We start from the raw sequence: 57671 nt of genomic DNA, 5'->3' as shown, positions 1-57671 counted from the left end.
AAAAAGGAGAATGAAAATTATTGTCGAATAATAAATCTTGGTGTAAAAATTTGTCTTTCATTGGAGGTTGTAAACAAATGCCAAACTCATTAATTTTTATTGGAGAACGACCGAGTCACTTAGAAATGTACATTATGGGGAAACCAGATTTCTACGATGCGATACAACTCTCAGCACGGCCACATAGACTTTCATCAAGCATGTCCTACCACTCAATCCCTTTTCACCAGTCAGATATTTCAATCAATATTATTGAAAGTAATTCCCGGTTCAACTGCCGGCAACAGTCACTGCAGCTAATCGAAGGCGATAAACAGCTTTCCGAAGAAGATGCATATGAGATCTTCACGAACTTTGCGATCATGGAAGACAATAAAGTCGCATTTTTACTGACTTCACCTAATAAAAAAATCCGAACAAGAAGAAGAGTGACTCCCAAGGTTTTGTTTGCCAGTAGGAAGGTGGAGGTCTAGAGATGGGAGCTTTGTGACATCAAGTTTCCTAGATTAAAGGAAGTCAACTATGGATGTTAAAAGAGACCCAAAAATAGCAGCTTCGTTTGTAAAAAAGGCACAATTATTTATGAATATTACAAGTGTATGACAAATTTAAACGAATAAAAGGGTTTCGGAGATGCTCCGGAACCCTTTTCTGTCTTTCCCAAAGGCCAAATATCCTATATATTTCACAGTTTTGACAAAACAACCACTAAAATAACAACAAAAACCTTCCTTCCACTTCCTACATTGCGCGTAAATAACCCACAAAACACAAACTGTCCACTCCACACGGACAAAACGGGCGAAATGTCCACGAGCGGTGACAGGCACCGAGCAATTATCCATATTTCTCATCTGTTTCTAGTGTTTTCCACTGTTATATGACAATTTGTGATAGAGTTTTAATATTTTTGTAATATAACTGGTACATAGTTCTGGTATAAATAGATTTATAGAGAAGGGGGAAAACGTATGCAACATTTTAGGCGTATGATTTTCATGTTTCTAACATGCTTATTATTGGTGTCAGGTACGGTTGTGGCACATGCACAAACAAGTAAGGACGCTTTACATAATGTTCAGCAAGAGCTTGAACAAAAGGCGAATGAAAAGAACTCTATTAACAATGAAATCGAACAGATTAAAAAAGATATGGATGATTTACAATCTTTTATTACCCAAAATAGAGTAGCGTTGGAAGATACTCAAAAGAGGATCGCTGCAACCCAACAATTAATAGAACAGAAAAAAGAGGAAATCGTCGTCCTTCAGGATAAAATTCATAACCGAAAGAGTGTTATGAAAAGTCGGTTAGTGGCTATGCAAAAGGATGACAATCTAAATGTTGTCATCAATGTAATCTTAGAATCTAAAGATTTAGCAGATTTTATTAACCGTGCGAGTGCGGTAACGACACTGTTAAATGCTGATAAAGATATTATGACGGACCAAGAAAACGATCTTAAGCAAATTGAAGACGATAAGAAAGAGATCGCCAAGCAAGAAGAACAGCTGGCTGTAGAGCGAGAAAATCTAAACCGACAGCAAGCAGAACTGAATGTGAATTTGCAAAAGAGACAAGAGTCCTTAACAGTTATGCAACAAAAATATAGTGAAGTAAATGAAGAAATGGCAGGTATTCAAGCACAGTTGGCAGAGGCGCAAGCGAAGGTTCGCCAAGAACAAGAAGCAGCAACAACTATGGCTGCTGCTATCACACCTGCACCGGCTGCAACGCCAGCACCAGCACCAACACCTGCAGCACAATCAGGCTCTGAAATGTATGTCTCCTCAACAGCATACAGCCATGAATCATCAGGAAGTATCACGTACATGGGTTACAATATTAAGGAAAATCCAAACATGAAATTAATTGCTGTCGACCCATCTGTAATTCCATTAGGATCAAAAGTATGGGTAGAGGGTTATGGAGTGGCGATTGCCGGTGATACTGGCGGCGCGATAAAAGGCCACAAAATCGATGTGTTAATGCCAAACAATGCGCATGCCTACGCATGGGGCAGAAAAACCGTAAAAATCGTCGTTTTAAATTAGATACAAAAAGAGAGATCTGACATCAAAAGGATGTTAGATCTCTTTTTGTTTTTTTGGGCAGCTCAACAATAAAAACCAGTCCGAAGACTGGTTTATCGTAGGAGTAGGAGTGTCCGCCTGAATGGTGGAAGTGTCCACCCCTGGTGGAAAGTGTCCACGAGCGGTGCCTGTCACCCAAAATTTTCACCCAACCATGACACCCAGCTACCCCAAATACACTAAATCCTTGAGTTCGTCAGTAGAGAGTTCGGTGATCCAGTTTTCGCTTTGGATGATTTGGTCGTTTAGGTGCTGCTTTTTCTCAAGCATGGCGTCTATTTTTTCTTCAAGGGTTCCGGTGCAGATGAGTTTGTGCACGTGTACGAATCGAGACTGGCCGATACGATACGCTCTGTCGGTAGCTTGATTTTCAACAGCTGGATTCCACCAGCGATCGTAGTGGATGACGTGATTGGCTGCCGTCAGGTTCAACCCAGTTCCTCCAGCTTTCAAAGATAACAAGAACACAGGGAACTCATGGTTTTGGAACTTCTCAATCATGCTATCACGCTGCGATTTCGGGACACTTCCGTTCAGGAACGGAACTTCGACTCCAAACTTTTTCTTTATGGTCGAGCGAATCATTTCGCCCATTTCAATATATTGCGTAAAGATGAGACAGCTTTCACCTGCATCCAAAACAGCGTCTACCAGGTCGACAAGCTTTTCTAATTTATTGGAGCGATCAAGCAGCACCCTCTCAGCAGATTTCTCCTTTAAATAAAGGGCAGGATGATTACAAAGCTGCTTCAACCGGCTGAGCATTTGTAAAATTAGCCCCTTACGTTCGAAACCAGACAACTTTTCAATTTCTGCAAACGTATCCTTGACCAGCTGCTCATATAACGACGCTTGCTCCGTCGTAAGCGGGCAGTACTCTTTTTGCTCCTGCTTGTCAGGTAGGTTGAGGGCAACCTCTTCATCCTTCTTTGTCCTCCTTAACAGGAACGGGCGGATTAAAGACTGAAGCTGATTGACCTTTTCCTTTTTCTCATCCTTCTCAATCGGAATCACGAACTTTTTCTGAAATTGTCCCAAACTGCCAAGATAGCCATGATTGGTAAAATCAAAAATGGACCACAGCTCGGATAACCGGTTTTCCATCGGTGTTCCAGTTAAGGCAATGTGATGCCCTCCACGCAGTCTGCGTACTGCCTTTGACTGCTTCGTTCCAGCATTCTTGATATTCTGTGCCTCATCAATGGCAATTGAGCTCCAAAGTTTGGTTTCAAACTCCTCGGTGTCCATATGGCTCAATCCATATGAAGTCAGGACAACATCAGCATCCTTGACCTTTTCTAAAAAGGCCTCTTCCTTCAACCGGTTCGAACCATAATGCAAATACACATTCATCTCTGGTGCAAACCGTTCAAGCTCCTTCTGCCAATTCCCAAGAACAGATGTTGGACAAATAATCAAAGCAGCCTTTACAGGTGTCTTTTCGCTTGAAACTTGTTCCTTTTTACTTGCGGAAGTTTGCTTTTTAGAATTGCTGACAATTTTGGTATCTGTCGCCACATCTGAACCTGCTTCGGTTTCGGTGCCTGTCACCGCATCAGAAGTTGCGCCCAATATGGTGCCTGTCATCTCTTCCGAAAGGACCCCAACTCCATCCTTGACCTTCAATAAATACGCAATCAATTGAACGGTTTTCCCAAGTCCCATGTCATCGGCCAGGACAGCGCCAAAACCGTATTGGCGGAGGAACCAGAGCCAGCTCATTCCAAGCTGCTGATAAGGGCGGAGTTCACCTTGAAGTCCCCCTGGTACTGTTTCCATAGGAATCTCATGTGCCTGGGAAAGCTGATGAATCATCTTTTTCCATTGGCTGTTCAATTCAATTTGAATCCGTGCGAAGGCTTTTGGATTTTCTAGCTCATCTTCAGTAGGAGGTGCCTCGACCAGCTCTTGTTCAAGCAGGTCCCTAACATGCAAGCCTTCCTTTTCGGCCCGTTTCATCAGATCCTGAATTTGCCGAATAAAACCTGGATCGAGCTTCACCCAGCGGCCACGAATAAAAACAAGCCGGCGTTTTTCTTCCACAAGCTGGCCGAATTCCTCCTCGGAAAGGTCGACCCCATTCATCGAGAAACGCCAATTGAAGTCAAGCATGGCCTGAAGTCCGACAAATGATGGACGATGACTAGAAGACCCTTTAAGTGACGCCTTCACCTTCAAATTAGCATTTTTCATTGCCTGCCACCAAGAAGGAAGCAGGATCTCTACATCGAGAGCTACAAGCGTTTCACTTGCTTCCGTCAAAAACATCCAGGCTTCTTCTTCTGTGAGCCCTGATTTTAAGGTCGATCCGTCCTCACTCATCCAAGGAATTAGCTTCACCCAGCGGCCTTGCTGGCGTTCAACACTTTCTAAAAATGGCTTCCATCTTGCCGGAAGTTTAGCGCCTAACTCATAGACATCATCGACATTTTTCTTGCCGCGCAGAAAGACATCTAGGTTCCATAGCCCTTCTCCATCTAAGGGCTCATCTAATTTCAGCCCAATCGTAAAGGGGGTGTCGCTTTCCTTGATGCCAACCCACTCAAGCCAGCTTTCTTCATCAAAATAGCGGGACAGCTCCGCACCAGATATATTCTGTTTCCGAAGTAAATCAAGCTTTGGTCCGAAAAGTTCTTTCATAGCGGAATTTCTCGTTAAGTAGGCATCTAAAGACTGATTATATAAATCAGAGATAAACTCTTGTACCTTTTCAGAGTCTTCGATATGGGAATCCACAGGTTGATCCCAGAATGATGGATCAAATTCATCCATGACCCGGGCGGGCAGCTTCCAGCGGAAATCCCCATGCTCCCAAACAGAAAAGTCCGGCAGCCAATCCTTCTCGATAATCCCTTCATGGAGGGCGTGAGCGGCAGCCAGGCAAATTTCCGACTGGTCATCCCAGTCCCAGTCGATAAACCGGTTAAAGGATTCCTTTGCAAAAAGAGAAACCAGGTGCCAGCCCGTGACCACAACTCCCTCGATGCCATCCACTGACTCCGTCTCTAGAAGCGTGCCAAAAAAGCTCTCCTGGTGTAGGCTGAATAGCACGTTTTTCCACTCAGAAGGAGGTAAACCGGACCCATGCTCATCCTCAGCAGCCAAAAGATAGCGGCCATCTTCCAATTTTATTGTCAGTAGCTTAATAAATCTCGTTTTTAGCATCGTCATGTTACTCCTTTTACTAGGGTGTATATGGTGCCAAATTGAGTTTTGGCTTTTGGATGTGGATTGTTGGTTTCCAGAAAATGTTTAATTATCCAAAAGACTATGGAAAATGTCCAAAACCCATAAAAAAATGTCCAAAACCAAAATTACCACCAAAAAATCCTAAAAATGCACATCAGAACTGTCCGTCTGAGGTGGACAGTGTCCACGGGCGGTGCCTGTCACCACAGAAAGACAGTGTCCACGAGCGGTGCCTGTCACCCAACCACCGCCACACCACCACATCCTATTCCTCAATAAGCTTGCTGCGCCTGCATTCTTCGTGGAAGGCGCGGAGGCGTTTGGTTTTGTCCATTAGGGTGTCGAGGAAGTATTGCCAGTCGTCGACGCGTTTGATTTTTTTGTAGAGGGTCCGCAGCTTTTTTAGGTGCCGAACGGCTGCTTTGTAGCTGGACCGGTTTTTTTGATTGATTTCTTGGAGCGCAGATTGGTGCAGCATGCCGAGCAGAACCTCAGGCTTTTCCTTTTCAATCACCTTAACGCGCTCCCGCGGCAGATCGTAGTAGCTCCAGCCCATGAATGCCTGAAGGTCACCCCATTTTTCAAATTGCTTCCGTTCAAACAGCAAAAATTCATATTCCGTATAGCTATAGGGTAATGTCGCCAGCATAGCGCGTTCGTACAATTCGGTCTTTCCATTTTCTAAAACGTACGGGGCAATCGCCTTAAGTGCCGATCGGGTAAAAGCAGCACAGGAATGATACGTCCGCAAAAAGGCTAAATAACTTTTAAGTTTAGATGCAAACAGCTCAACGACCGGTCCCACTCGTTTCCACGATTTTGTCTGTGACAATAGGTCAATCCAGTGAAGCATATAAGGTGTGATCAGAGAATCCTCGATTTTATCAATCAAATCTAAGGCCAATTCATCCTTTTGCTGCAGAAAGCTGATATGGACTCCAGCAATCATCAGCGGATTCAGATTCTCCCACTCCTTCGCCGATTTCATCCGCTCATGAATCCGGACAATCTCTTGCTCCCGCCACTCCTTCTTTTTAAAAAGGTTCGTCCAGAGCAGGCGATACAAATAGATGCGCTCCTGCTCGAGCCCAGTGGACACCGTCAGCAGCTCGAAAACATCGTCCTTTAATTTCATAATAAACTCATCGAAGTCAAACGGCAGCGATTGAACACCAATTTTTAAAACGAGCTCATCCGCATCCTCAATTAAATTATGAAACACAGAGAGATAGGCGCGTCTGACACTCTCCTCAGAAAAACCCGCATCCTCAGTCAGAACAGCGAGTTTCCTAAACGAAACCACAATCCCGACCATTTCATATAACAAACGCCATTCTTGTTCCACAGGCGCGCTCGCTTTGATCCGCCGTTCAAAAATATTAAACAGCTCTGCAATAATAAAAGGGCTCGAATATTTTTTCGAATTCAGAATCGTATCGAAGCTGACCTCGAATGATTCAACCCAGCGGCGATAATCAGGCTTCATCACACCGTTCGCCTTGATTAAATCCTTTGCCGCCTGCAGCCCCCAATTCGTGACAGCACTTTTCTCTTTCATCGGTTCCCGCCATTCTGCAACCCAATCGGCGACACTGCCAATTCTTGAATAAGCCGCAAAAAACACGGCCATCTGATGGCGGCACAATCCCTCATAGGGGCAGGTACACTGACTCGAGGCCAAAAAGGCAAAATTGAGCTTAACATAGCAAGGCGTTACGTCCTGAACCGTTGCCGTAATTTGGGCATTCCAAACTTGCAATTGCTTTACCAAACCCTGCCGGTACAGCATTAAGCCCTTTTGAACCAGCTTGACATCGTCGGTGGCATGCGGGTGCAGCAATTCCTTTATTTCCTCCGCGAGGAGTTCAATCCGTTCATTTGCAGTCATTGACTCCAAGGCCACGACCCCCTTTTCCGAAAAATCCATATTCCTTTATTATACCCAAAAATTGACCTTCCGAGGAGAGAAAAGAGGATTTCTATCGAGAACAAGCCTTTTTGCTTAAAATAGTCAGTGATACGCGAATAATGAATCAAAAAAGAGCACAAAAAAACCAGGCATTCTGCAACGCCCGGACTTAAGTATTTTCAATTTCTGAAGTTGTGTTTATTGCCGGAGTCTGTCCCAGTTGCTTGGACACATATTCAAACAGGTGAGTAAGGTAATTCGTAAGCTCGAAGCCTTCTTCATTAGCAAACTCTGATAATAGCAATTTCGTTTCATTCATTGGTTCATTCCCCCTTAAAATTCACTTCTATCAACATTCTTACCAATCTATCAGTCTCTTATACATATAAAAATCAATTTTACTCCTGTTCGTTGCAGCAATTTTCTTCAATGGCTTGTAATCGTTGGTCTACCGTCTCCATTTGGTCTTCTAAACGCTGGATTTCACGTTGTTGTCGCTCGGTCAGACGTTCAAGCCGCTGTACGCGTCGTTCTAGCTCAAGGCAGCATGGCCGTACTCCCATCATTTCCACCTCCTTGTCCACTAATAGGGTATGTCCAAAAGGGGAAATGGTGACGGCATGAACACAAAAACAGTCCCAGCAGTGCTAGGACTGTTACCCTACAATGAAATTTTGGCAGCAGATTCTATATCTTGGGTAACTTCAGGCTCCTGAATCTCTAGTTTTGAAGCAAACCTTTCCAACCCTCCAGTCGCACAAAACAAGCAGAGCGCAATAAACAACGCAATTAAAAACCTTTTCATCGAAATGATCCCCCAGTTATTCCTTTTTGTCTCTACTCAATAAGACGTGAATAAGTGGAAAAAGGTTCCTAAAATTCGGTTGACAAAATCTGCGGAGGAACTCACAGACATATGTCGAAGAGTGTGAGCCAATGATGAAGGAAGACGTATTCACATGAAGGATGTCCAAGATGGGTATTGCTAAATTTAAATCAGTATGATATATTACCTTTTGTAAAAATGACTGATTTAGTTTTTCAGTCAGTTTTTAAAAAAGTGAGGTGAGTGGATGTGGCCGTTATTGACCGGAAAAAGTTGATTATTGAGGCAGCAGCTAAGTCTTTTTCTTTGTATGGGTATAAAGCAACGACGATGGATCAAGTTGCAAAGTTAGCCAATGTAGGAAAGGGAACCATTTATACTTTTTTCAAGACGAAGGAAGAGTTATTCGATGAAATAATTCATTCGCTCATTGCAGAGATTCGAGTAGTCGTAGAAGGGGCTATGAACGATACTGCCTCCATTCTAGAAAATGTCAACAATGTGTTAGTTTCGATTCATGAGTTCCGGGAATCCCATCAGCTCACCATTAAATTGATTCAAGAAGAGCGGGATATGGGGACGCAAACCGTAGTGGAAGCCATGCAAAGAGTGGAGCAATCCATCATCCAATATATGAAGGCCATTATTCAAAAGGCTATCGACAAGGGCGAAATCAAGTCTTGTGATCCTGAGGTCACAGCCTTCGTGATGTTAAAAATGTACTTCTCGTTAGTGGTTGATTGGCAGCGAAACCATCCACCATTGGATAAAGAGGAAATCTCAAAGCTCTTTGAACTCTATCTATTAAAAGGCTTGTTAGCATAAAAGTCTTTTATTTTTCGTTAAAATTGACCATATGAACAAAATAGTCATTATTTTTATCTAAAAATGACCAAATGAATAAAACGGTCATTAATCTAGGGGGAGCATACCATGAAAGGAATAAAAGCAGAGTTAAAATCTATCCTTTCCAATCGAAAGGTTCTCATTCCCATCATCGCCATCCTCTTTATACCAGTGCTATATGCTGGAATGTTCTTATGGGCGTTTTGGGATCCATATAAATATTTAGGCGACCTGCCGGTGGCGATTGTGAACCAGGATGAAGGAGCAAGCCTCAACGGAGAGGAGCTTCAGCTAGGGAGGGACCTAGTCGGAAATTTGAAGAAAAGTAATACATTTGCTTTTGATATCGTGGATAAGGAGCAAGGCTATCAAGGATTAGAAGATCAAAAGTATTATATCCTGGTGGAAATTCCGGATGATTTTTCAAAAAATGCTACGACCCTTCTGGAGGACGAGCCGCAAAAATTAGAAATGAAATACGTGCCAAATGAAGGAGCCAACTTCTTATCGGCACAAATCGGCGAAACGGCGATGAAGGAAATCAAAGCGGAAATATCAAAGGAAATCATCTCGACCTACTCGGAAAGCATTTTTGAAAAAGTGACCGATATGGCTGGAGGGTTAGACAAAGCCAGTGAGGGAGCCAATCAACTATATGATGGAAGTGCGAAACTTACGGATGGTGTTGGCCAGGTAAAGGAAAACCTGAAATTGTTAGCGAGTAAATCAATACAGTTTGAGGAAGGCGTCCATAGCATAGCCTCAGGATCGGATGAGCTGGCAAAAGGGTCGACTGCCATCAATCAAGGCTTGGCGGAAGTGGATGAAAAACTTCCACAGCTGGTGACAGGCACCGAAAAAGCACAAAATGGTGCGGAACAGTTGAAGAAGGAATTACCGGCCGGCATTGCTGCCGGGATTAGCAGTCAATTAACTGGCAGTACAGAAAAGTTAAATGCGGGTATCAATCAGTTTGAAACACAGTTGGGTGACGGGCTATCTTCACAGATTGCCGACCAGATGATCGTACAGCAAAAGGCAAAAATGCAGGAGCTGGCAGGGGCTTTAATCGCAAACGGAGTTCCAGCTGAAACTGTTCAGACGATTATGGAACAACAAGCTGCGCCAACCAAGGCAGAGGTCGAGCAGCAGGTATCACAAGCGATTACGCCTGGATTGCACCAGGGGTTCTCTCAATTTAAAACTCAAGTAAATGGACAATTGCTTGGGGCCGCAAATGGTCTTGAAGAGCAATTGAAAAAACAAACAGATCCAGCCTTCGATCAATTAATTGGCGGCTTAGGAGAAATAAATGCCAACCAGGAAAAATTACAGCAGGGTATTCACCAGCTCTATGAAGGGTCAGCTGCACTAAATGCAGGTGCCAATCAGCTGACAGCGGGTATGGGACAATTATCCGAAGGCGCAGATAAAATCGCCGATGGTACCGGTAAGCTGGCCGAGGGTTCTTCTGATTTACAAGCGGGTTCGGAAAAACTACAAAATGGTTCTTCAGAATTAAGAGAAAAGCTTGCAGAAGGTGCCGAGCAGGCAAGTGGTGTTCATGCGGACGAAGATACCTTCGATATGATGGGTGAGCCCGTGAAAGTGGATAAAAGTGAGATTAACACCGTGCCAAACTATGGTACTGGATTTGCACCGTATTTTATCTCGCTGGGACTTTTTGTCGGGGCATTGATTATTTCGATTGTTTTTGGGCTAAGAGAACCTGCCGTTCAACCAGCTTCAGCAAGACAATGGTTTTTCGGTAAATTGGGAGTCATCACCTTGATCGGTGTCATTCAAGCACTATTGGTCGATTTCGTATTAGTGGTTGGTTTAGGAATCAAGGTACAAAGCCTGCCGTTATTTGTGGTGACATCGATCATCACCAGTATGGTGTTCGTGACACTGATTCAAATGCTAGTGACCACATTGGCGGATGTCGGACGTTTCATCGCCATTCTTGTCCTCATCATGCAATTAACGACAAGCGCGGGAACCTTCCCACTTGTGTTAATACCGGAGGCGCTGCAGCCATTTAACGCTTTCTTCCCTATGACGTACACCGTCCAAGCGTTTAAGGCAGTTATTTCAAGCGGCAACTTTGCATACATGTGGCACAACAACGTCATTTTGCTAGGATACATGGCTGGATTCATGCTCGTGACATTCACGTACATGGCCATTCGTTTCAAACGCGAGCAGGCGAGAGAAACGATGATTGAGCAAGCAGCATAATGTTGGTGGAAGACACCGAATTCGCAGTGGGGGCGAATTCGGTGTTTTTTTTTATGTGAAAAATCCTCTATCTGCCAAAATGTGCTCCCCACCTGCCAATTCGGAGCATTTACCTGCCTAAATTGTGTTTTATCTGCTAATCCTCTTTGTTTATCTGCCTAATTAATTCCACCACCTCACTGAATCCTATAAAAAGCCAGGCGGCAGCCAGGTTCAGGTATCAAAGTTTCCTGCATATGGATATTCAGCTCGAAATTAAGCATGAAAGCTGGATTTATGTACAAGTTACCATCATTAAAAATCCTCTACCTGCCAAAAAGAGTTCCTTACCTGCTATTATGGAGCACTTACCTGCCAAAATTCTTTTTCACCTGCCAATACCCATTGTTTATCTGCCTAACAAATTCCGCACCCCAAACCCAAGATTGAAAAAGCCAGGCAGGTGCCTGGCTCAGGTAATCGAGTAATCCAACATTTTATTTGAACCACTCAAATTTTTTCCCCATAAATACGATTACCCAAAGGACCCCGCCTGTTAGTAGGGACGCCCACCAAGAAAAGTCGAAGGCAGGACCGAAGTCTGGTATAAACTTCGTTAAAGCAATGACAAGCCCCATGGAGACAGCACCGAAAATCCCGATCTTTAGCATATCTTTCTTTTCGCTTGCCTTTTCATTAAATAACGATTGTTTGATGGTTCGAAAGAAAAACCAAACGCCGAATGCAACTGATCCTAAAATAACGGCAAATAACAAGAGAGTAGGGTACAGATAAACGCTAGAATCCACATCCTCATTCTTAAATTGCGAGATAATGACAATCACAGCTCCCCGAATCATGAGCATCCAACTGACCAGATTGAGAACAATCCCCATAATAAATGGAATCACCTCTCGTTTTTGTTCATTCGGCAAGTTTTGAATGATTTCATCCGCATACCCTTTGGGATCATCACCAAATATATCCTTAGCAGACTTACCTTCATGCTGCCCATCAAGGAGGTGATCGAGCATTTCCATCAACACTTCCTCGGATTGTTGTTCGGAAAGAGTAAATTGGAGACGAATGTAAATCATCATATCACTATAGTATTTTTCGTTCTCTTCTGTGAGTTCTTCGCGTTTTCTGTTATTTTCCTCAATTAATTGTTTAGCCTTCATCGTCATTTCTCCCCTTAAATAAAGAATTAACTGGTTCAACCATCTGTTTCCACTCAGATACTATAATGTCTAGCGCCTCTTTGCCTTCATTTGTTAAAAAATAATACTTTCTGTTTGGACCGGACTCGGATGGCCGCATTTCTCCCCTGATCAGACCGTTTTTCTGTAAGCGGAGCAATACGGGATAAATCGTCCCTTCGCTTACATCACTTAATCCGAATTCTTGAAGCTTTTTAGATAATTCGTAGCCATATACTGGTTCTTTTTCAATAACGGCTAAGACGCACCCATCCAGTATTCCCTTTAGTAATTGGCTTCTTAAGGACATGGTATAGCTCCTCTCCCTAAACCTTTTCAACAACTACTTGGTAAAACAAGATAGCTGCTGAAAAAAATACCTACTCGGTAAAACAAGATAGCTACCGAAAAAAATAACTACTTGGTAAAACAAGATAGTCGGTTGAAAAAATAACTACTTGGCAATACATAGTAGTTACTTTTATATTACCTTTTAGTTCCAATACTGTCAATAGGAAGTCGTTTGGCAGATTTCCTGCCAACGTGCTTGAAAGGAAGGTGTTCACTGTATACGATTGGAATGGAGGGGTCATATGAAAATTAAAATAGATGATTTAACCGGAAATGCTGTAAAAGAATTGGTGCGGGAACATCTTCAAGGGATGCACGAAAATTCTCCGCCTGAAAGCATTCATGCTCTAGGCCTTGAACAATTGCGGAGTTCAGAGATTACCTTCTGGAGTGGATGGGAGGGAACGGAATTGGTTGGATGCGGGGCACTGAAAGAATTGGATGACCACCATGGCGAGATCAAATCGATGCGAACCTCCTCAGCACATCTGAGAAAAGGTGTCGCCAAACAAATGCTCAAACACATTATCGAAGAAGCCAAGCGCCGTGGCTACCTCAGGTTAAGTTTGGAAACAGGGTCACAGGGGGCTTTCGAACCGGCTCGAAGACTCTATTCAAGTTTCGGGTTCCTCTATTGTGAGCCATTTTCGGATTATAGTGAAGATCCAAATAGTGTATTTATGACGATGGAATTAAAGGGGGTGTGAAAAAGATTAAGATCGAGTGCAGGAGCATAATAAAAAGGCACCTATTTATAAAAGGTGCGTACAAACCTATGGTTTATCATAGAATATAAGAAAAAATAGACATTTTACGATAAATTGGAGAAAATTAGGTTGTTAAAAAATTTTTCCTAGGGAGAAAACAATGTGAAATTATATAAGAGAAAAGGGAATTTAGTCAGTTTGCATCCAGCCCAAATACTTGTATTAGGTTTCGGCAGTCTAATTCTATTGGGAACGTTTCTTTTTATGCTTCCGATAGCCACTTATGAAAAGGGACGCGGACTCAGTTTTATTGATGCTTTATTTGAAGCAACATCTGCAGTCTGTGTGACAGGTTTGGCCGTTGTGGATACGGGTACAACCTTTACTTTATTTGGTGAGATTGTTCTTCTCTGTTTGATTCAAGTTGGCGGCTGGGGATTTATGACCACTGGAATCTTTATGTTTATTATCTTAGGTAAAAAAATTGGTCTTAAGGAACGCTTATTGCTTCAGGATTCATTAAATGTATTTTCCCTGGCTGGGATTGTCAGCCTCGTAAAACGGATTATCCTGATTACTTTTATTGTGGAACTAATCGGTGCGATTACCTTAGCGATTCGTTGGTCATTTGAAATGCCTGTTAAGAAGGCCGTTTACTATGGAATATTCCACTCGATTTCTGCTTTTAATAACGCAGGGTTTGGTCTTGAACCTGACAATCTGAGTAAATGGGTAGGTGATCCTATTGTAAATATCATGATCACTTTCCTTTTCATTACGGGAGGTATTGGTTTTACAGTCATTCTCGATCTTTTTCATAAAAGATCGATTCGGAAATTATCGCTTCATTCAAAAGTGGCACTGCTTATATCACTTATCCTTAGCATTTTAGGCACTTTAGTTATTTTGATTTCCGAATATAGTAATCCAGATACGATTGGAAATCTGCACTTTGGAGATAAGCTATGGGCCTCCTACTTTCAAGGCGTTGTGACAAGGACTGCAGGTTTTAACACGATTGACATTGGGGCAATGAATCTCTCTTCCCTTGTTTTCATGATGGCATTAATGTTTATTGGTGCGTCTTCCGGTTCGACGGGTGGCGGGATTAAAGTAACAACCTTTGCGATTATCATTTTTGCCTTCTGGGCTGTGATTACAAATCGAAATGAAGTGAATATTTTTAAAAGAAGAATTCCAAGGGACTTGGTAAATAAATCATTATCGATTGTGGTGGCGGGAATGTTTTTTATCTTCCTCATCTTCTTCTTATTAACGTTTACCGAAAATGCAGATATGAGCAAAATTCTATTTGAAACGATTTCCGCCTTTGGAACAGTAGGGTTGTCTGCTAATTTTTCACCTGAACTATCGCCTTTCGGAAGAGTGTTGATTACCATTATGATGTTTATTGGAAGGCTTGGACCTTTAACCATGGCTTTTGCACTTTTACATACTCGAAAGGAAGCAAAGGTCCGATATGCAGAAGAAAAAATCTTAATTGGTTAGGATAATCTCACTGGTTGAGTAAAAGGCATCCATTGTTTGGATGCCTTTTACTATTTAGACTATCGTTTCAAACATTTTTTCAAATCAAGAATAGCCTGCAGGTGCATGCCTTCGTGAAAAATCGTTCGAATTAAAACTTGCTCGATGGTGTGCATACCCATTTCGGTTGTTGGGAATTCTTCCTCTAATCGATCGCCATATTCTGCTTTGATGAGGTCGGGTTGTTCCTTTAATAAGCTCTTTAACTCTTCCAATGATGGGGTTTCAGAAGTGAAGTCAGCTGGAGAGGTTCCATATCCGAACCAGGTATTAAATGGTTCTGGTACACCGCTTTTTTCTCTTGTGACCTCTTGTATCCATAGATATTGGTCGAGATAGATATGCCCGAGGTTCCAACGAATATTATTCTTGAAATCTTTTGGAATGACCTCGGCTTCCTCTGGGGTTACACTCTCCAGTACTGCTAAAATATAACTTCGATAGCTTTCTAACTGTGTAAATAGGATTTCATGTCGTTTTTTCATTCACCATTCTCCTAAATATTTAATACCTATGTATTCAATAGAAGGGTGTGTTTTCCTGCAAAAAAAATCTGACTTAAAAAAGTCAGATTATGTGACACAAGGTGCTTCCTTATGTCTATTTATAGTATTCAGGTTCAAGAGCTTTGGTTACAAATTTGATACCAGACATCATTGAAAAACATCCATAAGCTCAAATCATTCAGTTATAAGGGAAATCATGGATTCAGTAGACAAATAGACCGCTTGGTTGAAAAAAAATACGAATAATTGTATAGTGTAAATATACATAGATATTCTATATACATAGAATTACATAATACATAGGAGGAGACATGATGAATCAGGTTGCCTTACTTTTAGTAGTCTTGCATTCTATTATTTTATTTTTATGGGTAAAAAACTCCAGCATTTTATTTTCTGCATGGGGAATAGGAGTATGGCTTGTCGTAACCATCGCAGGTTTTGTCTTGTTAAAAGTGATAACAAAGGTAAACATCATGGGGAAGTTACTATTAGTTTCTAGTTGGTTCATGGTATTTTTGTTACTTGTAACCATTGTTATCCATTTCATAACAGCTTCGATGCCTTAAACAGCTAATACCACACTTTAAGCTGGAAGATCATTTATGTTTCTAATGATTCTCTTTCGCAAAATTGTCTAAAGGAGTGAAAGTTTATTGCAAGGGAGGTGTTTTATTTGAATAGTCCTATCCTAAGTCAAATCGGAACGGTTTTCATTCCGGTAAAAGATATAGAAAAAGCAAGAGATTGGTATTGTGAGCTATTAGGCATTGAAGTTGCGGGAGAGATACAGTTTGGTCATCTTTATGTGATTCCCATGGATGGTACGGGGATTGTATTAGACAGCAAGATTTATTCTGAAGAAACGCTATTTAAAACCCCAATGTTCCATTTTAATACCCAAAATATTGAAGAAGCATATTCATTTTTGAAAAATAAAGGTGTAAACGTAATAACGGAAATTGAACATGGTCATTATTTTAATTTCAAGGATCCTGATGGCAATCTGTTAATGATCTGTAAATGTTAAAACAAAGTAGTAGCAGGGGTATCTTCGGGCAGAGAGTTGTTGAAGATATAGTTTCCCTGTTATTGCTTATCCCCTTTTTGTATCTGAATGAATATGCTTGATACTGGTTTGTTTAGAATCTAATTTTCCTTGCAATATACTAACATATAATCCACTACCTTTAGGGATGTTCAATCGTTTAGACCATCAGAACCCGTTTCATCATGTTCTTTCACACTCATTGCAAAGTGACTGTTTGGCAGATAGGCAATTTCTAGCGGTTTTCCTTTTAGGTTTGTTTCATAATAGCGTCTTGAAATGTCCAGACTGTACACGTCTATGGTGAAATCGTTAAACTTCAATTCCATTAGATATTCAGTTCCGTAGTCGGGGTCATCGTACTCTGCTCCGATTGGAATAGCGACCAACTTTTCAAACTCCTTGTTTTCAAAGGCTTCCTTATCTTTATAGAGTAGGATGGAGGTTTCGATAAAAGAATAACTGACAGACATAAATACGGCCGCAACTAGTAAACCAACAATTTTACCAAGCCAGTTTCTTGTGCCAATGATCAACCCGGTAAAAATAAGACCAAAGCAAAGACACATGCTGGCACCACAGTAAGCACCAACCAACTCTGACATAATGAAGTTTTCTTCGAATAACTCGGAAATGCCCCATAAAATGAAAGTAACAATTAAGAAAAACACACCGGTGATTAAGACAACGCCAGCTGCCACTTCCCTTCTATTCTCGCCTAGGCGCAGGCGGCGTTTTCTCTTCTTTTTATTCTCTAGCTTTGATTTTTTTTCTACTTTTGTTTTCTTTTCTGACATTCTTTTCTTCCCTAGCATACTGGCCAAATTTGGTACCCGCCTTTCCAAAAAACTCCATGATTCTCTATACGATTAGGGAAAAGAACGGTTTCTAAGGCTTTTGGCATAATTATTGACCCTCCGTATGAGGTTCACTAACAACTATAAGTGGCTTATTTAAAGATCTGGCGGCAAACTTTTCGAACGGCATGATAACTCAAAAAAAAATAATAAATCCTCAAATACCCATGGTAAAATAAGTATATCAACTCTGTTGAATAGTAAGGGAGGATGAGTAATGATAAAGAAGAAAAATGAAACGTTTGAATGGGTTAAATCAATAATGGGTGCACTTGTTATAGCATTTATTATTCGCTCTTTTTTCCTTACCCCCATTGTTGTTGACGGTGAATCAATGAACCCCACTCTCCAGGACAAGGACCATATGGTTGTAACCAAAATTGGAGATCCGAAAAGATTTGATATTGTTGTGTTTCACGCCCCAGACGGTAGTGATTATATTAAACGTGTAATCGGACTCCCAGGTGATAGAATCGAGTATAAAAATGATGTTTTATATATAAATGGGATGGCCTATAACGAACCTTATTTAGAAAAATATAAGAAAAGACAAAATGAAGGAACATTAACAGATTCCTTCACTTTAGAGGAGACGGCCGTAGGTAGTGATACTGTTCCTAAAGATAGTATTTTTGTAATGGGAGATAATAGAAGGCATAGCGCAGACAGCCGTCATATTGGGGCGATACCATTGGAAAAGGTGATAGGGACAACAAATGTTGTTTATTATCCAATAAAAGAAATAAAAATCATAAATAAGTAATACCTGCTTAGTTGGGGTAGCAGTTGCTATAGGTCTTTTTGGTAATAAATCAAAAACGAAGAAAAGATAATGATTGCACTCATAAAAAGAGTGCTTTTTCTTTTGATGTTAATCTACCGATGTGCTGAACTTAAGAAGAATCGTGAGGTAGTCTATTTTACACTAAAAGAGATTGTAAACTATTCACTTATGAATTACAGGGGGGTGATAGCTGACATGGCTGTCTCTTCTTCAACTTGGATGCAGGTTAGTGGAAGCAGTAAAAGTGGAATGACACAAAGAAAGCATTAATGCGTATATATTAATACTGAGTAGGAAAAGGGGGGAATTTATTGTTTCAAGTTTTTATAATTGTAGGTGTAGTGGGTATTCTTATTTCGGGTATTTTAATCGGAGCTTGGACGGATGGACAACAACAAAGAGCAAACTTTTATACTGAAACAACCAAAGATAGACATTTCAGAACCAAAATTGGATTGTATACCGGTCTTGGGGGATTAATCTCATTAGGCATAGCTGCATTAATATATTTTTTATAAAGAGAATAACTTATGTTTGTTTTTAAACAAAAAGGTGCAATGCATTTAACATTATATCGCCTTTCCCTAGTCGGACTTCGAAGCAGATTGTGAAATTTTGTACTTAAAGTAACGGTGCAGTTGTAGAATATCCCAAGAAAAAAGCACCCTTATTACATAGGATGCCTGCATCTAGTCATTTCGCCTGGCTTTAACCTTCTTCTTATGAAATCTATAGCCTGCCACTCTATAGTTTTTTCATTACTAAAAGTAATCGTCACTAAGTCATGCCCAAATATAATATAGACGGGCTCCTATTTCCTCTCTGAGTGTAATATATAGTGTTATGTCATATTAGCTCTCCATACATTCAAAAGGAAGTGTAAAAAATGTATAATGCCCTACCGATTAGTAACGCCTTACCGATCTCTAATGCCTTACCAATCTCTAATGCCTTACCAATTAGTAATGCCTTACCGATTACTGCTGGCGCAAATGTTCTTCCCCAACCTCCAATGGCTTACTCATATGCAGCTCCTATTTATGAAAGTTGTTTTCCTACACATGGGTGCGGTGAATTTATACTCATAGTAGTGTTGTTTATTTTATTAATCATTGTTGGTGTAGCTTGTTTCTGTTAAAAGATGTGATTGTATTTATTAAATAATCCTCATCTATACTCCAGATGAGGATTATTTTCATAAAAGATCTGTTAAAGGGACTGCGATTATGTATGAATGTCCTATGGTATTAAATTAAAAGGAAGTTCTTTCTCACATTTGATAGTGATGCCTTTAACTGGTATCACTTTTTATAATTCAACCAAATTATTGTGATACTTTTCACTTTAATTAAAGGAGGCGTTAGTTGAGGAAAGCCACTAATTTTTACCAGTGGCTTTTGGTTTGTTTCATTTATGAATGACAACCCTAGTACCAATCGGAACTCGAGATGATAATTCTAAAACATCATGATTAAACATTCTAATACAACCGTGTGAAACGCTTTTACCTATGGATGATGGATTGTTTGTACCATGAATTCCATAATGAGGTCTTGATAATCCCATCCATAAAACCCCAAAAACATGCCTGGGGGGATTTGGCTGCTTATTTATTATGGTGTAAGTGCCAAACGGTGTTGCAGTTAATATTTTGCCAGTAGCTATCGGATAGGATTTTATCAGTCTGCTTCCTTCATACAAACTTAATAGGTGTTTTGATGTTGATACGTCAATCCATCTCGCCACGAAGATCAACTCCATTTTTTTTAATAATGTATGTAGAGACTCAAGTCTTTGTTATTTAACAGAAATTGATTGAACAGCATTGTATGAGAAGTTAATGAACAGTGCGTTGGGATTACATGCAATAGCAGAGAAGGGGCTGGTTAACCAACAGCTAATAAATACCTCTTGTGAAATATCTTCAGCCAATTGTTTTTGTTTAACATAAGTAAAAGCAAGCCTTACCACCATGTCCCCGTACTCTTCCATCAGCCAACTAAGCTGGTCTTCTTTCGATAACTGACCAAAATGACTAGGTGAGGCAGTAGAATTTATCTTTTTCAACAGCATTTAACCCATCTCTTTCTTTCCAAGCCTTAGACGAAGCAATTCCATAATTGGTTCCGTAAAAATTGCTTTTTCATAAATTTGTTTTTGTGGAGAGGTCATCGTTTCGCAGGTGAAACCTAACAGAATATAATGAATGAAGTGAGTATAAATATTGTACTATTTTCATAGAATGGGAAGGATGGATAAGTCTTTGGTCATAAAAATTTTAGCAATAAAAGGGGATATTTCATGAGGAAAAGAATGATTTTGCTGATAAGCAGTTTACTGCTGCTAAGCGGTTTACTGCTGTTATTCCTGCTTGCTTCATCCGGAAAGGATAAGGATGAAGAAGTGAAGAAGGAAACAGAAACAATCGAAAAACCAAAAACACCGATCAAAGAGGAACCAGCCAAAGAAGAGCCAGCCAAAGAAGAACCAGCTAAAGAGGAACCAGCTAAAGAAGTACCAACCAAAGAAAAACCAACCAAAGATGCACCCGCCAAAGAAAAGCCGAATGAGCAGGCTACACTTACTATAGAGCAAACGAAAGTGATCATGGATGATTTAGTTGATAAAATTAGAACTGTTTATCATGAAGCTGGACCCAAGTATAATTTAGTCAATCAGGTTTTAACGGATGATATTTATCAATCTATGTCAAAGGATTTGCAGCCATTTGCAACAGAGCAACTCATAAAAACGAACTTGTTTAAGATCGCTAAGGACTATTGTTACATTGGCTGTGATGCAAGTTATTTTCCTGGTCCTACTGGATACGCCCTACGCTTTAAAATGATCGTTTCAACTAGTGAAAAAGTAATTATAGAGTATATTGTCCCTCAGAATGAACTAACGGGCCCTAACACAGAAAGAGTTACGATAAAAAAAGTTGATGGAACGTGGAAATTGGACGATTTTACTTTTTCTAATGTCCCGCTGAACTTGACGAAAGAAGAAGCTATGGTAGTTATGACAATAAATGGCTTCAGCGGATATCAGTTTGTTAAAGAAGCTCAATTGGAAGACCCGAATATGGGACTACGGAAAGTATATGTGTTTCAAGCCAACGGCAATATAAATGAGCAGGTCGTAATCTATGCAGATACCGGATATAACTATATTCTTCCAGAGAACACACCATTAGTAGGCAGCACAGATGACCAAGAAAGAAGCACCATGCTCACAAAGAGAGGAACACCTTCAAATGCTTAACAGCCTCGGGTAGCCGAGCTTGCTTACAAAAACTGGTAATTCATACCAAAAATGAATAGAAAAATGGCTCAGTTCACCTATACTGAGCCATTTTGTTTTAATACAGTGTGGGAGGAAAAAGTTAAGCAGCACGAGGCGGTTCAGCGTAAAATAAGCGGAGATTTTCCGGTTAAATGCAGAATGGAGCTCGTATCGGGGTAAATAAGCGGAAAATTTCCGGTTATACAAGGAAAAATCCAACATTTTTGAACTTTTCGAGTAAATAGGCGGAATCTCTCCGCCTATTTACACCTTTTTTAACTAGAGTTAACGAATTAAGCGGAATTTCTCCGTCTATTTATCAGCTCGGGTGTTAATCAGAACCCCTAATCATTTAGCGGGCCCTCTTAGTTGCTCTTTTAATGTTGTGTTTTTTCAAGAGCCAACTTTAACCCGAAACCGATCAGAATCGTACCTGTAATACCTTCCATTACACGTTGAGTCCTAGGCCTTTTCATGAAAGCACTAATTTGGTTAAGCAAATAAATATACAACAAAAACCATACTGCGGTTAAGATCGTATACGTGATTCCCATGGTGAGAAACGGAATAAACGTGTCGCTCCCGGCATGCACAAATTGTGGCAGGAAGGTTAGGAAAAATACAGCGACTTTTGGGTTGAGAAGGTTGGTCAGGAAACCTTGTTTAAAACAGGATTTGCCTTCATATTTACTTTCGGCATTGATTTCAGGCGTAGTTTTCTTGTTTTTGAGTGCCCATAATGTCTTGGCACCTAAATACACGAGATACACAGCACCTGCGTATTTGAAGACAGAAAATAACAAAGCTGACTTCACAATGATCGCTGAAAGTCCGATGACCGCTGCCAATGTATGAATGAGTAAGGCGCAGCAAGTGCCGAACATGGTTCTAAATCCGCCGGTCCTTCCGACAACGAGCGTATTTTTTGTAGCGATGGCAGTATCAGGGCCAGGCAAGAGAATCAGCAGAATACACATAACTACAAACAAATAAAAGTTCTCCATTTCATCCGCACCTTCCCTGAGAAAATTGTTAAACTTACTTTAGCATAAATATTTCGAATAGTGATAATTTATTTTATTTAGAGTGAATGAGTTTTCGAACGAGCTATATATTAAACAGAAGAGTTGAAATAATAAATGGATAAGCGATTGCTGAACACCATAGTTTCCACTCATTGTAATAAAAAAATTTAGTGTGTAGACAAAACCATTCAAAAGCTATTGAGAAAAGGGTCTAGCCTAAGATGTATACTTTCTATTTTCGTTTATTACTTTCTAAAGGATATAGATTAAGAAACGTTAGATATCAAATATGTTGCGACGTTAAAAGTACCAAAACATAGAAATACAAGCTTCCACACAAAGTATTCTCCTTCATACTAATTTCCTATAAATGATTATAAATCAGCTCCATTTTAAAACCTAATTGGTTTAGTCGAAGTGATTCATGGAGAGGGCAGGATGAAAAAAGCAGTGGAGATGATCCACTGCTTTTCTAATGATGAGCCTTTTCTAGAGCCAGTTTGACTCGAAACCATTCAAGGCTGCATTATTTCCTCTTCATCTATACTTATAGGTGAAGAATATTGATTGATAAATAAGATGTAAACCGGGAACAGCAAGCAAGACCCAAAAATCAGCAGGCTAAATCTCGGAAAAAGAGTTACTCCTGAATTAAGGGGAACAACAAAAGTGAAAAATAAGAATAGCAGGATAAAATAAGGCAGCCACAAAATGAGAGACCAAAAGCTTTTTTGTCTCCATTTTTTGGTTAACCTAATGAACATCAGGGTTAATAGTAAAAGTCCAATCACATTTATAACAGCAATGACAATGTAAACATCATCCCATTTCCATCCTGTTATGCTGCTAATATGAGATACATTGATAATGAGTTCGATTGCTGTAAACAACGCTAAAGCATATAAGGCACTAATCGCATTTAACTTTATAAAAAAATTCATCCCTAAACCCTCCGTAAGTGAAACAGCACGTATACCATTATACAACTTCTTAAAAGAGAATGCTTCTTTAGAAGCACTATAAAAAATGATCGCTGTTAAAATAGAAGCGGGGGTGTGCAAAACATGATGAAAGCTGTTTTATTCGATTTAGATGGAACATTATTAGATAGAGACTCGTCTGTGAAAAACTTTATTAATAGGCAGCACGAAAGGTTGAATTTCAGGCATATTCCACGAGAGAGCTACGTGCAGAGGTTTATTGAACTTGATCAGCGCGGGTATGTATGGAAAGATAAGGTGTACCAGCAAATGGTAAAGGAATTTGGGATTACGAAGATTACGTGGGAGTGCCTGCTTCAAGATTATATCAATGAATTTAAAAATCACTGCGTTCCATTTCCCAATCTCATTCGTATGTTGGAAGAATTGAAGAATAGGAATCTCCTTTTAGGGATGATTACAAATGGCAGAGGGCAGTTTCAGCTGGATAATATCAGGGCTTTGAGAATTGAAAAGTATTTTAGCAGTATTTTGATATCGGAATGGGAAGGAATAAAAAAGCCAGATCCTGTAATTTTTAAGAGAGCGTTAGAGCAGCTGAATGTTGCGGCAAGTGAAAGTATATTTGTCGGAGACCATCCTGAAAATGATGTAAAAGCAGCGCAGAATGTTGGGATGATGGGGATTTGGAAGGCAGACCCTCAATGGAATCAGGTAGAAGCGGATTACGTGATAAATGATCTCGCTGAACTGCCATTATTGTTAACGGGAGGCATATGATATGAGAAAGTTAGTATTTTACGGGGCGATAAGTTTGGATGGGTATCTTGCCCGGGAGAATCATTCGTTGGATTGGTTGATTGGGACGGAAGGTGAAGACGAGACGGGATACGATGATTTCTTTAAGAGTGTGGATACGATTCTAATGGGCAGAAGCACCTATGATCAAATCAACATCCTCTCGCCGGAAAAGTTCCCGTATGAAGGGAAGGAATGTTATGTTTTTTCACGAAAACTAACAGGCTCTACGGAAAATGTAACGTTTCTCAACGATGATATTGTTGGGTTTACTCAATCCCTGAAGGAACAGGAAGGTAATTCGATTTGGATCGTTGGCGGCGGAGAGGTGCTGAAGCCGCTGCTGCAAGCAAAGCTGGTGGATGAGTTTATCATTCAAATTGCTCCCTCCATTCTTGGGCGGGGGATTCCGATGTTTACACCAGGCGATCATGAGAACAGGTTGAAGCTGGTCGATGTTCGACGCTACAAACAATTTGCGGAAATGCATTATATCACTTGATGTATGGGCAAAGATCTTATTGGTCTTTGTCCTTTTTTTATCAAAAACCCTCTACCTGCCAAAATATGTTCCCTACCTGCCATTCTGAAGCTCGAATCTGCCAAAATTCCGTTTTACCTGCCAAACCCCTTTGTTTATTTGCCAAACAAATTCAGCGACCGGAACCCATCCCTGAAAAAGCCAGGCTGCGACCTGGCTCAGGTATTTGTATTTCCTATATATGGATATTATGTTCGAAATTAAACGTAGATTCTGAAATCAGGTTGGTTTTTAAAGTTACCTTTTTTATCAAAAATCCTCTACCTGCCAAAATGTGTTTCACACCTGCCAATTCGAAGCTCTTATCTGCCAAAGTTCCGTTTCACCTGCCAAACCCCTTTGTTTATCTGCCTAACAAATTCAGCGACCGAAACCCACCCCTGAAAAAGCCAGGCTGCGGTCTGGCTCAGGTATTTGTATTTCCTGTATATGGATATTATGTTCGAAATTAAACGTAGATTCTGAAATCAGGTTGGTTTTTAAAGTTACCTTTTTTATTAAAAATCCTCTACCTGCCAAAATGTGTTTCACACATGCCATTCTGAAGCTCTTATCTACCTAACAAATTCAGCGACCGGAACCCACCCCTGAAAAAGCCAGGCTGCGGCCTGGCTCAGGTATTTGTATTCCCTGTATATGGATTTTATGTTCGAAATTAAACGTAGATTCTGAAATCAGGTTGGGTTTTTAAGTTACCTTTTTTATTAAAATCCTCTACCTGCCAAAATGTGTTTCACACCTGCCAATTCGGAGCACTTACCTGCCTAAACTCTGTTCCACCTGCCAATATCCATTGTTTATCTTCCTAACAAATCCTCACCTGCTAAAATTAGCCAAATCACCCAGTTTCCCTTTAAAATAGGTTTAAAAAGGTGTGTGGCTTTTATTTTTCAAAAATTAATTTCTTATGTGGAGGATATAAAGGAACGCAATCATAGCAGCGCGGCAGCACTTGTAGTCATCAAAGACAACAAAATCGTGATTGAGCACTATAGCGGCTATCATTCAAATGTCCCTGAGGCTCGGCCAATTCAAGAAAACTCTCAATTTAATATCGCTTCTGCCCGAAAAAGTTATCTAGGGTTAGCGGTTGCCTACGCACTGCATGAGGGGAAAATAAAAAGTCTCGATGATTTAGCATTAAAATACTTTGATATGGCGTTATTAGAGGAAACAACAATCAGGCACTTGGTCACCCACTCTCACGGCTTACATCAGGAGGAGGATGGGAAGACTTTTCGAGAATTTCCCGCTGGCGAAGGGTGGGCATACAGAGGCATTAACATTTTAATGATAACGGAGCTGATTAACAGACTTTACGGCAAAAGTTTCCCTGAACTGCTGGAAGAGAGAGTGTTCCAGCCTTTAGGATTTAAGGAAACATATTGGCAAACCCAAAAAAGCGAACATCTGGTGAAGGTCGTCCATCATCCCAATGAACCTGCTTCCTATACACTGGGCCACACAAGGGATGGGACAGAATCAAATCTGCATACCTCTGCCCGGGAGCTTGCTATATGGGGAAATCTCCATTTGAACAATGGATACCTAAACGGGGTGCAAATCGTTCCAAGCGAAGTGATTCGGTTAGCGGTACAGTCCCAAAATCCCCCTTATAAAAATAAAGATTTGCCCCAAAATGGATTGTTTTGGTATGTCCAAGATACACCCGCGTTAAAAAGTGAGATAGGTGAAAGAGTACCGAAAGGGTCCTATCAAATCCTAGGTATTACGGGACCAACATTATTAGTGATTCCCGAATACAATCTCGTCGTAGCGAAAATGTACAATAAACGATACAACTATGGGGGCTCAAATTATCTCCATTATTTAAGGGAGTTTAGTAATTTAGTAGCAGATACATTCTTAGAATCAGCATCCCGCGTAATCAGATAGAAATGAGGGGATAGGAATGAAAACGAGAAATAAGCTGGTCCGGATGTCTAAGGTGCTTTCGATGGCTTTTGTCATTTTCCTGCAAATCTATTGGTATAAGATTAGAAGAAAGCCGAAAGAGGATTGGGACCTGCTTTGGGGGAAAATTGGAGAACGGTATCGAAGGACACTTTTTGAATTAGAGGGCTTACTCATTAAAGTAGGGCAAATTTTAAGTACACGAGCAGACTTGCTGCCGAAAGCATTCATCAGTCAAATCGAGGATCTGACAGATAAAGTCCCACCCTCCGAGTGGAGTGAAATTGAGGCCATCCTCGTTGCGGAATCGCTGCAACAACAGTTTATTTCCATCGAGAAAACAGCTGTCGCTTCCGCTTCCATTGGAGAGGTATATAAAGCGAGGCTGTTGGATGGAACCGAGGTCGCGATTAAAGTAAAACGTCCCCATATTGATACCATTGTACAAACGGATTTCCGGGTTTTAAACATCATCATTTGGTTTGCGGATCATTTTGTTCCCATTCCCAAAGGGTTTATCAATTTTAAAGTGCTGTTTAAGGAATTAAAAGAAGTGATTGAACGGGAGCTTGATTATTCGAAGGAACTCGACAATATTCTATTTTTTCAAGAGCGATTTAAGGATATGGAGGGCATTCAGATTCCTTCTGTCTATCCTGAGCTATGCACCTCAAATGTACTGGTAATGGAATGGGTCGATGGAGTCCGAATCACGGATTTCGAGTCGGAACAAAAGGATATTGCCCAACGGCTTATCAAATTGTTCCTGCCTCAATGGCTTGAGCCTGGCAGGTTTCATGCGGACCCACACCCTGGGAACGTTCTCGTATCGAAGGAGGGGAAAATCATCTTACTTGATTTTGGGATGATCGGGGAAATCACCAAAAAGGACGCCGCCCAATTTCAAAAATTAATTGAAAGCTTTCTTTCTAAAAATTACAAGAAAGCGGTGGAGTGTTTAGCTCAATTAGGATTTTTACTTCCCGACGCAGAAACAAGAACGATGGAAAAGCTGTTGGCCGAATTCGCCTCATTCCAGCCCGAACAGTTAAAGGAAATGGATTTGCTAGCATTAAAAATGGAAATGAACGATATGATTCAAGCCCTGCCGATTCAGGTTCCAACACGATTTGTTTTTTTAGGTCGTTCTTTGGTCACCATTGAAGGAATCATCCGCAATTTGGCTCCAGAGGAGGAACTGATGGACCTAGGGAAGCCTGTATTCATGGAGTGGCTAAACAAACAAAGGAATAACAAATGGTCATTGGTATGGCAATGGATTCAATCCCAGCCTGTTTTTAAGCTGATCCATTCGGTAACTGAATTTCTAGACACTCCACAAAAATTAGCGGACCTTAAGGAAATCGAGCAACGAAGACAATTCCAATTTACCATCTATGAAAATAATAAAAGGCATTTATTTCAAGTTACATTGCTCGGATTGATAGGAACCTTTGCGGGTTCCTATACTGCTGATGATTTAATTCGGAACCTGTCCGCAGGAGTAACCGCTGCAAGTCTAATCGGTTATTTCATGAGTAGTCATAAACAGAAAAAGTGGATGAAGTACATGCATGAAAAACGATAAAGACTCTTATTTTGTTCTGCTTGTTTTTTCATCCAGAGCAAAGAAGATGACGGAGCAAACGATGGCGGGGATATAATAATTGGAATTGGGAATCAGTTCTATTGTTAATTACCTGAATATAATTTCACTGCGTTTGAAAATAAACGGAGAAATTCCGTTTAAATTGGGAAATACCCATATTTCCTTAAAAATAACCGGAGTTTTTCCGGTTATATTGATCTAAATCTTTGAATTTTGTCTTATTTAGAGGGGCTAAGCGGAAATATCCGCTTATATCTGCTTCGAAAGTCTCCTCTTTAAACAATAGGCGGAAAATCTCCGCCTATGAATGATTCATACTTACACGAAAATCAACAGGCCCGGAAGGTTACGGCTAGAGAGGGGTGAAGAAGTTGAAAAAGAGAATCGGCTGCCTGCACGCACATTATTCGAATATCGACTATATCGAAAGCGCACTTTCATCCTATGAAATTGAGTTAAGTCATTTCGTTGACCCGGGATTAATGCAGCGAGTGACCAACGATCCAAGTTACAAGGATGCTGAGGCGGAACAGAAAGTCAGGGATCAAATAGAATGGATCGCGCAAACCGGTGTGGACGGTATTCTCATCACCTGTACGAACTATATTGCCTTGCTAAAAGAAGAGCAGCTTAACGTTCCAATTATTAAGCTGGATGAACCTTATTTTGAAGCGATATGTAAGATTCAGGGGAGGCAGACGATAGTATTTACGAATCCGGATACCGTATCAGGTACGATGAATCGGCTGCAGCAATTTGCAAAAATTCACCAGAAAACACTGGATATCGAGGTTTTGGTTATCGAGAATACATTTGATTTAATTATGCGCGGGCAAAAACAGGAATACATACATGAAGTGACCCATTTTTTAAAAAGGCTGATGAACCAGGAAAGGGTTGTTTCGGTCGCACAACTCTCGATGGTGGATGCAGCCCGCCAGGTAGAGCGCGAGACTTCACAGTCCATCATCAATCCATTAGATACGTTAGTCTCATCCATAGTAAATCTAAAGTAAAACGCGGAACAGAAATTTGTTCCGCTTTACTTGATTCCTTTTCCACCTCTTGGAACAAAAGTTGATATCCTTTCCATTCCGGCAAGGATTGGTTTCGCACGCTGAATGAGGGTTTTTGTTGATTCTAGAGTTAGGGAGCCTTGATGGGCACTCTCGCTGCTCCATACTTCGTAAACATATACAGAATTTGGATCCTCAGGTACTACACTCACGAGATACAGTTCACACTCATCGAGCGTTTCCATGGATTCCGCTGCCTCTAATAGAATCGTGGCAAGCTGTTCACGTTCGCCTTCTACTGCAATCAACTTTCCGTAAATTCCGAATTTCTCCATGTTCAATCCTCCTCATTTTGGTTACCATTCTACTTTGATAGCCGATAAACCTGTTTATTAATCCATCACTTTCAAAAATATTTTCCCGGATTCTACCTTTTTGGAAAAATATTGGGCAAATTAAAATGGAAAATATGATCAAGGCAGGGGTTCCGATGAGTAGTGCTCAACGTGAGGCTTTAGATAAATTGATTAAAGAACAACAAGAGGGTGCAAGCAACTGGCTCCGCTATTGGTTTGAGTATTCTGCATTTGATACGTGGCAATTTTGGCTGCATGTCCTTATGTTCTTGGGACCGTTGATTGTACTTTACTTTGCGATGGATTGGAAACGGGCACTTCAGCTTGGCTTTTATGGATTTAATGTTCATGTTTGGTTTGGGTACATTGATGCATTTGGGACCAGTCAGGCATTTTGGACGTATCCTTATAAAATGGTGCCGTTTATCCCAAACAGTGTGGGATTGGACTCTTCATTGGTGCCGGTGCTTTTTATATTGGTGTATCAGTGGTGTATTAAAAACGAGAAAAACTATTACCTCTTTACTCTGCTATTAAGTTTATGTCTTTCCTTTATCCTAAAACCTATTTTAGTGATGCACAATTTGTTTAAGTTGAACTATGGCGCAAATTATTTTCACCTGTTTCTAACCTATATCGTCATACTGGTTCTCTCAAAGGCCATTACAGATTTCTTCTTATACCTTCAACGAAAAGCAAAACAGGAACCGATTCAAGATAAAAAGGTTAGGAAGAGGAGGTAGAGGGCAGGCTTATCTGTCAATATGCAACACTGTCTGCATGAATGGTTTGTTTATCTGCGTAATGAACCTTTCAACCTTCATGAACGGTTTATTTACCTGCCTATATAACCTTTCTTCTGCCTCCATCTGCGAATCCGTCACGAGGCAAATCTACATTGCTGAAAAAAGCCATACGCCAGCCTAGCTCTGATAATTAAAATGGAAAAAGCCAGGCGCAATGCCTGGCTTCATTCTAATAAAATCGCTTAAACCCGTCAAAGTGCTTAGTGTAATAAGGATTTGAGAGGTTTGAAACTGTAATGCCTTTTTTCTCATCGGCATGGATGAATTCGTTGTTGCCGAGATAGATGCCAAGATGGGAGATTCCTTTTTTATATGTATTTTCGAAAAATACGAGATCGCCTGGTTGTGGCTGGTCAACGTAGAATGTACGACTATAGTAGCCTGCTGCGGAATAACGGCCAATTTTGTAACCTGCTTTGTTCGCAGCATAGTAGATGAAGCCGCTGCAGTCAAAGCCAGATAAGGAGCTTCCTGCCCAAGCATAAGGGATACCCATTAAGCTATTGGCAACATTAACTAATTCAGTCTGAAAATTAGAGCTGGATTCTGCAGGTGGTTTGACCTCCGTCACCGTCGCAGTACCGGAAACCTTCAGTTGTTGCCCCTCATTTACAGGTCACCTGTATTATTCTGGTATTTTAAACTTGGCGGCGGTATAAAAAGTTGCAATGTAATGCGAATAATACGAAAAAAATCAATGTTACTCAGGGAAAGGGTCACTTTTTGAAAAATAATATTGCGTTGACTACTTACACGAAATGCGTTCTAGTCTAAAACTAATGTTTATTAGTGATTCCTTTTCAAATCCATATGTTCATGGTAAAACCACATTATTGGACAATCTCCTTCCTTTACCAAAAATAAAAGAAGAGTGATAATCTTTAACTTTTGTAAAAACTAGTGAAGGTTCGATTGAAATTTTTATTCCGCTGCTAATATCAGTAAGGAAATAGATTTACAGTTACTTACAAATAGAATGAAATATTGACAAACTATTATTAATTTAAAAGGTGGTACCCTTTAGTGAAAAGAGTTTTAATCATATCCCAGCATTTTTACCCGGAATTAGGGAGCCACTCTAATCGAATAAAAAACATTTATGTGCAATTAAAGAAGGAAAATTACGATGTAACGATTTTTACATCTGAACCTTCGTACCCGAATAAGAAAATCTACGAAAGTGGAGAATTCTGGGACGAAGAGTTGTTGAATTGTGAAAAAAGTAACATTATTAGAATTGGAATTTCGAGTAGAAGATATTCAAACAGTATTTTAAATCGATTATTTTATTATCTAGAAATTGCATTGAAATTTCTATTTCTAATCATTAAGGATAAGAAACGATATGATTATATCTTTGTTACTTCTCGCCGATATTTACGGGGTTTGTTGGACTTATTGCAAAATATAGGTACAAGAGTAATTTTATCTTAGATATTAGGGATTTATGGCCAGAATCGCTTAAGGGTGTTGGGGTGTTTAACTATCCTGTGATTTTAAAAATTCTCGGAATTTTGGAAATAATTCTTTACAGAAAATCAGACAAAATTGTTATTAACAGCTTAGGCTTTCGAGAGTACATTCAAACAAAGACGAAAATTGAAGAGTCAAAGATTGTATTTATTCCAAACGGTGCAATAAAAGATGAATTAGCTTCTATTTATAAAAAAGAAAACGAAATAAAGAAAATTATCTATGCAGGAAATCTTGGACTTGCTCAAAACACTGACTTGATCAATAAACTCGTACCCCTATTAGATGAACAGGGTATTCAGTTAACAATTATAGGCTATGGAATTAATAAAAAGAAGCTGGTTAACTCGATTAAAAAATACAAAAATGTAACTATCATGAATCCACTAACGAGAAAACAATGCTTTAAGATCATTGCAGAACATGATATAGGCTTGGTTACGTTGAAGGATGAAGAAGTTTTTAAGACAGTCCTGCCGGGAAAAATTATTGATTATATGACTTGCGCCGTCCCCATCGTGGGTGTTATTGATGGATACGCGAAGGAAATAGTCGAAAAAGAACGGGTTGGAATAGCAAGCAATAGTACAGATCCACAAGAAATCTTGTCACATATTATGACGTTATTAAATGATGATGAGTTACGAAAAGATATGGCTCAAAGAGAACAACAAGTAATTCTTAAGAACTTTAATTGGGATACCAATATTAAGAAGCTGGTTAAGTTTATGAAATAGAGCCCTATGAAGAAAGGGAAAAGAATCATGTCAAAAAAAGTTGGAGTGTTTGTTTGGAATCATTTTACAAATGACGCAAGGGTGTTGCGAGAGTGTACGGCCTTGTCCGAGGCTGGGTATGAGGTGGATCTAATTTGTATTCATGATCCAAAAGACGTCAACCTTCCAAGGTTTGAGCAAAGGAATGACCATTTTAAAGTATATCGACTAAGAAGATATCCTGTGTTACTCGAACTAATACAAAAGTTTTACCGTTTCTCCTTACAGAATAAATTGTTTGGGGCTTTTTGTCTGATTATCTGGGCAATCCTTACCTTTTTAGCGCCGGTCACTGTTATCCCGCTCACTATCATGGTAATGTTACTAATTAAAACAAAGGTTAGAGTGTTATGGATAAGATGCAGCTTGATTTTCAGGATGATCTTGAAGGGGTATCGAGGGCATTATGATATTTACCACTCAAATGATTTAAATACACTTCCGCAAGGCTATATCAGTGCAAAGTGGCGCTTGGAGCCGAGAAAACTAATCTACGATTCCCATGAAGTTCAAACAAGCCGGACAGGCTATAACAGTCCTATCCATGGCAAATTGGAAGCTTTTCTGATAACAAAAATTGATAAAATGATCGTTGAAAATAACACAAGAGCAAAATATAACGAGAATTTATATGGTTTTTATCCGCATGTTGTTCATAACTACCCATTCAAACAGCTTAGTCAAAGTGATGAAAAAGTTGATTTACATGAAATCCTAAACATTCCTAGAAATGAGAAAATCCTTTTATATCAAGGCGGAATCCAAACAGGTAGAGGTTTGGATAAGCTAATCAAAGCTGCCCCAATGTTTAATGAGGGAGTATTGGTCCTTGTTGGTGATGGGAAAATAAAAAAAGAACTTCAAAATATGGTTAAGGAAATGGAGCTGGAGGACAAAGTAAAGTTCCATCCAAAAGTTCCGGTTTCAGATCTCCCAAAATATACGAGAAATGGTTACATAGGATTCCAAGTTCTTAATAATGTGTGCTTTAATCACTACTCAGCTTCTTCTAACAAATTGTTTGAGTATATGATGGCTGGTGTACCTGTTGTAGCCTGCAGTTTTCCAGAGATTGTAAGAGTTGTAGATGGTGATGGTACGGGTGTAACGGTTGATTCTCATGAGCCATTATCGATTGCAAATGGAGTTAACTGGTTACTCGATAACCCAGAAAAGCATAGTGAAATGAGAATAAACTCAATTAAAGCAAGTAATAAATACAATTGGGAAATAGAAAAAGTCCATTTTTTACAAGTTTATGAACAAGCAAATTAACTTATGATGTTTTTCAGATGAGGTGAAATGTAGTGGTAGGTCATGAAGCTATTAATTTAAGGGATGGGGCTAAAATAAACGTTTTTAACGACTATATTGGCTCAATTATAAAAAATACCAAAGGGTACTATGAGGAAGAAATATTATTAAATTTTATTGATTATATTCCTCATAATGGCGTTATTTATGATATTGGAGCTAATATTGGTAATCATACTTTGTTCTTTTCAAAGTATTTGAAGCCTAATAAGATTATTTCTTTCGAACCATCAAAGAAAATATTTGATGTGTTAAATGAGAACATTCGAATTAATAAGCTAGATAATGTGCAGATTTTTAACTATGCAGTTGGGGATACAGATCAAAAGGGTCTTTCATACTTTAATTCAGCAAATACTGGAGCTTCCAAAGTTGAAGTAAATAATGATGGAGATATTAAAATTATTAGTGTTGATAACTTGGAGTTAGAAAACCCAGACTTTATAAAGATGGATGTCGAAGGCTTTGAATTACATGCGCTTAAAGGGATGGAAAAAATTCTATCTAAAAATGGACCAACCATATGGGTGGAAATTCAATCTGGAAATTTCTACGATGTTGATTTGTATCTATCCAATATGGGTTATGTACAAATTGACCGTTGGTTAGACAATTACATATATACTAAACCAAGCACTGAAGCTTCATTCTTACACATACTTACTCAAATAAAAAATAAACCACTTCAACGGTTTAATAATAAAATAACTGAAATTAATTTGAAGTATAGAAACATAACAGAGGAATACAAAAATCTTCAAATGCAGTTGAAAGCAGCTGAGGCTGAAAAATCAGTTGAAATAAATAAAAACCAACTTTTACAAACTGAAATAGCTACCCTCAAAGAGACGATTCCATATCTAAAAGAGCAAGTTGAGTTATTTAAATTAACGGAGATTGCCGCACGTGAACATATTAATCGAAACTCGGAAAAGGAACACAGTAATTTAGAAATAAAAATGGCTGAGTTAAAGTCAGAGAGGACATTGTTACAAAATTCACTAGAAGAATTAAAACGAAAATTAACAAAGAGTGAAGATTATTTACAGCAATACTATCAGACACTAACTAACATAGAAGTTTTAAAAACCGAAAAGGACATTATTCTTCAAGAGAATTACACATTGAAAGAGAAAATTAAATCCATTGAAAAACTAGAAAAAGAAGCAAAAGAGTCACAAAACCAACTTAATAACGATAAAAGTGTGATAAAAGAACAAGGAGCAAAAATTAAACGTTTAGAAGAAATTATATCAGGCTTTGAAAATACAGTTATTGAAAAAGAGGCTATTACTCAGCAAAAGGACAAATTAATTGTAGAGCTCCAAAACAAACTCGATAGAGTGGTTGAAGAAGATAAAACAACTATTACTCAGCTAGAAGAGGAAATAAGCGAGCTGAAGGTTTTACTATTAAAAAAAGAAACAAAAGTGGAAGAGATTAACGAGCATAAGAACCATGTTATTAAAGCGTTGCGGAAAAAACTTTCGGAAAAAACAAGAGATGCTGAAGCTCGAGCTTTAACAATTACGCAGCTGGAAGATAGTAATAATGAGTTAATGGGTTCTGTATTTGAAAAAGAATCCAAAATTGAACAATTAAAAGAAAGCTTGTTAAAAGAGAGCAATCTTACTGAAGAACAAACTTCGAGTATTACTCTTTTAAATGAAAGAATAAAAGAGTTGGAGAAATTAATTTGTGCAAAAGATGAGCTTAACAAAGAAGGTCTTCAAAATCAAGAATCTTTAAGTAGTAGAGTTAAAAATCTGTTAAATGAACTTAATGAGAAAGAAAGTCAACTTACGAAGATAGAAAATGACCTTAAAGAAGCTTTGCTTGAAAATGAGCAAAGGATTCAGAAATTAGAAATCTTAGAGTGCTCTTATCAGGAACTGAAGCAACAAATGACAAATGCTGAGGAACAATTAAACAAAAAAATAAGTGAAAATCAAAAGTATCAAGCAGATATACAACAAAACCTTAAAACAATTAACCAGTTGAAACGCGAAAAAGAGCACTTCATTTCTGAAACAGTTGATTTGAAATCAGAGCTGGAAAATGAAATTATTGAAAAAATCAGATTAGTTGATAATGAAGAACTATTCGCTATGAAGATTGAAAACCAGCTGGTTGTGTATAAACAAATTGAGAGAGAAAAGATTGCTTTAACTAATAAAATAACTAGATTAGAGAAACAATTAGCAAATGTTAATAAAAAATATAATGCGTTGAGTAACTCGAAACTAGGGAAATTAACTTCTCAATATTGGACAATACGAAAACAAATGAGTAGAGGTAAGTAAATGGAATCTTTAATGTTAAATAAAATAAAAAGTTTAGGTCAAGAAAAGCTTAAATACAAAAAACGGTTAAAAGCAGTAAATCCAAACTTTGAATTATCAAATATTGACGAAATTTTAAAGATTGTGTTGTCTGAGGGAAAATTTAGCCGTAAAGAAAAAATTAATATTAACAATAAAGATAATGGCATAGAAATTTCATCTACCTTAAAAAACTCAGAACACGATTATTTATATTTCACTAATATAAATGAATTAAACACGATTAAAGAATTTTTTTATAAGAAGAGTGAGCAGCGGTTAGATTTAACGCTCTCAGGCTTTAGTGATACCACCATTAACATTGAATTTTATATTATTTTCATTATGAAAAATGGTGAGCGTACTAATATCAAAGTTATCCCTGGTAATAATAAAGTATTTATGGTCCCTAATAAGGAAAATATAGACTCAATCAAAATTGCAATAAGAATAAAGGGACATGGATATACGTATTTGCATAATCCATTCCTTTATAGTCAAAACCAAACTGCATTAGCATATAATCGCAAAAAAAATAGAGCTCCCAAAAAAATCAAAGATATGAATGTGATCTTTATTGGTGATGAGTTTACTACACGCAGCTTTGATCCGGAGTTTCGTTTAATCAAAGTTACTCCTGATAACTGGGAAGAGGAACTGCAAGGGATAGAACCTGATTTGTTCTTTTGTGAATCTGCATGGTTAGGTAATAATGGTGCATGGCAAAACAAAGTCGGAACGGGCGGTCCTAGAGATAACACAATCCTTTTAAATCTAGTTGCATGGTGTAAACAAAACGAAGTACCAACAGCATTCTGGAATAAAGAAGATCCTTTCCATTACAACGCATTTATAGAAACCGCTAAGCATTTTGATTATGTGTTTACAACTGATTTAAACTCAGTGACAAAGTATGAAGCTGATGGATGTAAAAATGCATACAGTTTTCCATTTTCAGCTCAACCTGCCTATCATAATCCGATTGAAAAATATAACAGGATCAATAGTGTAGTTTTCGCAGGTGCCTATTATGGCGACAAATTTCCTGAAAGAAAACAGGTTATGGACAATATGATCGAAATATCTGGTAAATACGGATTACAAATATTTGATAGGAACTTCCATAATCCAGACTCACCTAATCAGTTTCCAGAGCATTTTAAGAACTATATCGTAGGAACTTTAAAGGGTGACGAAATCGAGAAAGCATATAAAGGTTATAAATTGTCCTTGAATGTCAATAGTATTGTCGACTCTCCAACAATGTTTTCTAGAAGGGTATTTGAAATTATTGCATCAAACACACCTGTGGTTAGCTCTGAATCGTTAGGAATTAATAATCTATTTGGAGATTTAGTTGTTGCAACGAACAACTTTGAAGAATTACAAGAAGGAATTAAAAAGTATTTTGAAGACGAGTATTTTTATAAAACAAATAGGTTATTGGGTCTAAGGAAAGTTTTAGAAGAACATACCTACACACATAGAGTTAAGATGATGCTTGAAAAAATGGACATGGATTATATCGAAGAAGATGAATCTGTTACAGTAGTGGGTGTTGTAACATCACAAAGTGATTATGATAGCCTCGTGGAACAGTACAATAGACAAGCTTGGAAAAAGAAGAAGCTAGTGATCCTTTTAAGCATTTTCGAAGGATATTTAGATATATTTAATGCTAACAATAATCATGAAGTAAAAACGTATTTAATTGATTATATACATAACTATAATTCTTTAAATGAAATCATTGATACTGATTACTTTGCTGTTTTTGATAAAAGAAATTATTACGGTGATTTTTATTTAACCGATATGATGCTTGCGACACTTTATGTACCAGATTCAATTATTGTTAAAGGTGCTGGAGATGAGTATACCTTTACTACATCAGGACATATAAGTAAGTCGCTAGTAAGGAAAAAATCAACTGGTATTTTAAATCCCACAGGATTGGTAACTCTTATTGAAAATAGAGCTGCACTTGATGATTGGTTTAAATTCGGGGCAAGGTTCTTTAATATAGATGAATTTAATTTTATAAGCAATTATAAAGGTAAGAAAAACATTAAAAAGAAAATAAAGCAACTAACAGTTTAGGGTGACGATATGAAAAAAATTGCATTTATCGGACATGACTTGAAATTTATTAATCATATCATTGACTTTTTGAACAAAGAGCATGGCTATGAGGTCCGAACGGATGAATGGACTGGGCATGAAGCACCACCTGATGAAAATAAAAGTCTGGAATTAATTGAATGGGCTGATATTTTATTTTGTGAGTGGGGTTTAGGGAACGTAGTATGGTATCAAGAGCGTAAAAAGGAACAACAAAAATTATTTGTACGTCTTCATAGATTCGAAATGAATACAAAATATCCGAAGTTATTCGACTATGAAAAGATAGACAAATTAATTGCGATTTCTCCATATATTTTTGAGGAATTCCATCGTATAGCAAAAGTACCAAGGGAAAATATGAATGTTATCTTTAATGCGGTAGATACGGATAGGTTTAATAAACCTAAAAATCATGATGTGAAATTTAACCTTGGTATCATAGGGATTGTTCCTAAATTAAAACGGTTGGATCGAGCATTGGAATTATTTGAGGCTCTGTATAAAAAAGACAATAGGTATAAATTGTTTGTGAAAGGCAAACATCCGAAAGAGTACGGATGGGTTTGGAATAATGAAGTTGAAAGAGCGCATTACGACGCTATCTTTCATAAAATAGAGAACTCTTCATATAAAAAGAATATCATTTTTGAAGGCTGGGGAGATGTTTCTGATTGGCTGAAAAATGTGGGATATGTATTATCTGTTAGTGATTTAGAGAGCTTCCACATGGCCCCAATAGAAGGAATGTCTTCAGGCGCTTACCCAGTTGTTTTAAGAAGAGAAGGCGTGAACACCATCTTTCCAAAAGAATATATTTTTGAAAGCTTAACGGAAATCGAAAGTTTCATTTCCAATAGTGACAAAAAGGAAAATCCAAGTAACTTGAAAGAGTTCGTTAAAAGTAATTATTCTTTAGAACAGGTTTGCAACCAATTAAATTTACTTTTTACTAAATAGTGGGATAAGGGGATCATTATGGCTTTCGAAGGTGAGAAGGTATTTAAAGGCGCAAAGAATATCAAGTATGTATTTAAGAAAGTAGATAGTCCAAATCTAGTAATCGTGTTTTCGGGATTTCCAGCACCAAATAACCCAGCTTTATATAATTATGTAAGAACATTAGAAACGACAAATGCTAATCGGTTATTTATCTTAGATGAGTATGGACCAGTAAATCCTGCTGGCTGCTATTATTTAGGCGAGAACATGGACTTATCTGTTGAAAGTTCAGTCATTGCATTAATAACGTATATTGCTAGACAAAATAATATAGATTTCAATAATATTATTGCTTGTGGATCAAGTAAAGGCGGGTTTGCTTCCCTTTATTATGGGTTTAAATATGGCTTGGGAAGAGTTATTTCCGGCGGAGCCCAGATTTTATTAGGAAATTACCTTCTGAAGGAAATTTCAGTAACCAAACCAGTTGCGCAATATATTGCAGGCGGTACTGATGCAGATCACTTATCATACTTAAATAGTCTATTACCAGACGTGATCTCTTCATCAAATGCTATTCCTAAACTCCATATACATGTGGGAAAAGGCGAGCCACATTATGAGAGACATATTAAACCGCTACTACATATCTTAGATGATCGTAATATAGAGTACTCATTAGATTTAGCGGATTATGATAATCATAGTTTATTGCTTCAATTCTATCCAAAGTATCTTTTAGAGACTTTAAAAGAAGTTTTATAGAGCTTTCAGTACGAAATATAGAGAAACATATAATAGAAGCAATTTGGGGATTAATTTCTAATGATAAATGCAAATGATGTGAATGATCATATTTTAAGATGTAAAGGAGTCTAGCAACATGTGTTGCGTTAGATTCTGCCATGTTCTTAAATCATATATTAGGAGGAAATTATCATGAAATTAGTAACGGTTGGATTAGGATATATCGGATTACCAACATCTATTATGTTTGCCAAGCACAATGTGGACGTTGTCGGTGTAGATGTAAGTCCAAGAGTAATAGATTCATTGAATAACGGTAAGATTCATATTGAAGAGCCAGGTTTACAAGAAGCATTAGAAGAAGTAATTGCAAAAGGTAAGTTCAGAGCTTCATTGACACCGGAAAAAGCAAATGCCTTCATTATAGCAGTTCCAACTCCAAACCATAATGATCAATATAAATCTTGTGATTTAAGCTTTGTAGTAAGTGCGGTTAAATCTGTTCTTCATTATGTTGAAAAAGGAAATGTTATCATCGTAGAATCTACCATTGGACCACGCAGCATGGATGACGTTGTAAAGCCATTAGTAGAAGAAGCTGGATTCGTAGTGGGACAAGACATTTTCTTAGTACACTGCCCAGAGCGTGTATTACCAGGACAAATTATGCACGAACTGGTCTACAATAACCGTATTGTCGGTGGAATTACACCTGCATGTACAGAAGCGGGAGCAATGGTTTACGGTACGTTTGTTAAAGGCGAACTCATCAGAACAAACGCAAAAACAGCTGAAATGTCTAAGTTAATGGAAAACACATTCAGAGATGTGAACATTGCCTTAGCGAACGAGCTTTCAAAAGTGTGTAACGAGTTAGAAATCAATACTTTAGATGTTATCAGCATGGCGAACAAGCACCCACGTGTGAACCTGCATACTCCTGGACCAGGTGTAGGCGGACACTGTCTGGCTGTTGACCCATACTTTATCGTAGCAAAAGCTCCGGAAACGGCTCAGTTAATTAACCTTGGACGTTCGATTAATACTTCTATGCCTGCTTATGTAGTAGAAAACGTGAATAAGTTAATGAAAAATGTTGACGGTAAAGTGGTAACAGTATTTGGTTTAACATACAAAGGAAACGTCGACGATATTCGTGAAAGCCCAGCGATGGAAATTTACGAAATGCTTAAAGAAGAAAACCAATTTGAAGTAAGAGCATTTGACCCACATGTTCAATTAGACTGGGTTATCAGCGACATGGAGAAAGCAGTAAATGGCTCTGATTTAATCCTAGTATTGTCCGATCATGACGAGTTCAAAGTGATTGAAGGAACGGAATTAGAGCAAATGAACAATAAGAGAATTTTCGATACTAAAAATGTGGTTAGAACAGTTTCAGGTGATGTTGAATACATGAACTATGGAAATTTATATGAATTCCTTATGAAGGAAGCCGCGCTTGTATGAACTTTGTTTGGCAAATCTTGAAAGAGCAACTTCTTCATAAAAACCTTATTTTTAGATTAGGTTTATATGAAGAAAAAAGTAAATACAAAATGCATTATTTAGGTGCATTCTGGCAAATTTTTAATCCAATGATTCAAATAGGAATTTATTGGTTTATATTTGGATTGGGAATTCGAGGAGGATCTCCTGTAGGAGAAACTCCATTTTTTCTTTGGCTTTTAGCGGGCATTATACCATGGTTATTTATAAGTCCTACTGTAACCCAAGGTTCTAACAGTGTGTATTCGAAAATCAATGTTGTTTCCAAAATGAAATTCCCTATAAGTGTGCTGCCCTCGATAAAGATAGTAGGGAACTCCATTTCCTTTATCATTATGTTGGTCATTACCATGTGTATTTTGGTGAGTAATGGAGTATTTTCAGGTATCTTTTTATTGCAATTACCTTATTATATTTTTAGCATGTACATACTACTTTACAGTTTATCACTATTATTGGCCACTCTGTCCACTGTGATAAGAGATATCCAACCGATGGTCCAATCTATTATGCGAGTAATGATGTACCTATTACCTATTTTATGGAATGTAAATAGTTTTCCTCCTGTAATTGTAAGATTGCTTCAACTTAATCCTTTTTTCTATATTATTGAAGGATTTAGGAACTCATTATTAGGTGGAGAATGGTTTTTTAATGATATAGCTTATACTATGTATTTTTGGTTTATTACTTTATTAATTTTATTTGTTGGAGCGAGTGTTCATATGAAATTCCGTCATAAGCTTGTTGACTATATATAATTGGAGGCTTTAAAAAAATGAGGCCGAAAATCATCTTTTCAAATGTTTCAAAAAGCTTTAGTTTATATAAAAATCAATCAGATAAATTATTGGAAATTATTTCTATTAAAAATAATAAAGAAAGTTTTTATGCCCTTAAAAATCTTTCATTTGAAATATTCGAAGGTGAATCAATAGGGATCCTTGGCCTTAATGGCTCAGGTAAATCTACACTTTCAAACTTATTAGCACAAATCATCCCGCCAACAATAGGTTCAATAGAGATAAATGGTGAAACTTCTCTAATTGCAATTTCCGTTGGTCTAAATAACCAATTAACAGGTTTAGAGAATATTGAACTTAAATGTTTAATGCACGGTTTAAAAAAAGAAGAAGTGCAACAATTCCAAAAAAATATTATTGATTTTGCCGATATTGGTAAATTTATTAACCAACCCGTAAAAAATTATTCTAGTGGTATGAGATCCCGATTGGGGTTTGCTATTTCTATCCATACCAATCCTGATATACTAATTGTAGATGAAGCACTTTCTGTTGGTGACCAAACATTTTATAAGAAGTGTCTTAATAAAATGAATGACTTTAAAAGTCAGGGTAAAACAATTATCTTCATCAGTCACTCTACCTCTCAAATAAAAGAATTCTGTGATCGAGTAATGTGGATTCATTTTGGTAGTCTCGAGAAATTTGGAGAAGCGGAAACAGTGGTTGAGGAGTATACCGAATTTATTAGGTGGTATAATTCTTTAACTGAGGATGAAAAGAAAAATTACCGAGCGAAAATGCTGAATAGCCAATATCAAGACCAAAAATGGAAAAATGAGCTTAATTCCATAGGAAGACTGCAGAATCGTATGCGAAAACAGTCTGAGAAAAAGAAAGGCAGCTTTCTGTTTTCATTCCAATTCATTGTATTATTTCTAGCTGTATTATTTAGCGCATCCTTAATGTTTGGCGCCAACCCTGTACAAGGAATTGGGACATACCTCATGGAGAATCTTTCAAAGGACGATATTCCTTCTGCAACGAAAGAACCAGACATGATTGAAACACAAGAAGTAACACAACAACAAGAAGAAAGTTTAGTAAAGGATATAAACATTTCTGGTATGGTTATTGATGGGAAAATAAATCTGTATAATGAGGTACAGAAAAAATCTTCTAAAGGGGAAATTCCATTTTCTTCAGAAGTTTATGTGTTAGAACAGGTTGGAAAAGAAACCTATAAGGTTAAAACGGATGAAAATATAATTGGCTTCGTAAATGCTAAAAGTGTTAAGTTATTGAATAAAGATAAAGAAATAGAAGCACCGCTGGGGGAATTTAAGGACTTTCTCCCTTTATTTCCTCAAAGGTTTGCTGCTGCCAATGAATATTTCCGCACATTTCTTAATGCAGAATATGGTGAATTGAAATCTAGCCTTAATGGGCTAACAAATGAAGAGTACTTAGAAAACGGAAATAAATTGCTTTCTTATGATATTTACAACGCGCATTTTACAGTAAATCAGGAAAATATCGCGGAATCTATTATTATTAGCAATATTAATGAAGATAGTGATACATGGAATCGTCTTTCAGATTCGGCAATTATCCACTCAGATGATAATTTACATTATTATTTTCTAACAGAAAATTACAAAGTGATAGTAGATATGGAAGATAGAAAAGCGATAATCTCATTAAAAAATTAATAGGAAGGAGATTTAAACGATGAAAGTGGATATACTTGGGAGTTGTGTCTCTAGAGACGGATTTGCATTTGTTGAAAATAAATTAAGAGTGAATAATTACTTTGCTAGATCGTCCATCATTAGCATGTATTCAACCCCAATTTCTGTCGAGCTAGATAAAATTGGTCTAGACTCTGGTTTCCAGGCTAGAATGGTTTTTAATGATGTAACCAAAGTGTTTCCAAACTATATTAAAAATGCTGATTCTGATTTATTAGTAATCGACTTTATAGATGAGAGATTATCCATTATTAAAACAAATGAAACCTATATTACCCAGTCATACGAGTTTGTAAGGTCAGACTTGGAATTCTCGGATTCTATAATAATTAGAAGGGAAAATATCCCCAATAAATTGTGGTTTGAAAAGGGAAAACGATTAGTTGAAGATATAAAACACTACGGTGCTAAAAAAATTGTCTTGCATAAAGCGTTTCTAAAGGAACAATACAAAACAAAAGAAGGTACGATTGAACCCTTTAAAAACTTAGATGAGATTAGGTTCCAAAATAACTTTCTTGCTAGTTACTATAATTTTATTGAAGAGAATTTAGATAACATCAACGTCATTGATATCTCTGAAAAATACTTAGCTGATGAGAATCATAAATGGGGATTAGCTCCATTTCACTTTGAGACAGCTTATTATGTTGATTTTATGGATAAACTTGAATCTATCGCTCTGAATCAATAAGCTTTCATGTATTTTCAATAAAATCTACGTCTAAATTTTTAAGGAGCTTAAAATGGACAAAAAAATAAAAGTTATGACTGTATTTGGGACGAGACCAGAAGCCATTAAAATGGCTCCTCTCGTAAAAGAGCTAGAAAAAAATCAAGAGACAATCCAATCGATTGTTACAGTAACAGCACAGCACCGGCAAATGCTCGACCAGGTTTTATCTATTTTTGAGATTACGCCTGACTATGATTTAAATATCATGAAAGATCGTCAAACATTAATCGATGTTACGGTCCGGGCCTTAGAAGGATTAAATCAGGTTTTGCAAGAAGCTAAGCCAGATATTGTTCTCGTTCATGGAGATACGGCAACCACTTTCGTGGCAAGCTTAGCTGCTTTCTATAATTCGATTCCAATTGGACATGTAGAGGCTGGTTTACGTACATGGAACAAGTTCTCACCATATCCTGAAGAAATGAATCGACAATTAACTGGTGTGATGGCTGATTTACATTTTGCACCAACCAGTATGTCAAAACAGAATTTGTTACGGGAAAATAAACAGGAACAATTTATCTTTGTTACTGGAAATACGGCGATAGATGCCTTGAAAACAACGGTAAAGCCAACCTATTCGCATCCTGTTTTAGATAAGCTGGGGAACGACCGTTTGATATTAATGACTGCACATAGAAGAGAAAATTTAGGCGAACCAATGGAGAACATGTTTCGAGCAATAAGAAGACTTGTGGAAAAGCACGATGATGTTCAGGTGGTTTATCCAGTACATATGAATCCGGTAGTGAGACAGATTGCGGACCAAATACTTGGTGATAATGATCGTATTCAACTTATTGAACCATTAGATGTTATTGATTTTCATAATTTTGCTTCTAAGGCATACTTGATTCTTACCGATTCTGGTGGTGTACAAGAGGAAGCACCTTCATTAGGTGTCCCTGTATTAGTCTTAAGAGATACGACTGAGCGTCCAGAGGGAGTTAAGGCAGGTACATTAAAGTTAGCGGGCACAGAGGAAGAAGTAATCTTTAATTTGGCGGATGAACTTTTGAGCAATAAGGAAGCTCACAATCAAATGGCTAAGTCCTCAAATCCATACGGTGATGGAAATGCGTCTAAGAGGATTGTGGAAGCAATCTTATATTATAAAAATAAAGTTGAAACTAGACCAGTAGATTTAGGTGAGGTTTAAAAGGAAAAGTCTGTTTGGAAACCAAACAGACTTTTCTATTATTGCTTATACTTGGCTGGAGTTTAATTGAACACTGTATGAGCGGGATTTCATGGTTGCGGTATTTCCATCACTATCTTTTGCAAAAACGACAAAATGATAATTTCCAGTTTCAACTGCTGTGTACTCAAAACTAGTATCTTGTGAATACCACTTTATTTCAATTCTGTTGTTATCCTTAAAAACATACCAAGCAAGTTCAGCTGTTTTGTTGCATTCTGTACGAACAATAAAATCGTTTTGATTTTGTTCTACTTCAAGATTTTTAATTAATAGTGTATCTTTTAGGCTAGATACCTTATCAATTAATTTATCAATAAGTAACTTTTGATAAAAGCGTACATCACCATGATCATTAAAATCTTCCGTATCCAATTCACATGTAAAATTATGCTCTTTAAGGTATTCAATAAATGGGAGGACATGGCCTGTATAATGATGATCACCAGTGCCAACATGGATACAAATATCAGGTATCTTCTTTGCATGATCGACTAAATCAAATAATAAATTATTAAGAAATTGAATACTTTCTTGGGATTTATCTCCTGCAATAAATTCCAATGTAGGATACTCTTTAACACCATCTAAATAATTTCCTAAATATGTTTGTGGTGCCGCAACAATTACATGACCATATCCATATTTAATACCATAATAAAGTGAGGCCCACCCCCCTTTACTAGATCCACAACAGATAATGTTGCTATGAGGAATATTATTTTTATTGGTGATATACCTAATTAGTTTTACTACAGAAGATTCAACATCAAATTTTCGGTTTTTTCCTAGATAATAACTACCTCTTTCACCTTGGTCATCCAGGATAAAAAGTTTGTTCACATCTAAATGCTGAAGGGTTCTTATATAATTATAAGCTGGAGGTGCCCCTTTTGGGTTGAATCCAGAGAATACGACAACAAGAGAATCACACTTTCCCTTAGAAGGTTTAAAAACGTATTTGATTTGCGTAGCTGCATTAAAAATTTTTTCACCTTCAAATGGAATTGTTTTCATTTACTTCACTCCTAATAAATTTATGACATTATATATCATAACATTATTTCTAGAACGTTCCTAATACCTTATTAGGATTGTTATTTGCACTGAAAACCTTTCTACAATAATATTTCATGTAATTGGATGGATTTTATTAAGGAGCTATAAATAGTATATTTTTAAATGAGGTGAAATTTTGCAACGAAGAAATTTTTTAGTAACTTTTGTTCTTTGGGTACTATCATTTTTTATAGGATATAAAGTCGGTAATTTAGAGGATAAGGAAAGTGCTCAACCAGCTTTGATTGATATTGATAAAGAAGGTTTTGCTAACTTAAATAAACTTATGCCGAAAAAGCTGGATATAGAAAGTGTCTTAACCGTCTATGTTTCGCCATCAGGAAATGATGACAATGATGGATTATCGAAATCTGCACCTCTTCAGACTCTCCAGAAGGCTTTCGATTTAATTAAGAATACATACTCAGTGGTAGATGGGAAAATTATTGTCGATTTAGCAGCAGGAATATATGAACAATCAGCTACTATCTCTAATGTAATGAGTAAGAAAAGAATTGAAGTCATTGGAAAAAAGGGGATAAATGGTGTCCCTACGGTCATTTTCGATGGTGGTAAAAAAGAAGAATTAGCATGTGCAATATTAATTTCTGATTATATGAATGTAATCGTCCAAGATATTAAAATACAAAACTTTGCAAACAGTGTAAATCGAAGCGGAATAATCGCTCAAAACTTTTCAAATCTTTGGACAAAAAATGTCCATGTGAAAAATTGTGGTTTTGGGGGAATCAACGCGAATTTGTTTGCTCGATTATATGTTCAGGGTGGAATAATTGATAATTGCCGTATGGGAATTAGGGTTTACTCTAATAGTATTTGCACAATTGGATACGGTAATAAAACAAAAAACTATACTGATCCTAATCGTACAATTATTAAAAATTGTACTGAATCAGGTGTAGCACTTTATAATATGTCAACGGGACATGTAGATTATACTGAATTTGATGGGAATCGTGTAGGTATCTTAATTCAAAACTCATCCCGGTTACATGTGATGAAGAATTTTATTCAAAACTCAAAGGTACTCGGAGTAGAAGTCACTACTTCTTCAACATGGTTTAATGACGAAAATAAATTTAAAAATAATAAAGAAGATTTTAAACACTTTGCATTTAGCTCAGAGGCCTATCAGAGTGGTGACTACACTCCATTACTAAAGGTACATCCAACTGTATTTATTGAAAAGGTCACTCATATAGGAGTGTTAGGCGAAGTTTATCTTAATACCATTAATGATAATCTAGTTCATAAACTCCCAGCTAATTCATTTGTTAATAAGGGGCAGAAATTAAAAGTATCTATACATGGAACCTTTTTAGGATTAGGCACCAAAACTGTCGGAATTCGCTTAGGAAAGGGACTAATTACTTCCTTTACGTCAGTAAAAGACTCAAAAATGAACTTTATTTTTGAAGCAGATATATTTGCTGTAAATGCCACAAATTTGAAAGTCATGGGGAAATGGACAGAGGGAAATCTCGCCTTTAATACCCAAAACGTTGAAGTAAAAACCCCTTCTCGTACAGAAAACCAAAATTTATTAGTCACAGGAGAACTGTCTGATGATAAAGGGTCTATTATTATTGAATCCTTTGAGGTTCGCGAGATAGCTTGATCTCTAAGTAAGATAGATAATAAAAAATACAGTCATATATGGAATTATAAGATTATAGTGGGAGACAATCATTAAAATAACACAAGAATTCTATTCGACAAAAATATTTTAGTAATGGTCTCAAATTCTAACAAAAATTTTTCTTTTTATATGAAAAAATAGAGATACTAAAACTAAAAGGGGTTGTTGAAAATGATACAAATTAAAGATCCTTTATGTTTTAAAGAGTCTCTCTCTATTTCTTTGGAGGTGCTTTCAGGTCTGGGTGAGTATGAGCTTCTGCGAGAGTTTGTTAGAACCATTCCTAGTACTGTCAGCAGGATTTCATTGGACACATCAAGAGATGTAGAAGTAAGCTTAGGTAGCTGCATTGATGAATTTAAAGAGACCAAAACCTATCATTATTTGCGAGAGGACTTCAAAAACGCTTTGTACGATATTGAAATCCAAGTGTATAAAAAGGTCTCATAATAAAATTGGGGAGTCAGTGGTTGACCCCGAAGAGTTAGACAGGTAATTTAATTAATCAGTTACTAAGGTTTGAGTACGGATTGCGCCGGACTCAAACCTTTTAATTTTTGTCTTAATTCATTTGTTAGTGTAATAATCAGCATAAATTGCTAATTCATGTTTAAATTGTTCAACACTTTTAAATACAAAGATCTGTTAACTTTACTCAACCAGTTCTTATATAGACATAGTTTTCTTGTTTATAAGTATATACATAGTAGAATAGTATGAGATGAGTTAATTAATATCCATGATATTTACCCTATACATTATTTTAATAATATTTGTAATATGGTATGTTTATTATTGAAATTTACTTTTGCATCTAATGGGGGAAATAACATGAGAAAGGTATTAAATGTATTATTAATAGCAATTCTATTAATTCCAAACTTAGTTTTTGCTAGTGATCAGGTTACAAATGGAACAGATGAATTTATATTGATCTCAGAATCTGAGATATGGACAGAAACAAAGGTAATTAATAAACCCATTATAATAGCTCCTAATGTAATTTTGACTATTGCATCTGGGGTACAAATAGATTTTAATGCAGATTTAATTATTTATGGCCAATTAAAAAATAACGGTACATTAAATTTAAATAGTAATAATATATATGCCAATTATGTAAATATGGGGGGGATAAAACTATCTGGAGATAGCGATTATAGTAATTTTGGAGTTTTTGATCCCTATGGAAGAACGACTAATGTTGGAGACCTAATGGTAGAACCTGAAAGCTTTCCATCACCACCAATTAGTTTTAATTTACCTGAAAATAATACCGTTTCTAGTAAAATCTTTTCACTTCAAGGAAAGACAGTACCAGGGTTTAGGATTATAGTTGGAGGCGTTGAAGTAATTTCCCAGATGGACGGAACATTCGAATTGCCACTATCCTTAAAGGTTGGTACGAATACATTAGAGGTAAAAGTAATTGATGTTTTTAATCAAGAGATTCAACATAATCCCCTTATAATTAGTGTAATAACAAATAATGAAGGAGATATTACCGCCCCAGTATTAAATTCGACCAGTCCGTTGAACAATACCATGAATGTATCTTTTAATGAATCTATTACCTTCACATTTAGTGAAAAAATTTCTTGGGGTGCGAATCATGAACAGATAAAGGTAGAAGATGTAAATAATTTGGCTGTTCCAATTCAAAGGAATATAACGAACAACGTTTTAAGTGTTACACCTAGTAATGTCTGGAATCATTCTATGACCCACAAGGTTTCTATACCTGCAGGTTCAATAGCCGACTTAGATGGGAATACGAATGTTGAACCATTGATTTTAACATTTACTACAAAGCAGCAAACTTCGGGAAATGACCAACCACCCTCCAAACCGATTGTAAATATACTAACAGAGACTGATACAGAAGTCACAGGGACAACAGATATCGGTACAACTGTAATTGTTCAAATTGGCGCAAATACATGGAGTAATAAAGAAAATGGAGATGGAACATTTCAAGTAGGTATTCCAGCGCAGCAAGGTGGTACAGAAATTAGAGTGAAAGCAGTCGATTCGGCTGGGAGAGAAAGTGAAGAGATTGTTCAATATGTAACTCAGGAACAAGGTTCGCCAGGTGGAACACAAATAGCAGGAAAAGTTGAAAAAAATACAAATTGGACGAAGGAAAACTCCCCATATATTTTGGTAGGCAATATTGAAGTGGTGAATGGGGCTACTCTTACATTAGAACCGGGTGTAAAGGTTCAAGGTAATGGTGAGTATGTAATTAATTTAGTAGAAGGAAAGTTGGAAAGTATTGGGCAATCTAGTAACCGCATTACGATAGTACGGACGGGAATAGGCATAAATAATGCGATGAATGATGCGATGGTTGGGGCCAATATTCAATATACAGATATTGATGGTGGGAGTATAAGCCAAGATGGAAAAGGAATCCTTTCCATTAAAGATTCAATCATAAACGGACATACCTATTTAAACTTGCACAATACCAATAATGTTCTCGAAAGGAATATCTTTAAGAAAGAAACAACGATCATCTTAAGTGGTAATAACAGTAATGTGATACGAAATAATCTCTTTTATGGCGGGTACAGTAAGAATTATCAATCTATCTTTTATAATGGCGGCAGCGGGGAGACAATTATAGAATATAACAGTTTTATAAGCGGGGATGCTTCAAGCCCGCATATTCAAATTAGAGAATCTACCCAAGGGTTACGGGCTACAAATAACTACTGGAATACAACGGATGAAGCGATAATCGAAAAGAAGATACATGACCGAAACGATGATGGTACAGGTGATGAATTAGTATATAAACCATACTTAACGGCACCTCATAAGGATACACCCGTGTTGGATGTATTTATGCTAAACCAGACGAGCCCAAGCACACAAGAATATGGGGTATCAGTAAGTACGGATATAACCTTAACGTTTAACCAAAAAATCCAGTTAAATCAAAACTCCTATGGAGTTTATGTTTATCCAGAAGGTACTGCATCACCTATTGCCTTGAATCAGAGGGTAGAAGGAAATAAATTAATCCTATCTCCACAAGAAGCATTACTGCCTAATACACGGTATTATGTAAATGTTCCAAATGATTCAGTGCAAAGCACAAGCGGACTTCCACTGGGTGATGAAGCTCCATCATTTTGGTTCCTAACCGGCACGAATAAAGGGGTACAAATCAGTGGGGAAATTGAACAAGATGTTACTTGGACGAAAGAAAACTCCCCATATATTTTGGTAGGCAATATTGAAGTGGTGAATGGGGCTACTCTTACATTAGAACCGGGTGTAAAGGTTCAAGGTAATGGTGAGTATGTAATTAATTTAGTAGAAGGAACGTTGAAAAGTATTGGGCAATCTAGTAACCGCATTACGATAGTACGGACGGGAATAGGCATAAATAATGCGATGAATGATGCGATGGTTGGGGCCAATATTCAATATACAGATATTGATGGTGGGAGTATAAGCCAAGATGGAAAAGGAATCCTTTCCATTAAAGATTCAATCATAAACGGACATACCTATTTAAACTTGCACAATACCAATAATGTTCTCGAAAGGAATATCTTTAAGAAAGAAACAACGATCATCTTAAGTGGTAATAACAGTAATGTGATACGAAATAATCTCTTTTATGGCGGGTACAGTAAGAATTATCAATCTATCTTTTATAATGGCGGCAGCGGGGAGACAATTATAGAATATAACAGTTTTATAAGCGGGGATGCTTCAAGCCCGCATATTCAAATTAGAGAATCTACCCAAGGGTTACGGGCTACAAATAACTACTGGAATACAACGGATGAAGCGATAATCGAAAAGAAGATACATGACCGAAACGATGATGGTACAGGTGATGAATTAGTATATAAACCATACTTAACGGCACCTCATAAGGATACACCCGTGTTGGATGTATTTATGCTAAACCAGACGAGCCCAAGCACACAAGAATATGGGGTATCAGTAAGTACGGATATAACCTTAACGTTTAACCAAAAAATCCAGTTAAATCAAAACTCCTATGGAGTTTATGTTTATCCAGAAGGTACTGCATCACCTATTGCCTTGAATCAGAGGGTAGAAGGAAATAAATTAATCCTATCTCCACAAGAAGCATTACTGCCTAATACACGGTATTATGTAAATGTTCCAAATGATTCAGTGCAAAGCACAAGCGGACTTCCACTGGGTGATGAAGCTCCATCATTTTGGTTCCTAACCGGCACGAATAAAGGGGTACAAATCAGTGGGGAAATTGAACAAGATGTTACTTGGACGAAAGAAAACTCCCCATATATTTTGGTAGGCAATATTGAAGTGGTGAATGGGGCTACTCTTACATTAGAACCGGGTGTAAAGGTTCAAGGTAATGGTGAGTATGTAATTAATTTAGTAGAAGGAACGTTGAAAAGTATTGGGCAATCTAGTAACCGCATTACGATAGTACGGACGGGAATAGGCATAAATAATGCGATGAATGATGCGATGGTTGGGGCCAATATTCAATATACAGATATTGATGGTGGGAGTATAAGCCAAGATGGAAAAGGAATCCTTTCCATTAAAGATTCAATCATAAACGGACATACCTATTTAAACTTGCACAATACCAATAATGTTCTCGAAAGGAATATCTTTAAGAAAGAAACAACGATCATCTTAAGTGGTAATAACAGTAATGTGATACGAAATAATCTCTTTTATGGCGGGTACAGTAAGAATTATCAATCTATCTTTTATAATGGCGGCAGCGGGGAGACAATTATAGAATATAACAGTTTTATAAGCGGGGATGCTTCAAGCCCGCATATTCAAATTAGAGAATCTACCCAAGGGTTACGGGCTACAAATAACTACTGGAATACAACGGATGAAGCGATAATCGAAAAGAAGATACATGACCGAAACGATGATGGTACAGGTGATGAATTAGTATATAAACCATACTTAACGGCACCTCATAAGGATACACCCGTGTTGGATGTATTTATGCTAAACCAGACGAGCCCAAGCACACAAGAATATGGGGTATCAGTAAGTACGGATATAACCTTAACGTTTAACCAAAAAATCCAGTTAAATCAAAACTCCTATGGAGTTTATGTTTATCCAGAAGGTACTGCATCACCTATTGCCTTGAATCAGAGGGTAGAAGGAAATAAATTAATCCTATCTCCGCAAGAAGCATTACTGCCTAATACACGGTATTATGTAAATGTTCCAAATGATTCAGTACAAAGCACAAGCGGACTTCCACTGGGTGATGAAGCTCCATCATTTTGGTTCCTAACTGGAACCAAATCGTCGGAAAATGTTACAAGTGTGTTATTAGAACAAAGTGTGGAAGAATTAATGATTGGAGATATCATTACTTTTAAATCCAGTGCAATAGGGAGTAGTAATCCTTATTATCAATTCTGGGTGAAAGAAAATGGAATTTGGCGAATGGCCCGAGATTATAGCAGTTCAAATTCGTTTATATATACTCCAACAAAAGATGGAAAGCTTTATGTAGCAGTTTATGCAAGAGATGCTAGATCAAAAGATAAATATGAAGCAGCTAAAACCAATGCTTTTACTGTCAACAAAGGGAAGATAACAGAAGTTGAGATGACCCAAAGTGTCACGTCATTACCATTAGGGGAATCTGTTACATTTATAGCGAAATCAGTTGGAAGTAATAATCCTAATTATCAATTTTGGGTAAAGGAAGATGGATCCTGGAGAATTGCTCAAGACTATAGTAGTTTAAATACCTTTACCTATAAACCAACAAATGAAGGAACCAACTATGTGATAGTATATGCAAAAGATGCAGGGTCAAATGAGAGATATGAAGCTGCAAAAACTACTAAAGTTAGTGTTATCAAAGAGAAGGTAACGGAAGTAGATTTAAGCTCAAATACTTCAACAGTACCATTAGGCAAATCTGTTACTTTCACTGCAAGTTCAAGTGGAAGTAGTAACCCCGCCTATCAATTTTGGGTAAAGGAAAATGGATCCTGGAGAATTGCTCAAGACTATAGTAGTTTAAATACCTTTACCTATAAATCAACAAATGAAGGAACCAACTATGTGATAGTATATGCAAAAGATGCAGGGTCAAATGAGAGATTTGAAGCTGCAAAAACTACTAAAGTTAGTGTTATAAGAGAGAAGGTAACAGAAGTAGATTTGAGTTCAAATACTTCAACAGTACCATTAGGTAAATCTATTACTTTCACTGCAAGTTCAAGTGGAAGTAGTAACCCCGCCTATCAATTTTGGGTAAAGGAAAATGGATCCTGGAGAATTGCTCAAGACTATAGTAGTTTAAATACCTTTACCTATAAATCAACAAATGAAGGAACCAACTATGTGATAGTCTATGCAAAAGAGGCAGCGTCAAACGAGAGGTATGAAGCAGCAAAAACTATTAAAGTTAGTGTTATCAAAGAGAAGGTAACGGAAGTAGACTTAAGCTCAAATACTTCAACAGTTCCATTAGGTAAATCTGTTACTTTCACTGCAAGTTCAAGTGGAAGTAGTCACCCCGCCTATCAATTTTGGGTAAAGGAAAATGGAACATGGCGAATGGCACAAGATTACAGTAGTTTGAATACATTTACCTATACAGCAACCAAGGAAGGAACCTATTATGTAGCAGTATATGCAAGGGATGCAGAATCAATTGATAAATATGAAGCAGCAAAAACCAATAAAGTAATTGTAAAATGAATATGGTTGATTGGAGGCTAATTTTTTTCCAGTTACTTATTTGTGGATTGACAAATTTATAAGTAGATAAAAAAACAAAAACTGATTGGTGATCTGAAGTGACCCCTAAAAGTTAGCATAGGTAATTATAATTAAGGAGCTACTAAGGTTTGAGTACGGTATTTCATCGGACTCAAACCTTTTTATTGTATCTTGATTTGTTTCCTATGTAAGCCCAAATTAAAAACGCCCGCAGCACCTCCTGGTATGATCAACATATCAATTTAAGGAAGAACTTTTATATACCAAAACAAAAACTTACCAATGTCCCCGTAACGTTACATACTGAAAACGAAGATACTTTTCCCCCAAAAAAACAGTAGGGTATTCCTCAAATCCTACTTGCACGATCAAAACCGGCAACATTGAAATTTCCTTCATCAACGGCGTAGATGAGCAAATCATCCAAACTTTTATGAGGGAACTGAAAAATGGTTGAAACACGATTGTACATGTATAAGTTTGAGGGGGATGTATGTATAAACATACTTTAGTATTATCATAATAGATATTTTTGAAAGAACAAAATTTTTGAATAATTAGTCGGGCATGCAGGGGTATTTTAGCTGCTATGTCGAATTTTATTTACCAAATTATGCATAATACTGTTATTTTCTGTTTTCGTATATTAATATATTAAAAGGATAAAAGATATAGAGAGGAGTCACCAATGAAGAAACTTACAACAATTTTTGTAATCGGCATGCTGCTTCTTGGATTAATGCCAATGAGAATGGAAGCCGCTGGAGGTATGGTAGAACCAGAGTTACAAGTGAAACTTGTAAACTATTTGGGTAACAAGACTAGTGTTTCCCTACGTGTATCGGGAAGTTACTCACTGGATGGTACCTCGACCAAACTATCTAGTACAAAGACCTACAGTCTAAAGGCAGAGCAGTCAAACATAAGTCTTTATGATGGAAATATAAGAGTCATTACGGATGATAGTATTTCGATTACACCGGATAATGGTCAAAATCGTGCTTTTATCAATGACCGTGAATATTATGGGAGTTTCAATTTTATTGTTGAAAATGGATACGTTCGACCGATAAATAAGATTTATTTAGAGGATTATTTAAAGTCTGTCGTACCGCTTGAAATGTATGCATCCTGGGACAAGGAAGCTTTGAAGGTTCAGGCTGTTGCAGCGAGAACATATGCTTATTTTCGTTTAGGTAAGGTTATTAATGATACGACTTCGTATCAGGTATATGGCGGGGCTAGTGAATTACATCCTAATTCTACAGCAGCTGTAGAAGAAACAGCCGGCGAAATCATTACGTATAATGGGCGTGCGATCGACGCATTGTTTTCTGCTTCGAATGGAGGGATGTCAGAGAATAACTATAATGAATTTGGCAGCCCAGCACTACCATATTTTCCGATTCAAAAAGATGATTATGATAAAAAAGTAGCGTGGAACGTTAGCATTCAGAAACAGCAAATTAATTTGCTAGGATTAGATCTCAAAAACCCAGATTCGTGGTGGAATAGTACGTTTGAGAAAGATGGAAATTTCACTTCCAAAATTAAAACATGGCTTTATGAAAATGGTTATAGTAATAAACAAATTAAAATTGTTTCGATTACGAAACTAGCATTCTATGACAAAACAGAAAGTGGTCGGGTTTCAAGAGGAAATCTAGAATTTCAGTTTCTAGTGAAAGACAAGTTTGATTCGACAGGAAAGCTTGTGCTTCAAAATGGAGCTATTACCAATGTCATTGCTGATAAGATCCGTTCTTATATTGGGACGAGTGTCATGAAGAGCAACTTAATTACCGCAACGAACGAAACCAGTACGGCCTTTTCGTTTGCTGGCTTAGGATACGGTCATGGAGTCGGAATGAGCCAGCACGGAGCGAATAATCGAGTGGAGGCTGGATATAACTATAAGCAAGTTTTATCTTTTTATTATCCAGGCACCACATTGGTCAAACAATATGAATTACACGAAGAGAACACCGCTTCACCACTTCAAATCACTAGTGTAACTTCTAACTCTCAGGATTCATGGATTGGCACACCAATCACCTGGACAGTTGATGGAGCAGGGACAGGAGTACAGTATGCATGGTATGTGTATAACGGATCTACAAGGGTCGATATAATTTGGTATTCGAGCAGCAAGACGTTAAGTTGGACCCCAAGAGAAGCAGGAGAATATAAGGTAACAGTTTTTGCA

The 57671-nt window shown here is 37.6% G+C and carries 51 protein-coding genes (1 of these 51 only partly in view); 35 read left to right on the top strand and 16 right to left on the bottom strand.

Annotated features, from left to right (window positions below; translation table 11 throughout):
• Positions 1-77 precede the first annotated feature (77 nt).
• The gene (locus tag AC2TFD_RS29075) at positions 78-473 is read left to right on the top strand and encodes a hypothetical protein (protein WP_484674608.1); all 396 of its coding nucleotides are present in this window, start codon (positions 78-80) and stop codon (positions 471-473) included.
• A gap of 498 nt (positions 474-971) precedes the next feature.
• Positions 972-2054, top strand: coding sequence for a 3D domain-containing protein (locus AC2TFD_RS29070; protein WP_484674607.1), 1083 nt, complete (start codon positions 972-974; stop codon positions 2052-2054).
• 204 nt (positions 2055-2258) lie between these two features.
• Here the strand turns inward: AC2TFD_RS29070 and AC2TFD_RS29065 are convergent, their stop codons facing one another.
• The 5 genes from AC2TFD_RS29065 to AC2TFD_RS29045 all read right to left on the bottom strand — a co-directional run bounded on the left by AC2TFD_RS29065 (position 2259) and on the right by AC2TFD_RS29045 (position 7996).
• The gene (locus AC2TFD_RS29065; protein WP_484674606.1) at positions 2259-5258 is read right to left on the bottom strand and encodes a DEAD/DEAH box helicase; all 3000 of its coding nucleotides are present in this window, start codon (positions 5256-5258) and stop codon (positions 2259-2261) included.
• Between the two features lie 289 nt (positions 5259-5547).
• Complete coding sequence (locus AC2TFD_RS29060; protein ID WP_484676387.1) at positions 5548-7170, bottom strand: SWIM zinc finger family protein; 1623 nt, start codon at positions 7168-7170, stop codon at positions 5548-5550.
• A 190-nt stretch (positions 7171-7360) separates the two neighbouring features.
• Positions 7361-7510 carry a hypothetical protein gene (locus AC2TFD_RS29055; protein ID WP_335510820.1) on the bottom strand — a complete coding sequence of 50 codons (150 nt, stop codon included), beginning with the start codon at positions 7508-7510 and terminating at the stop codon, positions 7361-7363.
• A gap of 79 nt (positions 7511-7589) precedes the next feature.
• Positions 7590-7754 carry a hypothetical protein gene (locus tag AC2TFD_RS29050; RefSeq protein ID WP_484674605.1) on the bottom strand — a complete coding sequence of 55 codons (165 nt, stop codon included), beginning with the start codon at positions 7752-7754 and terminating at the stop codon, positions 7590-7592.
• Positions 7755-7852: 98 nt separating this feature from the next.
• Complete coding sequence (locus tag AC2TFD_RS29045; protein WP_335569518.1) at positions 7853-7996, bottom strand: hypothetical protein; 144 nt, start codon at positions 7994-7996, stop codon at positions 7853-7855.
• Between the two features lie 279 nt (positions 7997-8275).
• Here AC2TFD_RS29045 and AC2TFD_RS29040 point away from each other — a divergent pair, with 279 nt between their 5' ends.
• Entirely contained in the window at positions 8276-8842 is a 567-nt protein-coding gene (locus AC2TFD_RS29040) for a TetR/AcrR family transcriptional regulator (RefSeq protein ID WP_484676386.1), read from the top strand.
• A 108-nt stretch (positions 8843-8950) separates the two neighbouring features.
• Positions 8951-11104, top strand: coding sequence for a YhgE/Pip family protein (locus tag AC2TFD_RS29035; RefSeq protein WP_484674604.1), 2154 nt, complete (start codon positions 8951-8953; stop codon positions 11102-11104).
• Between the two features lie 476 nt (positions 11105-11580).
• Here AC2TFD_RS29035 and AC2TFD_RS29030 read toward each other — a convergent pair whose 3' ends face one another.
• Both AC2TFD_RS29030 and AC2TFD_RS29025 read right to left on the bottom strand, forming a co-directional pair.
• A complete protein-coding gene (locus AC2TFD_RS29030; RefSeq protein ID WP_484674603.1) occupies positions 11581-12264 on the bottom strand; it encodes a DUF1129 family protein in 684 nt (227 codons plus the stop codon).
• Positions 12254-12592, bottom strand: a complete 339-nt coding sequence (locus AC2TFD_RS29025; RefSeq protein WP_335510811.1) for a PadR family transcriptional regulator — start codon at positions 12590-12592, stop codon at positions 12254-12256. The genes AC2TFD_RS29030 and AC2TFD_RS29025 overlap by 11 nt, the downstream gene beginning before the upstream one ends.
• Positions 12593-12875: 283 nt before the next feature.
• On the opposite strand from AC2TFD_RS29025, the gene AC2TFD_RS29020 reads away from it, so the two are divergent.
• Both AC2TFD_RS29020 and AC2TFD_RS29015 read left to right on the top strand, forming a co-directional pair.
• Complete coding sequence (locus tag AC2TFD_RS29020; protein WP_484674602.1) at positions 12876-13340, top strand: GNAT family N-acetyltransferase; 465 nt, start codon at positions 12876-12878, stop codon at positions 13338-13340.
• A gap of 162 nt (positions 13341-13502) precedes the next feature.
• Positions 13503-14849, top strand: a complete 1347-nt coding sequence (locus AC2TFD_RS29015) for a TrkH family potassium uptake protein (protein ID WP_484674601.1) — start codon at positions 13503-13505, stop codon at positions 14847-14849.
• Positions 14850-14908: 59 nt separating this feature from the next.
• Here AC2TFD_RS29015 and AC2TFD_RS29010 read toward each other — a convergent pair whose 3' ends face one another.
• Complete coding sequence (locus tag AC2TFD_RS29010; RefSeq protein WP_484674600.1) at positions 14909-15373, bottom strand: DinB family protein; 465 nt, start codon at positions 15371-15373, stop codon at positions 14909-14911.
• Between the two features lie 335 nt (positions 15374-15708).
• Between AC2TFD_RS29010 and AC2TFD_RS29005 the strand changes: the two genes are divergently transcribed.
• Together AC2TFD_RS29005 and AC2TFD_RS29000 are read left to right on the top strand one after the other, a co-directional pair.
• Complete coding sequence (locus tag AC2TFD_RS29005; RefSeq protein ID WP_484674599.1) at positions 15709-15963, top strand: hypothetical protein; 255 nt, start codon at positions 15709-15711, stop codon at positions 15961-15963.
• 107 nt (positions 15964-16070) lie between these two features.
• Positions 16071-16424, top strand: coding sequence for a VOC family protein (locus tag AC2TFD_RS29000; protein ID WP_484674598.1), 354 nt, complete (start codon positions 16071-16073; stop codon positions 16422-16424).
• Positions 16425-16594: 170 nt separating this feature from the next.
• Here AC2TFD_RS29000 and AC2TFD_RS28995 read toward each other — a convergent pair whose 3' ends face one another.
• Complete coding sequence (locus tag AC2TFD_RS28995) at positions 16595-17239, bottom strand: hypothetical protein (protein WP_484674597.1); 645 nt, start codon at positions 17237-17239, stop codon at positions 16595-16597.
• A 277-nt stretch (positions 17240-17516) separates the two neighbouring features.
• Between AC2TFD_RS28995 and lepB the strand changes: the two genes are divergently transcribed.
• The 4 genes from lepB to AC2TFD_RS28975 all read left to right on the top strand — a co-directional run bounded on the left by lepB (position 17517) and on the right by AC2TFD_RS28975 (position 19221).
• Positions 17517-18062 carry a signal peptidase I gene (gene lepB, locus AC2TFD_RS28990; protein WP_484674596.1) on the top strand — a complete coding sequence of 182 codons (546 nt, stop codon included), beginning with the start codon at positions 17517-17519 and terminating at the stop codon, positions 18060-18062.
• Positions 18063-18131: 69 nt separating this feature from the next.
• Positions 18132-18353 (top strand): hypothetical protein, encoded by a 222-nt coding sequence (locus AC2TFD_RS28985; RefSeq protein ID WP_484674595.1) that lies wholly within the window; start codon positions 18132-18134, stop codon positions 18351-18353.
• A 41-nt stretch (positions 18354-18394) separates the two neighbouring features.
• The gene (locus tag AC2TFD_RS28980) at positions 18395-18601 is read left to right on the top strand and encodes a DUF5316 family protein (protein WP_335569507.1); all 207 of its coding nucleotides are present in this window, start codon (positions 18395-18397) and stop codon (positions 18599-18601) included.
• 368 nt (positions 18602-18969) lie between these two features.
• Positions 18970-19221 carry a YjcZ family sporulation protein gene (locus tag AC2TFD_RS28975; RefSeq protein ID WP_484674594.1) on the top strand — a complete coding sequence of 84 codons (252 nt, stop codon included), beginning with the start codon at positions 18970-18972 and terminating at the stop codon, positions 19219-19221.
• A gap of 269 nt (positions 19222-19490) precedes the next feature.
• Here the strand turns inward: AC2TFD_RS28975 and AC2TFD_RS28970 are convergent, their stop codons facing one another.
• Positions 19491-19829, bottom strand: a complete 339-nt coding sequence (locus AC2TFD_RS28970; RefSeq protein WP_484674593.1) for a L,D-transpeptidase — start codon at positions 19827-19829, stop codon at positions 19491-19493.
• Between the two features lie 51 nt (positions 19830-19880).
• Positions 19881-20156, bottom strand: a complete 276-nt coding sequence (locus AC2TFD_RS28965; RefSeq protein ID WP_484674592.1) for a sigma factor — start codon at positions 20154-20156, stop codon at positions 19881-19883.
• Between the two features lie 228 nt (positions 20157-20384).
• Here AC2TFD_RS28965 and AC2TFD_RS28960 point away from each other — a divergent pair, with 228 nt between their 5' ends.
• Complete coding sequence (locus AC2TFD_RS28960; RefSeq protein WP_484674591.1) at positions 20385-21347, top strand: hypothetical protein; 963 nt, start codon at positions 20385-20387, stop codon at positions 21345-21347.
• A gap of 398 nt (positions 21348-21745) precedes the next feature.
• Here AC2TFD_RS28960 and AC2TFD_RS28955 read toward each other — a convergent pair whose 3' ends face one another.
• A complete protein-coding gene (locus tag AC2TFD_RS28955; protein WP_484674590.1) occupies positions 21746-22372 on the bottom strand; it encodes a LysE family translocator in 627 nt (208 codons plus the stop codon).
• A 536-nt stretch (positions 22373-22908) separates the two neighbouring features.
• A complete protein-coding gene (locus AC2TFD_RS28950) occupies positions 22909-23334 on the bottom strand; it encodes a hypothetical protein (protein WP_335569502.1) in 426 nt (141 codons plus the stop codon).
• Positions 23335-23457: 123 nt separating this feature from the next.
• On the opposite strand from AC2TFD_RS28950, the gene AC2TFD_RS28945 reads away from it, so the two are divergent.
• The 5 genes from AC2TFD_RS28945 (at position 23458) to AC2TFD_RS28925 (ending at position 29212) form a co-directional block, all read left to right on the top strand.
• Positions 23458-24114, top strand: a complete 657-nt coding sequence (locus AC2TFD_RS28945) for an HAD family hydrolase (RefSeq protein ID WP_484674589.1) — start codon at positions 23458-23460, stop codon at positions 24112-24114.
• A 1-nt stretch (position 24115) separates the two neighbouring features.
• Positions 24116-24634 carry a dihydrofolate reductase family protein gene (locus tag AC2TFD_RS28940; protein ID WP_484674588.1) on the top strand — a complete coding sequence of 173 codons (519 nt, stop codon included), beginning with the start codon at positions 24116-24118 and terminating at the stop codon, positions 24632-24634.
• A gap of 915 nt (positions 24635-25549) precedes the next feature.
• A complete protein-coding gene (locus AC2TFD_RS28935) occupies positions 25550-26569 on the top strand; it encodes a serine hydrolase domain-containing protein (RefSeq protein ID WP_484674587.1) in 1020 nt (339 codons plus the stop codon).
• Positions 26570-26585: 16 nt separating this feature from the next.
• On the top strand, positions 26586-28175 hold the full coding sequence (locus tag AC2TFD_RS28930) for an ABC1 kinase family protein (RefSeq protein WP_484674586.1): 1590 nt from the start codon (positions 26586-26588) through the stop codon (positions 28173-28175).
• Between the two features lie 392 nt (positions 28176-28567).
• A complete protein-coding gene (locus tag AC2TFD_RS28925; protein ID WP_484674585.1) occupies positions 28568-29212 on the top strand; it encodes a hypothetical protein in 645 nt (214 codons plus the stop codon).
• A gap of 26 nt (positions 29213-29238) precedes the next feature.
• Here the strand turns inward: AC2TFD_RS28925 and AC2TFD_RS28920 are convergent, their stop codons facing one another.
• Complete coding sequence (locus tag AC2TFD_RS28920; RefSeq protein WP_484674584.1) at positions 29239-29547, bottom strand: putative quinol monooxygenase; 309 nt, start codon at positions 29545-29547, stop codon at positions 29239-29241.
• 155 nt (positions 29548-29702) lie between these two features.
• Between AC2TFD_RS28920 and AC2TFD_RS28915 the strand changes: the two genes are divergently transcribed.
• Positions 29703-30311, top strand: coding sequence for a CBO0543 family protein (locus tag AC2TFD_RS28915; protein WP_484674583.1), 609 nt, complete (start codon positions 29703-29705; stop codon positions 30309-30311).
• 232 nt (positions 30312-30543) lie between these two features.
• On the opposite strand, the gene AC2TFD_RS28910 is transcribed toward AC2TFD_RS28915, so the two are convergent.
• Positions 30544-30945, bottom strand: a complete 402-nt coding sequence (locus tag AC2TFD_RS28910) for a C40 family peptidase (protein WP_484674582.1) — start codon at positions 30943-30945, stop codon at positions 30544-30546.
• Between the two features lie 452 nt (positions 30946-31397).
• On the opposite strand from AC2TFD_RS28910, the gene AC2TFD_RS28905 reads away from it, so the two are divergent.
• From AC2TFD_RS28905 to wecB, 12 genes are all read left to right on the top strand, one after another.
• Entirely contained in the window at positions 31398-31808 is a 411-nt protein-coding gene (locus AC2TFD_RS28905; protein WP_484674581.1) for a hypothetical protein, read from the top strand.
• Between the two features lie 56 nt (positions 31809-31864).
• Positions 31865-32584, top strand: coding sequence for a glycosyltransferase family 4 protein (locus AC2TFD_RS28900; RefSeq protein WP_484674580.1), 720 nt, complete (start codon positions 31865-31867; stop codon positions 32582-32584).
• A gap of 27 nt (positions 32585-32611) precedes the next feature.
• On the top strand, positions 32612-33898 hold the full coding sequence (locus AC2TFD_RS28895; protein ID WP_484674579.1) for a glycosyltransferase: 1287 nt from the start codon (positions 32612-32614) through the stop codon (positions 33896-33898).
• A gap of 32 nt (positions 33899-33930) precedes the next feature.
• Positions 33931-36240 (top strand): FkbM family methyltransferase, encoded by a 2310-nt coding sequence (locus tag AC2TFD_RS28890; protein WP_484674578.1) that lies wholly within the window; start codon positions 33931-33933, stop codon positions 36238-36240.
• On the top strand, positions 36241-38358 hold the full coding sequence (locus AC2TFD_RS28885; RefSeq protein WP_484674577.1) for a CgeB family protein: 2118 nt from the start codon (positions 36241-36243) through the stop codon (positions 38356-38358).
• A gap of 9 nt (positions 38359-38367) precedes the next feature.
• Positions 38368-39339, top strand: coding sequence for a glycosyltransferase (locus AC2TFD_RS28880; RefSeq protein WP_484674576.1), 972 nt, complete (start codon positions 38368-38370; stop codon positions 39337-39339).
• Positions 39340-39357: 18 nt separating this feature from the next.
• Positions 39358-40086 carry a Two component regulator three Y domain-containing protein gene (locus tag AC2TFD_RS28875; protein ID WP_484674575.1) on the top strand — a complete coding sequence of 243 codons (729 nt, stop codon included), beginning with the start codon at positions 39358-39360 and terminating at the stop codon, positions 40084-40086.
• Between the two features lie 174 nt (positions 40087-40260).
• Positions 40261-41538, top strand: a complete 1278-nt coding sequence (locus tag AC2TFD_RS28870; protein WP_484674574.1) for a nucleotide sugar dehydrogenase — start codon at positions 40261-40263, stop codon at positions 41536-41538.
• On the top strand, positions 41535-42338 hold the full coding sequence (locus tag AC2TFD_RS28865; RefSeq protein WP_484674573.1) for an ABC transporter permease: 804 nt from the start codon (positions 41535-41537) through the stop codon (positions 42336-42338). The genes AC2TFD_RS28870 and AC2TFD_RS28865 overlap by 4 nt, the downstream gene beginning before the upstream one ends.
• Before the next feature lie 17 nt (positions 42339-42355).
• A complete protein-coding gene (locus AC2TFD_RS28860) occupies positions 42356-44032 on the top strand; it encodes an ATP-binding cassette domain-containing protein (RefSeq protein WP_484674572.1) in 1677 nt (558 codons plus the stop codon).
• A 19-nt stretch (positions 44033-44051) separates the two neighbouring features.
• Complete coding sequence (locus tag AC2TFD_RS28855) at positions 44052-44765, top strand: DUF6270 domain-containing protein (protein WP_484674571.1); 714 nt, start codon at positions 44052-44054, stop codon at positions 44763-44765.
• A gap of 52 nt (positions 44766-44817) precedes the next feature.
• On the top strand, positions 44818-45966 hold the full coding sequence (wecB, locus tag AC2TFD_RS28850; RefSeq protein ID WP_484674570.1) for a non-hydrolyzing UDP-N-acetylglucosamine 2-epimerase: 1149 nt from the start codon (positions 44818-44820) through the stop codon (positions 45964-45966).
• A 45-nt stretch (positions 45967-46011) separates the two neighbouring features.
• Here the strand turns inward: wecB and AC2TFD_RS28845 are convergent, their stop codons facing one another.
• Positions 46012-47022 (bottom strand): accessory Sec system protein Asp2, encoded by a 1011-nt coding sequence (locus AC2TFD_RS28845; protein WP_484674569.1) that lies wholly within the window; start codon positions 47020-47022, stop codon positions 46012-46014.
• Between the two features lie 178 nt (positions 47023-47200).
• On the opposite strand from AC2TFD_RS28845, the gene AC2TFD_RS28840 reads away from it, so the two are divergent.
• The 4 genes from AC2TFD_RS28840 to AC2TFD_RS28825 all read left to right on the top strand — a co-directional run.
• Positions 47201-48703 carry a right-handed parallel beta-helix repeat-containing protein gene (locus tag AC2TFD_RS28840; protein WP_484674568.1) on the top strand — a complete coding sequence of 501 codons (1503 nt, stop codon included), beginning with the start codon at positions 47201-47203 and terminating at the stop codon, positions 48701-48703.
• A gap of 192 nt (positions 48704-48895) precedes the next feature.
• Entirely contained in the window at positions 48896-49174 is a 279-nt protein-coding gene (locus AC2TFD_RS28835; RefSeq protein WP_484674567.1) for a hypothetical protein, read from the top strand.
• A gap of 381 nt (positions 49175-49555) precedes the next feature.
• Positions 49556-55444, top strand: a complete 5889-nt coding sequence (locus AC2TFD_RS28830; protein ID WP_484674566.1) for an Ig-like domain-containing protein — start codon at positions 49556-49558, stop codon at positions 55442-55444.
• Positions 55445-56153: 709 nt separating this feature from the next.
• On the top strand, positions 56154-57671 hold the 5' portion of the coding sequence (locus AC2TFD_RS28825) for a SpoIID/LytB domain-containing protein (RefSeq protein ID WP_484674565.1). The gene runs 600 nt beyond the window's last position; the window shows 1518 of its 2118 coding nt (coding positions 1-1518); it begins with the start codon at positions 56154-56156; the stop codon falls past the right edge of the window.

Source organism: Neobacillus sp. plas4, from assembly GCF_057221695.1.
This window is presented reverse-complemented; position numbering and strand designations above follow the sequence as displayed.

Excerpts from the sequence above, each read along its gene's own strand:
- AC2TFD_RS29075 (WP_484674608.1), top strand. The coding sequence starts at position 78 with ATGCCAAACTCATTAATTTTTATTGGAGAACGACCGAGTCACTTAGAA.
- AC2TFD_RS29070 (WP_484674607.1), top strand. The coding sequence starts at position 972 with ATGCAACATTTTAGGCGTATGATTTTCATGTTTCTAACATGCTTATTA.
- AC2TFD_RS29065 (WP_484674606.1), bottom strand. The coding sequence starts at position 5,258 with ATGCTAAAAACGAGATTTATTAAGCTACTGACAATAAAATTGGAAGAT.
- AC2TFD_RS29060 (WP_484676387.1), bottom strand. The coding sequence starts at position 7,170 with ATGACTGCAAATGAACGGATTGAACTCCTCGCGGAGGAAATAAAGGAA.
- AC2TFD_RS29055 (WP_335510820.1), bottom strand. The coding sequence starts at position 7,510 with ATGAATGAAACGAAATTGCTATTATCAGAGTTTGCTAATGAAGAAGGC.
- AC2TFD_RS29050 (WP_484674605.1), bottom strand. The coding sequence starts at position 7,754 with ATGGGAGTACGGCCATGCTGCCTTGAGCTAGAACGACGCGTACAGCGG.
- AC2TFD_RS29045 (WP_335569518.1), bottom strand. The coding sequence starts at position 7,996 with ATGAAAAGGTTTTTAATTGCGTTGTTTATTGCGCTCTGCTTGTTTTGT.
- AC2TFD_RS29035 (WP_484674604.1), top strand. The coding sequence starts at position 8,951 with ATGAAAGGAATAAAAGCAGAGTTAAAATCTATCCTTTCCAATCGAAAG.
- AC2TFD_RS29030 (WP_484674603.1), bottom strand. The coding sequence starts at position 12,264 with ATGAAGGCTAAACAATTAATTGAGGAAAATAACAGAAAACGCGAAGAA.
- AC2TFD_RS29025 (WP_335510811.1), bottom strand. The coding sequence starts at position 12,592 with ATGTCCTTAAGAAGCCAATTACTAAAGGGAATACTGGATGGGTGCGTC.
- AC2TFD_RS29020 (WP_484674602.1), top strand. The coding sequence starts at position 12,876 with ATGAAAATTAAAATAGATGATTTAACCGGAAATGCTGTAAAAGAATTG.
- AC2TFD_RS29010 (WP_484674600.1), bottom strand. The coding sequence starts at position 15,373 with ATGAAAAAACGACATGAAATCCTATTTACACAGTTAGAAAGCTATCGA.
- AC2TFD_RS29005 (WP_484674599.1), top strand. The coding sequence starts at position 15,709 with ATGAATCAGGTTGCCTTACTTTTAGTAGTCTTGCATTCTATTATTTTA.
- AC2TFD_RS28995 (WP_484674597.1), bottom strand. The coding sequence starts at position 17,239 with ATGTCAGAAAAGAAAACAAAAGTAGAAAAAAAATCAAAGCTAGAGAAT.
- lepB (WP_484674596.1), top strand. The coding sequence starts at position 17,517 with ATGATAAAGAAGAAAAATGAAACGTTTGAATGGGTTAAATCAATAATG.
- AC2TFD_RS28985 (WP_484674595.1), top strand. The coding sequence starts at position 18,132 with ATGATTGCACTCATAAAAAGAGTGCTTTTTCTTTTGATGTTAATCTAC.
- AC2TFD_RS28975 (WP_484674594.1), top strand. The coding sequence starts at position 18,970 with ATGTATAATGCCCTACCGATTAGTAACGCCTTACCGATCTCTAATGCC.
- AC2TFD_RS28965 (WP_484674592.1), bottom strand. The coding sequence starts at position 20,156 with ATGCTGTTGAAAAAGATAAATTCTACTGCCTCACCTAGTCATTTTGGT.
- AC2TFD_RS28960 (WP_484674591.1), top strand. The coding sequence starts at position 20,385 with ATGAGGAAAAGAATGATTTTGCTGATAAGCAGTTTACTGCTGCTAAGC.
- AC2TFD_RS28955 (WP_484674590.1), bottom strand. The coding sequence starts at position 22,372 with ATGGAGAACTTTTATTTGTTTGTAGTTATGTGTATTCTGCTGATTCTC.
- AC2TFD_RS28950 (WP_335569502.1), bottom strand. The coding sequence starts at position 23,334 with ATGAATTTTTTTATAAAGTTAAATGCGATTAGTGCCTTATATGCTTTA.
- AC2TFD_RS28945 (WP_484674589.1), top strand. The coding sequence starts at position 23,458 with ATGATGAAAGCTGTTTTATTCGATTTAGATGGAACATTATTAGATAGA.
- AC2TFD_RS28940 (WP_484674588.1), top strand. The coding sequence starts at position 24,116 with ATGAGAAAGTTAGTATTTTACGGGGCGATAAGTTTGGATGGGTATCTT.
- AC2TFD_RS28930 (WP_484674586.1), top strand. The coding sequence starts at position 26,586 with ATGAAAACGAGAAATAAGCTGGTCCGGATGTCTAAGGTGCTTTCGATG.
- AC2TFD_RS28920 (WP_484674584.1), bottom strand. The coding sequence starts at position 29,547 with ATGGAGAAATTCGGAATTTACGGAAAGTTGATTGCAGTAGAAGGCGAA.
- AC2TFD_RS28915 (WP_484674583.1), top strand. The coding sequence starts at position 29,703 with ATGAGTAGTGCTCAACGTGAGGCTTTAGATAAATTGATTAAAGAACAA.
- AC2TFD_RS28895 (WP_484674579.1), top strand. The coding sequence starts at position 32,612 with ATGTCAAAAAAAGTTGGAGTGTTTGTTTGGAATCATTTTACAAATGAC.
- AC2TFD_RS28885 (WP_484674577.1), top strand. The coding sequence starts at position 36,241 with ATGGAATCTTTAATGTTAAATAAAATAAAAAGTTTAGGTCAAGAAAAG.
- AC2TFD_RS28880 (WP_484674576.1), top strand. The coding sequence starts at position 38,368 with ATGAAAAAAATTGCATTTATCGGACATGACTTGAAATTTATTAATCAT.
- AC2TFD_RS28875 (WP_484674575.1), top strand. The coding sequence starts at position 39,358 with ATGGCTTTCGAAGGTGAGAAGGTATTTAAAGGCGCAAAGAATATCAAG.
- AC2TFD_RS28870 (WP_484674574.1), top strand. The coding sequence starts at position 40,261 with ATGAAATTAGTAACGGTTGGATTAGGATATATCGGATTACCAACATCT.
- AC2TFD_RS28865 (WP_484674573.1), top strand. The coding sequence starts at position 41,535 with ATGAACTTTGTTTGGCAAATCTTGAAAGAGCAACTTCTTCATAAAAAC.
- AC2TFD_RS28860 (WP_484674572.1), top strand. The coding sequence starts at position 42,356 with ATGAGGCCGAAAATCATCTTTTCAAATGTTTCAAAAAGCTTTAGTTTA.
- AC2TFD_RS28855 (WP_484674571.1), top strand. The coding sequence starts at position 44,052 with ATGAAAGTGGATATACTTGGGAGTTGTGTCTCTAGAGACGGATTTGCA.
- wecB (WP_484674570.1), top strand. The coding sequence starts at position 44,818 with ATGGACAAAAAAATAAAAGTTATGACTGTATTTGGGACGAGACCAGAA.
- AC2TFD_RS28845 (WP_484674569.1), bottom strand. The coding sequence starts at position 47,022 with ATGAAAACAATTCCATTTGAAGGTGAAAAAATTTTTAATGCAGCTACG.
- AC2TFD_RS28835 (WP_484674567.1), top strand. The coding sequence starts at position 48,896 with ATGATACAAATTAAAGATCCTTTATGTTTTAAAGAGTCTCTCTCTATT.
- AC2TFD_RS28830 (WP_484674566.1), top strand. The coding sequence starts at position 49,556 with ATGAGAAAGGTATTAAATGTATTATTAATAGCAATTCTATTAATTCCA.